At 61.2% G+C, this 57,671-nt stretch carries 45 protein-coding genes (1 of these 45 running past the window's edge); 9 read left to right on the top strand and 36 right to left on the bottom strand.

Annotated elements, in window-relative coordinates:
- From amoH to AB5Y89_RS20105, 7 genes are all read right to left on the bottom strand, one after another.
- A protein-coding gene (gene amoH / locus AB5Y89_RS20135) for an amonabactin biosynthesis glycine adenylation protein AmoH (protein ID WP_368224366.1) crosses the window boundary here: on the bottom strand, window positions 1-516 show its start. Its footprint begins 1,008 nt before the window's first position; only the first 516 of its 1,524 coding nucleotides appear in the window; it begins with the start codon at window positions 514-516; its stop codon lies beyond the left edge, outside the window.
- Complete coding sequence (gene amoG, locus AB5Y89_RS20130) at window positions 513-6,794, bottom strand: amonabactin biosynthesis non-ribosomal peptide synthetase AmoG (protein ID WP_368224365.1); 6,282 nt, start codon at window positions 6,792-6,794, stop codon at window positions 513-515. Before amoG ends, amoH begins: the two co-directional genes overlap by 4 nt.
- A gap of 14 nt (window positions 6,795-6,808) precedes the next feature.
- On the bottom strand, window positions 6,809-7,558 hold the full coding sequence (gene amoA, locus AB5Y89_RS20125; protein ID WP_368224364.1) for an amonabactin biosynthesis protein AmoA: 750 nt from the start codon (window positions 7,556-7,558) through the stop codon (window positions 6,809-6,811).
- Window positions 7,559-7,578: 20 nt separating this feature from the next.
- Window positions 7,579-10,668 carry an amonabactin biosynthesis non-ribosomal peptide synthetase AmoF gene (amoF, locus tag AB5Y89_RS20120; protein WP_368224363.1) on the bottom strand — a complete coding sequence of 1,030 codons (3,090 nt, stop codon included), beginning with the start codon at window positions 10,666-10,668 and terminating at the stop codon, window positions 7,579-7,581.
- Window positions 10,665-11,573, bottom strand: coding sequence for an amonabactin biosynthesis bifunctional protein AmoB (amoB, locus tag AB5Y89_RS20115; RefSeq protein ID WP_368224362.1), 909 nt, complete (start codon window positions 11,571-11,573; stop codon window positions 10,665-10,667). Before amoB ends, amoF begins: the two co-directional genes overlap by 4 nt.
- A 17-nt stretch (window positions 11,574-11,590) precedes the next feature.
- Window positions 11,591-13,255 (bottom strand): amonabactin biosynthesis (2,3-dihydroxybenzoyl)adenylate synthase AmoE, encoded by a 1,665-nt coding sequence (gene amoE, locus AB5Y89_RS20110; protein ID WP_368224361.1) that lies wholly within the window; start codon window positions 13,253-13,255, stop codon window positions 11,591-11,593.
- A 76-nt stretch (window positions 13,256-13,331) separates the two neighbouring features.
- Complete coding sequence (locus tag AB5Y89_RS20105) at window positions 13,332-14,519, bottom strand: isochorismate synthase MenF (RefSeq protein ID WP_368224360.1); 1,188 nt, start codon at window positions 14,517-14,519, stop codon at window positions 13,332-13,334.
- Between the two features lie 320 nt (window positions 14,520-14,839).
- Here AB5Y89_RS20105 and AB5Y89_RS20100 point away from each other — a divergent pair, with 320 nt between their 5' ends.
- Window positions 14,840-15,391, top strand: a complete 552-nt coding sequence (locus AB5Y89_RS20100; RefSeq protein ID WP_124244610.1) for a lipoprotein — start codon at window positions 14,840-14,842, stop codon at window positions 15,389-15,391.
- Window positions 15,392-15,537: 146 nt separating this feature from the next.
- Window positions 15,538-17,538, top strand: a complete 2,001-nt coding sequence (locus AB5Y89_RS20095; protein WP_045524965.1) for a hypothetical protein — start codon at window positions 15,538-15,540, stop codon at window positions 17,536-17,538.
- Window positions 17,539-17,596: 58 nt separating this feature from the next.
- Here the strand turns inward: AB5Y89_RS20095 and glgC are convergent, their stop codons facing one another.
- The gene (gene glgC / locus AB5Y89_RS20090; protein WP_039038908.1) at window positions 17,597-18,871 is read right to left on the bottom strand and encodes a glucose-1-phosphate adenylyltransferase; all 1,275 of its coding nucleotides are present in this window, start codon (window positions 18,869-18,871) and stop codon (window positions 17,597-17,599) included.
- A gap of 188 nt (window positions 18,872-19,059) precedes the next feature.
- Between glgC and AB5Y89_RS20085 the strand changes: the two genes are divergently transcribed.
- A complete protein-coding gene (locus tag AB5Y89_RS20085; RefSeq protein ID WP_103254841.1) occupies window positions 19,060-20,697 on the top strand; it encodes an EAL domain-containing protein in 1,638 nt (545 codons plus the stop codon).
- Here AB5Y89_RS20085 and AB5Y89_RS20080 read toward each other — a convergent pair.
- The 9 genes from AB5Y89_RS20080 to recR all read right to left on the bottom strand — a co-directional run bounded on the left by AB5Y89_RS20080 (window position 20,660) and on the right by recR (window position 30,459).
- Window positions 20,660-21,154 (bottom strand): hypothetical protein, encoded by a 495-nt coding sequence (locus AB5Y89_RS20080; RefSeq protein ID WP_010674428.1) that lies wholly within the window; start codon window positions 21,152-21,154, stop codon window positions 20,660-20,662. The two genes, AB5Y89_RS20085 and AB5Y89_RS20080, sit on opposite strands and share 38 nt — an antisense overlap.
- A gap of 147 nt (window positions 21,155-21,301) precedes the next feature.
- On the bottom strand, window positions 21,302-21,664 hold the full coding sequence (locus AB5Y89_RS20075; RefSeq protein WP_010674427.1) for a DUF2750 domain-containing protein: 363 nt from the start codon (window positions 21,662-21,664) through the stop codon (window positions 21,302-21,304).
- A 123-nt stretch (window positions 21,665-21,787) separates the two neighbouring features.
- Entirely contained in the window at window positions 21,788-23,416 is a 1,629-nt protein-coding gene (locus AB5Y89_RS20070; protein WP_225315776.1) for a methyl-accepting chemotaxis protein, read from the bottom strand.
- 162 nt (window positions 23,417-23,578) lie between these two features.
- The gene (locus AB5Y89_RS20065) at window positions 23,579-24,883 is read right to left on the bottom strand and encodes an inosine/guanosine kinase (protein WP_010674425.1); all 1,305 of its coding nucleotides are present in this window, start codon (window positions 24,881-24,883) and stop codon (window positions 23,579-23,581) included.
- Window positions 24,884-25,058: 175 nt separating this feature from the next.
- Complete coding sequence (locus tag AB5Y89_RS20060) at window positions 25,059-25,451, bottom strand: MAPEG family protein (protein ID WP_319918470.1); 393 nt, start codon at window positions 25,449-25,451, stop codon at window positions 25,059-25,061.
- 64 nt (window positions 25,452-25,515) lie between these two features.
- Window positions 25,516-26,490 (bottom strand): ferrochelatase, encoded by a 975-nt coding sequence (gene hemH, locus AB5Y89_RS20055; RefSeq protein ID WP_010674423.1) that lies wholly within the window; start codon window positions 26,488-26,490, stop codon window positions 25,516-25,518.
- 119 nt (window positions 26,491-26,609) lie between these two features.
- Window positions 26,610-27,254 carry an adenylate kinase gene (gene adk / locus AB5Y89_RS20050; protein WP_010674422.1) on the bottom strand — a complete coding sequence of 215 codons (645 nt, stop codon included), beginning with the start codon at window positions 27,252-27,254 and terminating at the stop codon, window positions 26,610-26,612.
- Window positions 27,255-27,492: 238 nt separating this feature from the next.
- On the bottom strand, window positions 27,493-29,406 hold the full coding sequence (htpG, locus tag AB5Y89_RS20045; RefSeq protein WP_323916312.1) for a molecular chaperone HtpG: 1,914 nt from the start codon (window positions 29,404-29,406) through the stop codon (window positions 27,493-27,495).
- 450 nt (window positions 29,407-29,856) lie between these two features.
- Window positions 29,857-30,459: a recombination mediator RecR gene (gene recR / locus AB5Y89_RS20040; protein ID WP_368224359.1), complete on the bottom strand. Its 603-nt coding sequence runs from the start codon at window positions 30,457-30,459 to the stop codon at window positions 29,857-29,859.
- Window positions 30,460-31,207: 748 nt separating this feature from the next.
- Between recR and hypF the strand changes: the two genes are divergently transcribed.
- From hypF to hypA, 5 genes are all read left to right on the top strand, one after another.
- Complete coding sequence (gene hypF / locus AB5Y89_RS20035) at window positions 31,208-33,619, top strand: carbamoyltransferase HypF (RefSeq protein ID WP_368224358.1); 2,412 nt, start codon at window positions 31,208-31,210, stop codon at window positions 33,617-33,619.
- 5 nt (window positions 33,620-33,624) lie between these two features.
- On the top strand, window positions 33,625-33,876 hold the full coding sequence (locus AB5Y89_RS20030; RefSeq protein WP_368224357.1) for a HypC/HybG/HupF family hydrogenase formation chaperone: 252 nt from the start codon (window positions 33,625-33,627) through the stop codon (window positions 33,874-33,876).
- On the top strand, window positions 33,870-34,982 hold the full coding sequence (gene hypD, locus AB5Y89_RS20025) for a hydrogenase formation protein HypD (RefSeq protein WP_368224356.1): 1,113 nt from the start codon (window positions 33,870-33,872) through the stop codon (window positions 34,980-34,982). The genes AB5Y89_RS20030 and hypD overlap by 7 nt, the downstream gene beginning before the upstream one ends.
- An 85-nt stretch (window positions 34,983-35,067) precedes the next feature.
- Window positions 35,068-36,072 carry a hydrogenase expression/formation protein HypE gene (gene hypE / locus AB5Y89_RS20020; RefSeq protein WP_368224355.1) on the top strand — a complete coding sequence of 335 codons (1,005 nt, stop codon included), beginning with the start codon at window positions 35,068-35,070 and terminating at the stop codon, window positions 36,070-36,072.
- A 69-nt stretch (window positions 36,073-36,141) separates the two neighbouring features.
- Window positions 36,142-36,483, top strand: a complete 342-nt coding sequence (hypA, locus tag AB5Y89_RS20015; protein ID WP_069652614.1) for a hydrogenase maturation nickel metallochaperone HypA — start codon at window positions 36,142-36,144, stop codon at window positions 36,481-36,483.
- Here the strand turns inward: hypA and AB5Y89_RS20010 are convergent.
- Window positions 36,461-36,829: a hypothetical protein gene (locus tag AB5Y89_RS20010; protein WP_368224377.1), complete on the bottom strand. Its 369-nt coding sequence runs from the start codon at window positions 36,827-36,829 to the stop codon at window positions 36,461-36,463. The genes hypA and AB5Y89_RS20010 overlap by 23 nt on opposite strands.
- Between AB5Y89_RS20010 and hypB the strand changes: the two genes are divergently transcribed.
- On the top strand, window positions 36,716-37,570 hold the full coding sequence (hypB, locus tag AB5Y89_RS20005; RefSeq protein ID WP_368224375.1) for a hydrogenase nickel incorporation protein HypB: 855 nt from the start codon (window positions 36,716-36,718) through the stop codon (window positions 37,568-37,570). The two genes, AB5Y89_RS20010 and hypB, sit on opposite strands and share 114 nt — an antisense overlap.
- 347 nt (window positions 37,571-37,917) lie before the next feature.
- Here the strand turns inward: hypB and AB5Y89_RS20000 are convergent, their stop codons facing one another.
- The 18 genes from AB5Y89_RS20000 to tssI all read right to left on the bottom strand — a co-directional run.
- Entirely contained in the window at window positions 37,918-38,559 is a 642-nt protein-coding gene (locus tag AB5Y89_RS20000) for an ATP-binding cassette domain-containing protein (protein ID WP_323949718.1), read from the bottom strand.
- Window positions 38,559-39,347 (bottom strand): ATP-binding cassette domain-containing protein, encoded by a 789-nt coding sequence (locus AB5Y89_RS19995; protein WP_319891364.1) that lies wholly within the window; start codon window positions 39,345-39,347, stop codon window positions 38,559-38,561. The genes AB5Y89_RS20000 and AB5Y89_RS19995 overlap by 1 nt, the downstream gene beginning before the upstream one ends.
- A gap of 103 nt (window positions 39,348-39,450) precedes the next feature.
- Window positions 39,451-40,269, bottom strand: coding sequence for an ABC transporter permease (locus tag AB5Y89_RS19990; protein WP_368224354.1), 819 nt, complete (start codon window positions 40,267-40,269; stop codon window positions 39,451-39,453).
- Window positions 40,259-41,269 carry an ABC transporter permease gene (locus AB5Y89_RS19985; RefSeq protein WP_368224353.1) on the bottom strand — a complete coding sequence of 337 codons (1,011 nt, stop codon included), beginning with the start codon at window positions 41,267-41,269 and terminating at the stop codon, window positions 40,259-40,261. The genes AB5Y89_RS19990 and AB5Y89_RS19985 overlap by 11 nt, the downstream gene beginning before the upstream one ends.
- Window positions 41,254-42,873: an ABC transporter substrate-binding protein gene (locus AB5Y89_RS19980; protein ID WP_368224374.1), complete on the bottom strand. Its 1,620-nt coding sequence runs from the start codon at window positions 42,871-42,873 to the stop codon at window positions 41,254-41,256. Before AB5Y89_RS19980 ends, AB5Y89_RS19985 begins: the two co-directional genes overlap by 16 nt.
- A 121-nt stretch (window positions 42,874-42,994) precedes the next feature.
- Window positions 42,995-43,501 (bottom strand): hydrogenase-2 assembly chaperone, encoded by a 507-nt coding sequence (gene hybE, locus AB5Y89_RS19975; RefSeq protein WP_368224352.1) that lies wholly within the window; start codon window positions 43,499-43,501, stop codon window positions 42,995-42,997.
- Window positions 43,483-44,013, bottom strand: coding sequence for a HyaD/HybD family hydrogenase maturation endopeptidase (locus AB5Y89_RS19970; RefSeq protein ID WP_368224351.1), 531 nt, complete (start codon window positions 44,011-44,013; stop codon window positions 43,483-43,485). The genes hybE and AB5Y89_RS19970 overlap by 19 nt, the downstream gene beginning before the upstream one ends.
- Window positions 44,013-45,716: a hydrogenase 2 large subunit gene (gene hybC / locus AB5Y89_RS19965; RefSeq protein ID WP_368224350.1), complete on the bottom strand. Its 1,704-nt coding sequence runs from the start codon at window positions 45,714-45,716 to the stop codon at window positions 44,013-44,015. Before hybC ends, AB5Y89_RS19970 begins: the two co-directional genes overlap by 1 nt.
- A complete protein-coding gene (hybB, locus tag AB5Y89_RS19960; protein WP_017778885.1) occupies window positions 45,713-46,900 on the bottom strand; it encodes a Ni/Fe-hydrogenase cytochrome b subunit in 1,188 nt (395 codons plus the stop codon). The genes hybC and hybB overlap by 4 nt, the downstream gene beginning before the upstream one ends.
- A complete protein-coding gene (gene hybA / locus AB5Y89_RS19955) occupies window positions 46,893-47,918 on the bottom strand; it encodes a hydrogenase 2 operon protein HybA (RefSeq protein ID WP_268031114.1) in 1,026 nt (341 codons plus the stop codon). Before hybA ends, hybB begins: the two co-directional genes overlap by 8 nt.
- Window positions 47,919-47,920: 2 nt before the next feature.
- Window positions 47,921-49,054: a hydrogenase 2 small subunit gene (gene hybO / locus AB5Y89_RS19950; protein ID WP_042008183.1), complete on the bottom strand. Its 1,134-nt coding sequence runs from the start codon at window positions 49,052-49,054 to the stop codon at window positions 47,921-47,923.
- Between the two features lie 623 nt (window positions 49,055-49,677).
- Entirely contained in the window at window positions 49,678-50,490 is an 813-nt protein-coding gene (locus AB5Y89_RS19945; RefSeq protein WP_368224349.1) for a hypothetical protein, read from the bottom strand.
- On the bottom strand, window positions 50,483-52,015 hold the full coding sequence (locus AB5Y89_RS19940; RefSeq protein ID WP_368224348.1) for a hypothetical protein: 1,533 nt from the start codon (window positions 52,013-52,015) through the stop codon (window positions 50,483-50,485). The genes AB5Y89_RS19945 and AB5Y89_RS19940 overlap by 8 nt, the downstream gene beginning before the upstream one ends.
- 296 nt (window positions 52,016-52,311) lie before the next feature.
- Window positions 52,312-52,575 (bottom strand): lysozyme inhibitor LprI family protein, encoded by a 264-nt coding sequence (locus AB5Y89_RS19935; protein WP_368224347.1) that lies wholly within the window; start codon window positions 52,573-52,575, stop codon window positions 52,312-52,314.
- Between the two features lie 178 nt (window positions 52,576-52,753).
- On the bottom strand, window positions 52,754-53,152 hold the full coding sequence (locus AB5Y89_RS19930) for a hypothetical protein (RefSeq protein ID WP_316286979.1): 399 nt from the start codon (window positions 53,150-53,152) through the stop codon (window positions 52,754-52,756).
- A gap of 370 nt (window positions 53,153-53,522) precedes the next feature.
- Window positions 53,523-53,927, bottom strand: a complete 405-nt coding sequence (locus AB5Y89_RS19925) for a lysozyme inhibitor LprI family protein (RefSeq protein ID WP_368224346.1) — start codon at window positions 53,925-53,927, stop codon at window positions 53,523-53,525.
- Window positions 53,928-53,929: 2 nt separating this feature from the next.
- On the bottom strand, window positions 53,930-56,500 hold the full coding sequence (locus AB5Y89_RS19920; RefSeq protein WP_368224345.1) for a pesticin C-terminus-like muramidase: 2,571 nt from the start codon (window positions 56,498-56,500) through the stop codon (window positions 53,930-53,932).
- A 34-nt stretch (window positions 56,501-56,534) separates the two neighbouring features.
- Window positions 56,535-57,671 (bottom strand): type VI secretion system tip protein TssI/VgrG (gene tssI, locus AB5Y89_RS19915; protein WP_368224344.1); only part of this gene is annotated, 1,137 nt, incomplete at its 5' end.

Here is a 57,671-nt window from a genome sequence, read left to right as displayed (position 1 = left end):
GGTGGAGCCCGAGGTGAACATCATGTAGGCAGCCAGGGCGTCATCCACCTGAGGCCAGGAGACGGGCCCTGCCGCTGCCGGCCCGTCGAGGGTACGCAGCGGACAACCGAAAGCGGGCACCGATCGATTGCCGTCGCAGATCACCGCCGACAGGCGCGCCTGGCGGGCGATCCCCTGTAGCCGCTCCACCGGAAAGTCCGGTTCAAGGGGCACGAAGGTGAGACCGAGGCGCAGGCAGGCCAGCAGGCTGGCCACCAGATCGGGGCCGCGGGAGAGATAGAGACCAACCCGCTCTCCCACCGCCAGCCCCTGCAATCGGGCGGCAATCTCGCCGACTCTGGCATTGAGCGCGCCGTAGCTGAGCCACTGCTCATCTGATCCGCCCATATGGATGGCGGGGGCCAGCGGGCTGGCGGCCAGACAGGCCGCCAGCCGCGCGCCCAGATTGGCCGCCCCCTCACGGGGGGCAGGCCGGGTTTGCACGAGCGGAGCCTTATGCTTGATGGTCACTGTCATAGCGCGGCCTCCGTTTGGCGCACCAGCCAGTGCCGATAGAGCCGGCTGGGGGATGGATGGGCCTTGAGGGTCTGCAGGGTGAGCGGCGCTCGATCCTGTGCGAACGCCTCGTTGAGGGCCGCCAGCAGGGCGAGCTGCTGCACCGAATCCACCCCGAGTTCACACAGAGTCTGCTGCCAGATACCGGGCACGCCGCACTGGCGCTCCCACAGGGCCACCAGCACGCGGGCCTCGGCCGGCGGCTGAGCCAGACCGGGCTCCGTCCTGGTGGCGGCCACCTGCGGCATCACCGGGGGCAGTGCCGTCGCCACCACACTGGCCGGTTGGCTCAGATCCGCCTGCGCCAGCCAGTCGAGCTCGACCAGCCAGTCAGCCAGCACCGCCTCTGCCCGTGCCTCGGGGATCTGCTCGCCATCGAACTCGAGGCGCAGCTGGAGCGTCTCACCCCGGCTGCTGACCACCAAGGAGAGCGGCAGCTCCACCTTCTCCACCACGGCGCCAAAGCGCGGCACCAGCTGGTGAGGTTCGGGGGCGACAGGGGCCGCCGGCATGGGGTAGTTCTCGAACACGAACAGACTCTGGAACAGACGCGACCGGCCCTTGGTCAATGCCGCCAGCGACTGGGTGCCGTGCTCGTTGAGCGCCATCAGATCGGTCTGCAACCGGGCGATATGCTCGGCTAGGGTCAGCTCGGTGCGCCACTCAAGCGCCAACGGCAGGCTGTTGATGTAGAGCCCGACGCTCGCGGTGATCCCCTCGATGGGGTAATCCCGGCCCGGGGTCACGTTGCCCACCAGGGTGACGGCATCGCCAGAGCGGCGTGCCAGCAGACGGTGCCAGGCATATTGGGCCAACAGGCCCGCGGTCACGCCAAGGTCGCGGGCACGGTGGGCGAGCAAGGTCGCCACCTCGGTCGGCAGCGCCGTGGCGCACACCGCCGGTCGCAGCTGGGTATGGCGCCCGCTTGCGCGAGCGTCCAGCGTCACCCCGAACAGGCAGGCGAGATCGTTGGGCGTTGCCAGCAGTTCGCCCCGCCCCTGCCAGTAAGCCTCGGCGCTGCGGGCTTGGCTGGCGATATGGCGGCCAAACTCGAGCCAGGCGGTATCCGGCTCGCCCTGCGGCAGCAGGCCGTTCATCAGCGCCTGATAGGCGCGATGCAAGGAACCCAGCAACACGGGGCCGCTCCAGCCATCCAGCACGCCGTGATGGGCGCTGAAGATCATCTTGTGGTGATCGGGGGCCAATTTGAAACAGGCAAGGCGCAGCAGGGGGGCCTGCTCCAGCGGGATCGGGCGGGCCAGATCCTGCTCACGATAGGCCTGGACTCGAGCCTCTGCATTTTCCACTTCAGACAAATCCTCATAGTGGAACGGCAACTCGGCGCGCTTGAGGATGCGCTGGAGCGCCACCCCGTCTGCCAGCACCAGTTCGCTGCGAAGGGCTGGCCAGCGGGCGATCTGCCCCTGCCAGGCCTGACGGTAGACCGCCACGTCCAGCGGCTGCTGATAGTCCATCTCGGTTTGCAGGTGATAGGCGTGATCCCGGGGCAGCAGCGCCCTGTGATGGAACATGCTCTGCTGAAGAGAGGTCATGGGCAGCAGGGTCTCCACCTCGCGCTCGCTCAGCACCCCATCGAGCGCGGCTTGCGAGAGGCAAAGCCCCGGGAAGTCGCTCGGGGTGTGACGCGGGGCCTTCACCGTGCAGCAGTGATCTACCAGCGCCGTCAGGTTGTCCGCCAGCCGCGCCATCAGGGCGTCGCTCCCTTGCTGGTTGAGGGCGCCCACCTGGCGCAGGGTAAGGCGGCTATCAAACACGCCACCGTGCAGACTGACCAGCTCGCGCGGCAGGTTGTCAGGGGACGTAGGTGCCCCCGGCGCCACGGGCAGGGGCTGCCAGGGCTGAGCGGCCTCGCCCTGATGGCTGACCCCCAGGTAGTTGAAGACCACCAGGGCCTGGGGCAGCTCAGACCCACGAGGGTGGTGCAGTCGCAGGGCGTTGAAGCCCACCCCCTTGTCCGGTACGGCGCGCAGCTGCTCCTTGGTGGCGCAGACCAGCGCATCCCACGCCCCGGCATCCGCCAGCGCCAGCGGATAGGTGCTGGTGAACCAGCCCAGGGTACGGCTCACGTCCAGTTCAGCATCGATGGCCTCGCGGCCGTGTCCTTCCAGCATTACACAGTGACGGCTGCCGTAACCCTGCTCGCTCAGGGTACGGGTCAGGGCCGCCAGCAGCAGGTCGGGCACCCGGGTGAAGTAGGCCTGGTTGGCGGTGTCGATGAGCCGGGCCGTGGTCTCCTGACTCAGCTGCAGCAGGCTGGCGGCGGCGCGGCCATCGGCGGCGCGTCGCTCCTCCAGCAAGCCTGGCTTGCTGGCCTCCCCCTGAGCCAGCCAGAAGCCAAGCTGCTCCTCTTCCCGTTTGGCGTAGGCCGCTAGCCCCTCGCCCCACTGGCGATAGCTGCTGCCCTTGGCGGGCAGCGGCTCACCCCTGCTCACCCGGGCCAGATCCTCGGCCAGAATGCGCCAGGAGACGGCATCGATGACCAGATGATGGAAGGCGAGGAAGAGCCCCTCCACCGTCTCGCGATCGCCCGCCCGCTCACCTTCCAGAGAGAGATTGCGCAGGCGGGCCCAGGCCAAAGTGTGGCCGCTGGCAGGGTCGAAATCTCCCTGCAGCTCGGTCAGGCGGGCCTGCAGCCCGGCCTCGTCGAGATTGGCGGCATCCAGGGTCGGCAGCGGCGGCAATGGCAGTTCGGCCAGGTAGCGCTGGCCGGTCGGGGTCACCGCCAGACGCAGGGCATCGTGGTACTGGCGCAGGGCATTCAGCCAGCCGCGCAGGGCCTCATCGTCCACCCCGGCCGGCAGGCGCAGGATCACCCCCTGGTTCCAGTGACCGGGCCTGGCAAAGCCCTGCTCGAAGAACCAGTGCTGAATGGGGTGGAGCGGAAACTTGCCGGTCAGGCTGCCCTGCTCGCTCCTGTGGCTGACCGCCTGCTGCTGGCCGAGCTGGCGGCAGAGGCGGCGCACCGTCTTGGCTTCGAACACGTCCTTCACGCTGCAGTGCAGCCCCGCATCCCGCAACCGGGTGGTGAGCTGGATGCTGAGGATGGAGTCACCGCCTAAGCGGAAGAAGTCATCCTCCACCCCGAGCGGTTGCTTGAGCACCCCTTGCCAGATGGCAAGCACGGTCTGCTCCAGTTCGTTTTGCGGCTCGCCCTTGCTCTGCTGCCAGACGATGGCGGGCAGGCGGCGCAAGTCCAGCTTGCCGTTGGGAGTGAGCGGCATCTCGGGCAACCAGCAGAGGCGCGCCGGCACCATGTATTCGGGCAGGCACTCGCCGGCCCGCTGCAGCAGGGCATCGCCGTCAGGCTCCCTGGCCCCGGCCTGCAAACAGGCGTAAGCGAGCAGGCGCCCCTCCTGCACCACCACCTTGATCTGGCGAATGGCCGGGCACAATTCGGCAAGCCGGGTCTCTATCTCACCCGGCTCGATGCGATAGCCGCGCAGCTTGATCTGCTCGTCTATCCGGCCCAGATACTGGATGTTGCCGTCGCGGCGCAGCAGGGCCCGATCGCCGGTGCGATAGAGGCGATGGGTACGTTCCTCATTCATTGCATCAAAGGCCAGCTCGATAAAGGCCTCTTGGGTGCGCTCCGGCAGATTGAGGTAGCCACGGGCCAGCCCCAGCCCTGCCAGGCAGAGCTCGCCGGGGACCCCCACCGGGCAGAGGTTGCCCGCCTCATCCAGGATCAGCGCCTTCAGGTGGTTGACGGGTCGACCTATGGTGATGGGCGCCCCCGGGGTGAGCCGCGCGCAGAGCGCGGTGACGGTGCACTCGGTCGGGCCGTACATGTTGAACAGGGCCACCCGATCCCCCCAACGTTCAACCAAAGTGCTCGGGCACGCCTCGCCGCCAAAGCCGATGGCCTTGAGGGAACCGAGATCCGCCGCTGGCAATAGATTCGCCAACAGCGCCGTGGGCAGGATCATATGGCTGGCACCGCAAGCGATCGCGGCACTGATCACCTCCTCGCCCGGCTCGCCGAAGTGCAGGGCCGCGCCGCAGTACAGGGGCAGCAAGGCGGTCATGTTGCCGGCATCGAACGAGAGGGACATACAGTTGAACATGGCCCCGTTCTGATCAAGGGCGATGCGCTCGCCGTGATCCGCCATCAGATTGACCAGGCTGCCTTGCTCCACCATGACCCCCTTGGGCAGGCCGGTGCTGCCGGAGGTGTAGATGATCTGGGCCAGCATGGCGGCGTCCCGGGGCAGTGCGGGCGTGCTGGTTGGCATCTTGTCCAGCGCCAGCCCGTGCAGGTCGTGATACGCGGCAGTCGTGCCCGCCAGCGCCTCGCCAAGCCGCGGGTCCGGCACGCCACCCAGCACCAGGCTGATGGATGCATCGCCAAGGATATGGGCCAGCCGCTCGGCGGGATAGGCAGGGTCGAGCGGTACATAAGCCGCCCCCGCCTTCCAGCAGGCGAGCAGGGCGATGACGAAGGCCACATCGCGCCTGGCCTGGATGCCGATGGCGGCGCCCGGGGTGACGCCCTGAGCCAGCAGCCAGTGGGCCAGCCGGTTGGCACGCGTTTCCAGCTCGCCATAGGTCAACGATTGCGCGCCGTCGCTGACCGCCAACGCGTCCGACAACTGAATAGCGCGCCGTTCGATATGACAGAGCAGGGTGTCGCGGCTCGGGTAATCCGGCGGCAGGTCTGCAAGCTCGGCGGCCAGCGCTGCCTGGTCGGTGCCCGCCTCCAGCGGCAGTTGCCAGATGTCGGTCTCGGGGGCCGCCACCACGGCGCGCATCAGGTGCAGCAGGCGATCGGCATAGGCCTGGATGGTCTCTCGCTCGAACAGGGCGGTGGCAAACAGCCAGTCCACCCGGACGGAGTCCATCAGCTCGGTCACCTTGACCGAGATGTCGGTCTTGGCCGGCAGCACAGGCGAGGTCTCCTCCACCAGCTGGCAGCCGGGGATGAGATCGTTGAAGTCCACCTTGGCCTGATAGACCAGCATGATCTGGAAGATGGGGTTGATGGCGGTGGTGCGATCAGCGCCGATGGCCTCAGCCAGCGCCTCAAACCGATAGAGTTGATGGTCAAAAGCAGCTAAATCTTCTTCCCGGCACTGCTGCAGATAGTCGACAAAGCTGGGCTTGCCGCTGAGTTGAGTGCGCAGCACCAGGGTGTTGACGAAAAAGCCCACCAGCGACTCGATTTCGTGACGCTCGCGATAGGCAAGCGGGGTGCCGATCACCACCTCCTTCTCGCCGCTCTGGCGCACCATCAGCAAGGCAAACAGGGCGTGCAGACCGATGAAGTTGGAGGTGCTGTGCCGTTGGCACAGGCGCTTGAAGCTCTCCCACAGGTCGCTCTCGATGGTGGAGAAGACCAGCTCGCCGCCGCTGTCCTGATGGGCCGGGCGCGGCTTGTCCAGCGGCAGACCGTGCACCTCGGGGCTGCCACCGAGCCGATCGACCCAGAACGGCTTGAACTCGGCGTGATAATCGAGAAAACGCGGTGAGTTGAACCAGCGGGCATAGTCGATGTAGGTGAGCGGCAGCTCGCTCACCTGCAGAGGCTCGCGGTTCTGATGGGCAAGAAAGGCGCGCTTGAGATCCGCGAACATGTTCTTGACCGACCAGCCGTCGGAAATGATGTGATGCTGGGTGATCAGCAGCACGTGCTCGCGGCTGCCGAGCCGAATAAGATGCACCCGGCTCAGATCCCCCTGGGTCAGGGAGAAGGGGCGGCCTATTTCTTCGCGCACCCGGCGAGCCACATAGGCCTCCCGCTCAGCAATGGGCTCTGCGCTGACATCCTCTATCTGCAGCTTGAAGGGCGTGTGGGGCAGGATCTCCTGGGCCCCCCTGCCCGCCTCGTCCTTGATGAAGCGGGTGCGCATGCTGGGGTGGCGGGCAAACAGGTGGTCGAAAGCAAACTCCAGCGCCGCCGTGTCCAGCTCTCCCTTGACGCGAAAATAGACCGGCATGTTGTAGAGGTGGGAGGCCTCCTCGTACTGCTCGATAAACCAGAGCCCGCTCTGGGACGAGGAGAGCGGCCCCTGCCGGGCGCCCTCGGCGACGATAGGCGCCTCGAAGGCGGCGCGGGCCGCCAGGCAGCGCACCAGCTCATCCTTGTGGGCCTTGATGGTGGCGCCGATGGCCGGTGTCACCGCCTCCTTGCTCGACTGGGAGATAAGCTGGCCCTTGTCGTTCAGCGCCAGTTTGACTCCCTGCCGTTCCAGCTGTTTCAACAGCAAAATCATATTGTTCATCTGTTTCTCAAGCCTCAGGCACTCAGGGTGGCGCCGCCGTCGACGACCAGATCCTGCAGCGTGATGTGGCTGGCCAGATCCGAGGCCAGGAAGAGGACGGTATGGGCGATCTCCGCCGAGGTGGCGACCTTGCGCAAGGGGATGCCGAGCTTGAACTGCTCCGGCAACCCGGCAATGGTGCGGGCCATGGCCTCCTCGCTTGGCAGCATGCCGCGCAGCATGGGGGTATCCGTCGAGCCCGGTGACACCAGGTTGGCGCGCACGCCGAAGGGAGCCAGCTCCAGCCCCACCGTCTGGGTCAGGCTGGTGACCGCCGCCTTGGAGGCGCAGTAGGCCGCCATCTGCATGCGCGGCACATGGGCCGCATTGGAGCCGATGGTGACGATGGCGCCGCGCCGCTGCCCCTTGAAGTGGGGCACCAGGGCCCGCAGCAGATAGAAGACGCCACTGGCGTTGACCGTCATGCAGTCGTGCCAGTCGTCATCGCTCAGAGTCTCGGTGGGGCCGAGGCGCAGCACCCCGGCCCCGTTCACCAGCACATCGAGCCCGCCGTCCGCCAGCAGCGCTGCGCAGCAGGCGTTGACCGCCTTCGAATCGCCGATATCGAGCAGCCGGGTGGCATAGGGGTAGTCGGCTTCGGGAAACGCCAGATCCAGCCCCACCACGATTGCGCCGGCCGCCACGAACTGCATCGCCACCTCGCGGCCGATGCCGCGCCCGGCTCCGGTCACCCAGACCCGCTTGCCAGTAAAATCAAAGGCCATTGCTTGTTGCTCCTTATCCATCACCACACCATCTCCACGCTCTCTTCGTCCTCGGCAAGCAGGCCGTCGAGGAAGCGGCAGAAGTCATCGAGTCGCGGGTGATCGAACACGTCGGAGACCTTGACCTGCACCCCGAACTCGGCGCCGAGCCGGTTGACGATCTGGATGGTCTGCAGGGACTGGCCCCCCAGCTCGAAGAAGTTGTCCGTGGGCGCCATGGTGGCGAGCCCCAGGATCTGCTGCCAGATGGCGCCAACCCGGTTCTCGGTCTCGCTGCCCAGGGTCAGGGCTTCGCCGCCCGCCTGGTAGGCGGCCAGCAGGGCCTTGCGATCCAGCTTGTTGGAGCCGGTGCGGGGCAGCTGGTCATAGTGGCGATAGTCGGTGGGGATCATGGCGGCGGGCAGCACCCTGGCGAGCTGCGCCTTGATGACCCGGCTGTCGCGCTCCGGCCCCGCCACGAAGGCCACCAGCCGGCGCACGCTGCCGATGCTCACCCCCTGTACGCAGGCCTCGTCCACCCCGGGCAGGGCCAGCAGCTGGGCCTCCACTTCGCCGGGCTGGATGCGATAGCCACTTATCTTGAACTCGTTGTCGCGCCGGCCGAGGTAGACCAGCCGGCCATCCACCAGGCGCACCCGATCGCCGGTGCGATAGACGGGCATCTGCTCCGCGCCAACCCGCAAGGTATCGAAGCTCCCTTGCACGCCCCCCACGTAGCCGTTGGCCAGCTGCGGGCCGAGCAGCACCAGCTCCCCCTCGCTGGCGGGTTGCTCCCCCGCTCCCAGAATGAGCGCCAGCATGCCGGGCAGCGGCAGGCCGATGGGCAACTGGGCCTGGCTCGGATCTTCCTGCTGCAGCTCCTGAGTGGTCACCACCACGGTCGTTTCGGTGGGGCCGTAGGTGTTGAACAGGCGCACATCGGAGCGGCCCTGACGCTGCCACTGGGCCAGCTGCTCGGGGTAGACCGCCTCGCCGCCGATGATGACGGTGGTAAGCCCAGCAGGAATGTGGGCCTGACCCGCCGTCAGCGCCACCACCCATTCGTTCCAGAACGCGGTGGGCAGGTCGAGGTGGGTGATCCCCATCTGCTCGACCCCGGCCGCAAAGGCGGGCATGGATTCGAGCAGGGCGTCGGTGCGCAGCACCAGGGTGGCGCCGGCGCTCAAGGTAGCGAACACCTCCTCGATGCTGGCGTCGAAGTTGAAGGGGGCGAATTGCAGCATCCGCGCCTCTTCATCCAGGTGATAACGGCAGCGGGCGGCGGCGGCGAAGTGATCCAGCGCGCCGTGGCTCACCGCCACCCCTTTGGGCAGACCGGTCGAGCCCGAGGTGAACATCAGGTAGGCGACGGCGCGGCCGGCGGCCGGCTGGTTGAGCCGATCACCGCTCACCAGATCCCCCGCCAGCAGGGTGCGCCCCTCAAACAGGCTGGCCAGCTTGTGGCGGTACTCGGCCTGGGTGATCAGGGTCTTGACCTCCCCCAGCCGCAGGATATGGCCCTGGCGCTCCAGCGGCTGCTCGGGGTCGAGGGGCACATAGACGGCGCCCGCCAGCAGCACCGCCAGCTGGGCGAAGATGGCCTGTGGCGTGCGGGCCAGCATGACCCCCACCTTGTCGCCGGGGGCGACGCCTGCGGCCTGCAGGGCAGCCGCCATCTGTTCGGATCTGGCCAGCAGCGCCTCGTAGCTGAAGCGGGCCTCTCCCTGCTCCAGCGCAACCTTGTCAGGGGTCTGGGCGGCGAAGTGGCAGAGCGCCTCCAGCACCGGCCGTGTCTTGATCACTTCATGGGCGGGGCCGGTGATCAGGGCGCTGGCCCGCTGCTCGGCCAGCCAGTCGGCCTTGAGCGCACCCAGCGTCTGGGCGGGCTCGGTCAGCCAGCGTCCCAGCAGGGCAAACAGGGTATCGGCGATGGCGGCCAGATCCCCCTGCCGGTAGCAGCCGGGGTTGGCATCCAGATCCAGGCGTGGCTGGCCATCGACGCCGACCTGCACCTCGATGGTGAGATCCTCCACCGGGCCGGCGCTGATGTTGAGAATATGGGCAGATAGCGGCCCGAAGCGGCGAGCGTGATCGAACGGCATGATGTTGACCAGGGGGCCGAACAGGCGTTTGTCGCCCCCCACCAGGCCAAGGTCGCGGCGCAGCAGCTCGTAGCGGTAGTGCTGGTGCTTGCGCACCCCGCGCTTGGCCTTGGCCACGGCGCCGGCAGCCCCCGCAAGATCCAGCCCCTCTTCGAGCTCCAGAGCAAGGGGGGTGATGTTCATCTGCATGCAGGGCACGGTCAGCGACGCCGAGCCGATGCGGTTCATCATCATCAGTCCGAGCAGGGTCTTATCCTGGCCGCTCGACAGCGACAACTGAGCCGAGAGGCCGGCCAGCAGCAGATCGGGCCAGCCCAGCTTGTGCTCGTCGGCAAAGCCGGTCAGGGATTGCCACAGCGCCGCCGGCAGCGGACGGCTCTCGCGGATAAAGTCGGCGGCAATCGGTGCGCGGGTCTCGCCAAAGGACTTCACCTCGGGCCAGCCTTGCAGCTGCTCCTGCCAGAAGGCACGGGCGGCGTCGTTCTTGCCGCTCTGCTCACGGCTCGCCTCTTCTGCCAGCACCTCAGCCAACGAGCCGAAGGGGGATGGGGAGTGCATCTCACCGGCCAGCCCCTCTGCATACAGTTCGGCGATGCGCTGGAACAGCAAGGTGGTGCCAAAGCCGTCGAGGGCGATGTGGTGCACGCAGCTGTAGAGATAATCGCGGCCGGGGCCGCGCAGCAGGGCGAAACGGCAGGGCGCTTCTTGGGTCAGCTCGAACGGGCGGCGCAGAGCGGCCCAGGCCCAGGCGCGGGCCAGCGTCTCGTCATCACGCTCGAGGGAGACCTCTTCATAGGCTAGGGGCAGCTCATGCGAGACGAAGCAGACCGCCTCCTTATCGTCTTCGAAGTGGCCCTTGAGCGCCTCGCACTCCCCCACCGCCTTGGCAAGGGCCGCGACCAGCACGGCCGTCTCGACCTTGCCGTCGAAGGCGATGCACTCGGCGGTGTTGAACATCGCCTTGTCGTCATTGAGCAGATGACCGGACCAGAGCCCCTGCTGGGGGATGGTCAAGGGGAAGCGGTTCATGGGGTCACCTCCAGCGCCTGGGCTGCCAGTCTGGCCTCGATGAGGCGCCACCAACCGTTGAGGGTCGGCAGCTTGGCGAGATCCACGAAGCCGAGCTCCACCCCGGCGGCGCGCCACTCGGTGAGCAGGGCCATGATCCGTACCGAATCCAGACCGTAGTCGATGAGGTTCTCGTCGGGGTCAAACTCATCTTCGTCCTCGTCGATATGACTCAGCAGCCGTGCCTTGAGCCCCTCATACGTCAGCAACGGATTGCTCTGGACGGCAGAAGCGGCAACCGGCGCAAGGGCCAGCACCTCCTCGCAGCGGATCACCTTGCCGCAGCGGGTTGCCACGTAGTCGAGCGCCATCTGGTGATCGGCCAGGGAGAAGTCTGCCACCCCGTCCGCCAGGAAGAAGGGCTGGATGTCGCGCATGAAGGCGTCGCAGGCGGTCATCATGCAGCCGATATGGCCGTAGATGCCGCCGATGATCAGCTGATCCCGCCCCAGCGCTTTGAGCATCTGCTCCAGCTCGGAGCGCTGGAAGGCGCTGTAACGCCATTTGACCAGCACAGTGTCGTCACGCTCCGGGCGCAGCGCTGCCACCACCTGCTGCTGCTCGGGCCGCTTGTTGAGACCCGGGCCCCACATGTCGCTCAGCAGGGCGCGATCTTCAGGGGATTGATCCTTGGGCTGGGCGGTGTAGAAGACCGGGATGCCGAGGGCCTTGCACTGCTTGCGCACGGCGGCCAGGCGCTCGGTGAGCGCCGCGATCAGCGGGCTGTTTTCGCCATAGAAGGCGGTGAAGTACTCCTGCATGTCGTGGATCAGCAGGGCGGCGCGCTTGGGATCCAGAGACCAGTTGACCTTGTTGGCCTTCCACTGGCTGGGCATGGCGTAATTGTTCAGGGTTGGGATAGCCATAACGTCATGATTCCTTACTAGTTTTTATGCTGTAGAGGCTGGTTGGCGGCGATGGCGTGCGCAATGCGCGCCCGCAGCCCCTGCTTGTCAATCTTGCCCACCGCCGTCATGGGCAGGGCGTCCAGAGTTTCGAAACGGTCGGGCAGCTTGAAGTCCGCCACCCCGCGCTCGCGCAGAAACTTGCGCAAGGCCAGCGGCTTCAAGGCGGGATCCGTGCTGACGATGAAGGCGCAGCTCTTCTCCCCCATGGCGCTGTCGGGCATGGAGACCAGGGCCGCATGGGTGATGGCCGGGTGGTGCAGCAGCTGGTTTTCCACCTCTTCCGCCGCGATCTTCTCGCCGCCCCGGTTGATCTGATCCTTCTGCCGCCCGACCACGGTGAGGTAGCCATCGGCATCCTGTACCACCAGGTCACCGGAGCAGTAGAAGCCATCGCTATCGAACACCCGGGCGTTGTGGGCCGGGCTCTGGTAGTAACCGCGGAAGGTATAGGGGCCGCGGGTGTGCAGGGCACCAGGCTCGCCGGGGGCAACCGGATTGCCCGCCTCATCGAGGATGCGCACCTCGTCGTCCGGGCTCATGGGGCGGCCCTGGGTATGGATCACCTTCTCGTCGGGGTCGTCCAGCCGGGTGTAGTTGACCAGCCCCTCCGCCATGCCGAACACCTGCTGCAGCCGGCAACCGAGCAGCGGCCCAATCTTGCTGGCCACCGCCTCCCCCAGCTTGGCGCCACCCACTTGCAGCAAGTCGAGGCTCTCGAGCTGAGTGCACGCAGTGGGATCCGCTTCCGCGGCCTGCAGCCAGAGCGAGACCGCCGGCGGCACCAGCGAGGTGAGATTGACCCGGTGGCGGGCAATCAGCGGGAAACAGCTGATGGGGCTGGGATCGGGTGCGAGCACCACGGTGCCGCCCGCCTCGAATACACCGAGCGCTCCGGGGGAGCTCAGGGGGAAGTTGTGGGGCGCCGGCAGGGCGCACAGATAGCGGGTATGGGGGCCGAGGCAACAAATTTCGTTGCTGCGACGCACGCTGTAGTAATAGTCGTCATGAGTGCGGGGGATAAGCTTGGGGGTGCCGGTGCTGCCACCGGAGAGCTGGAAGAAGGCCACCTCGTCCGCCGGGGTCGGGCCATATTTCACTGGCTCACTCTCATCCCCCTTCGTCAACCAGTGGGTCAGCCCCAGCGCCCCTGTGTCGCCATCCAGCAGCACCAGCTCAGTGCCGATGGTTGTCAGCAGCTCGCTCTCTCGACCCTTGCTCGCAAACAGCGGGTGAGCCAGCGAGCCGACAAAGAGGCGCGGAGTGATCTGTTCGGCATAAGAGAGAAGCTCCAGCCGGTTGTGGCTAAAGAGCGCGTTGACCGGCGCGATGCCGGCCTTGAGCAGGGAGAAGAACACCAGATAGAACTCGGCCACGTTGGGGAGCTGCACCAGCGCGGTATCCCCCACCCCCAGGCCGTGGCGGGCCAGATTGGCGGCCAGCCGGCTCGAAGCGGCGTCCAGCTCGCGATAACTGAAGCGGCGCTCGCCGCAGAGGATGGCCTCGGCGTCGGGGGCCAGCTCGCACTGACGCGCCAGCATGGCGGTCAGCGGCTCGCCGCGCCAATACCCCTTGGTGCGGTAACGCTGGGCCAATTCGTCAGGCCAGCGGGTATAGGGCAGGAAGTGGTTTAATTGGCTCATTGCGCCACCTCCGGACTCAGGCCCAGGGCTTCCAGATTCGACTGTCCACTCTGCCAGCCCAGATATTGAAGCTGCGTCATTGCGCCACCTCCAAATCCAGGCCCAGAGCTTTGAGCATGGTGCCCAGCTTGGTGCCGGTCTCGGCCCACTCCATGGCGGGATCCGAGCCCGCGACGATGCCGGCGCCGGCAAACAGCTCCACTTGATGGCCATCGAGCACGCCGCAGCGGATCACCACGGCCCACTCGCCGTTGCCCTGGCTGTCGCACCAGCCGACGATGCCGCTGAACAAGGCTCGCCGGAAGGGCTCCTGCTCGCGGATGAACTGGCGGGCCAGATCGGTGGGATAGCCGCACAGGGCCGGGGTGGGATGCAGCTGGCAGGCCAAGGAGAGCACCGACGCCTCGCCGCCATTGAGCCGGCCAGCGATGGGAGTGCCCAGATGCCAGAGGGTATCCGTGCTCATCAGCGAGGGATGAGCGGGGATCGCCAGCTCGCGGCAGTGGGGGGTCAGCACCCGGCGGATCTCGTCGATCACCAACTTGTGTTCATGCTGATCCTTGCGAGAGGCCAGCAGATCCCGGGCCACCATTTCGTCTTGCGCCGGTTCGCTCGCCCGACGGGCGGAACCCGCCAACGGGTGGGTGAACACCTCTCCCCCGCTGACCCGCAGCAGCAGTTCTGGGCTAGCGCCCAGCAGGCGGCGACCCTGGCCGAGCGGCAGGGAGAAGTGGAAGGCGTGGGGATTCTGGGCCATCAAACGGGCCATCACCTGCTTAGGGTCGGCAGGCTGGTGCAGGGTAAGGGTGAGTTTGCGCGACAGCACCACCTTGGCGAGCCGACCTTGTGCAAACGCATCCAGCGCCGCACTGACCGAGGCCTGGAATTCGCTGGCCGGCGGGGTGCTCTGCACCGAGATGACCCGGTTGGCCTCGACGGTCTGCTCCACTTCTGTCGCCGGTGTCGGCTCTGTCGGGGCCAGTTTCTCGCTCCGCTCATAACGGCCGGGCACATAGAGGCAGGAAGCCTCTGCCGGATCAAACGCAAAAGCACCGATGAGCAGGGGGTTGCTCTGGCCGGCAGCCCTGGCGGCATCGAGGGCCAGGGTTATCTGCTGTGCCAGCAGGGGCCACTCGCAGGCGGGGGTGGTGATGGGTTGCCCCAGGTCAGTGGCACTGATCGTGCCCTGACACGAGGTAAACAAGAAATCAGGCGACATCTTCGCCTCGGCAGGTGTGCCATTGTCCATTACTCGAGTCTTCACGTCATACCCTCAAAGAAGATTCAAAATGATAATGATTATCAATTTGACTTTGTGCGGCGGTAAAATACTCGCTTTGAAATCGCGGGGTCAATGGGATTTTGCATCGTTAAAACAGGAGCTTGTCTGTGGGTATGTCGGGGATGACGCCAGGGCGGGCCTGCTGGCGGTGAAGGGAAATAGCTACTCGAATGAAAACGGATTGCCATCCCCATATGGGGGATGCGACAGAAACCGGTCAGGGCGGCCCCACTGGCGGCCAACCCGCTTTGCCTCTAAGATGGCGCCACCTCTTGTGACAGCCCCGAAAATGGAACCCTCCCATGTTGAAACACCTGCTTCTGCTCCCCTTCGCCCTGCTGCTGGCGGCCTGCTCGCTGACCCAGTACAGCGTCAGCGAAGGGGAGATCAACCAGTACCTCAAGGAGCGAGTCGCCTTCGAGAAACAGCTGGGGATCCCCGGCATCATGTCGAGCAAGATCCGACTCGATGACATGCAAAGCCGCATCGGCCGCAACCAGGCCGACAAGGTCGAGCTGGATGCCGCCGGCGAGCTGCAGGTGGCAAGCCCGCTGGGCAGCCAGCAGATGAAGATCCGCCTCTCCCTGCGGGCACGCCCGGACTATGTGGCCGAACAGGGCGCCATCTATCTGCGCGATCTCGAGCTGCTCTCCGTCAAGACAGAGCCAGCGGACGTGGGCACCGCCCTCTCCCCGCTCTTGCCCACCTTCAACCAGTCCCTCTCCCTGTTCCTCTCCCAGACCCCCGTCTACCGGCTCGATGGCAGCCGCCAGAACGAGGCGCGGATCAAGGAGAAGGTCGAAGCCCTCAAGGTGGAGCCGGGCCGACTGGTCATCCCCTTCAAACTGATGTGACACCTGCCGCCGCGCCTCTCCTCTTCACCCCACCGGGGCGCGGTTTTTTTCTTCTCAAGCCCCGCCCCTTGCCCCATAATGCACACCATTCTCATTTAGATTCATGAGAAGCGTCATAATAAAATCAACAATATGGTGAGAAGGACATGAGAAAAACCGTACTGGTGCAGGCGATCGCCTGCGCACTCCTAAGCAGCGCCGCACAGGCTGCCGTCAAGGTGGAGGACAAGACGTTCAACACCGCCGCCAACATGCTGGCCTACACCGAATTCGAGCTCTCCGGCGAGCCGCTGGCCGAGGCCCTCGGTCTGGATCTGGATGTGCTGGACGCCAACCGCGCCGACGAGCCGACTCCGTTCGACTTCGCCGCCGGGATCGAATCCTATGAATACTCCGAAGAGGCAATGTACGCCCTCAACTACCAGTCCGGCATGGGCCCCCATCTGGTAAACGGGCCGCAAAACCAGGCGCGTGGCGGCACCCTGGCCGACCTGGGCAAACGGGTACTGGCCATGGCAGAGGCCGTCGGCTTCCCCGCCGATGAAATTCCCCAGGGCATGTATCCCCTCTCCCTGCCCTACGCCTCCGCCAACCCGGAGTTCGCCCAGGCCGTGAACGCCACCCCGGTCAACGGTGACCAGATCACCATCAAGACCGCCAAGGGCAACGAGAAGAGCGTCAAGACCCAGGTCCCCGCCTACTTCCGCGACTACGCCACCCTGCGCTGGAGCGGCAGTGACAACCTGCTGGTCCCGGCCGCCGTGGGCGGCATCCTGCTCAAGGAAGTGATGTGGTCCCAGGACTTCCTGGGCGGCATGCACGTAGCCGAGACCGATGAAGAGGTGGAAGCCGCGTCCGCCACCATGGATCAGGACGGCAAGCACAAGCTGGGGGTTTCTGCCGCCGACGGCTTCAACGGCATGATGCTGACCGAGCAGTCCATCGACAAGCTCGCCATCCTGCAAGGTCAGCTCGGCTTTGACGGCAAGACCCTGGGCGCCAAAATCACCCCGCAGTACGATCCGGCCAAGGGGGTTGTTTACTTCCCTCATCAGGTGAAGGTGACCGAGACCAGCAAGAACGACGCCGGTGCCATCGGCAAGCTGGAGGTCGTGGACGGCTCCGCCCAGTTGCGCGACGCCTGGATGCTGCTGTGGCCCCTCTCCGAGTTCTACGCCTTCAGCGATCAGCGCACGGCCAACACCAATCAGAACCCGGCCTTCCACGCCGTGTTTGACGGTGCCCCGTTCGCCGCCGCTCCGGCTGCCAACCAGACCAACGATCTGGGCAAGGCGGTGGCGGGCAGCGATGCCTTCTCCCTTGCCCTGAACCTCTCCAACCTCACCTTCAAGAACCTGCTGGCCCTGCACTTCGAACCCAAGGCTGGCACCCTGGTCGACAGCTGGCAAGCTGGCAAACAGGCCGGGCACGTCACTACCTTCGACGCCGCCTACGCCCTGGTCGCCCTGCAGATCTTCCAGCGCGCCCAGGATGCGCTGCCGGTGGGTTACGCCGCCGGTGACAATGGCGAGCTGAACCTCAAGACCCCGCAGGGTGAGCAGGCGATCGCACTGGTCCGCAAGCAGGCCGATTTCATCCTCGCCAACCTCAAGGGCAAGAACGGCCTGGTCCATGACGGTCTGACACTGGGCGGCAAGCTTGACGCCGGTCAGTCCATCGACGCGCAGTTCGCCGCCATCCGCGGCTTGACCGCCGCCTTCCTGGCCACCTCGGATGCCAAGTACCGCACCGCGGCGCGCGAGCTCTTCATCGCCGCCGACAAGGCCTACTTCAATGCCAAGGCCGGTACCTGGCTCGCCGGTAAGCAGGGTGAATACACCCCCTGGACCCAGGCCGCCATCTCCGGCGCCCTGCGCTCCGCCATGCTGAACCTGCGCAACGAAGGGGCCGAGAAGGCACCCGAGCTTGAGCTGGCACAGCTGACCCAGCGCTACGTGAGCTGGTTCCGCGGCACCGTCAACGGCGGCATGCAGATGGCCGAATGGGTCGGCGACTCCGGCGAGAACGTCATCGAGGGTGCCGGCAGCGACACCGACGAAGATGGCGTCCCGCAAGTGACCGCCGCCGGTGGCAAGCATGGCACCGCCATGGTGATGGCCGGCAAGGCCCTGGTCAGCGAGAAATAAATCGACCACCAATAGAAAGGGAGCCCAGGGCTCCCTTTTTTTGTCTGTGTCGACGAGGTTAGCCGAGCTTGGCCAGCATCGGCTTGGTCACCAGCACGATGCCCTGCTCGGAGCGGTAGAAGCGGCGTGCATCCTCGTCCGCGTTCTCCCCCACCACCAGGCCGTCTGGCAGCTTGCACCCCTTGTCCACCACCACCCGGCGCAAGCGGCAACCAGCCCCGATCTCGACCCCGGGGAAGATCACCGCCTGATCCAGGGTACAGAAGGAGTGCACCCGCACGTTGGTGAACAACACCGAGTTGAGCACGAAGGAGCCGCTCACGATGGAGCCCCCCGCGAACATGGAGTTGATGGTCATGCCGTGCTGGCCGTTTCTGTCCTGCACGAACTTGGCCGGGGGCGACATGTTCTGGCTGGTCCAGATGGGCCAGTTCTCGTCATAGATGTCGAGCTCGGGCACCACGGAGGCCAGATCCATGTTCGCCTCCCAGAACGAATCCAGGGTCCCCACGTCGCGCCAGTAGGGTTTTTGCCCCTCCTTGGCCCCGACACAGGACATGTTGAACGGGTGGGCAAAGGCCTTGCCCTCTCCCACGATGCGCGGGATCACGTCCATGCCGAAGTCGTGCTTGGACTCCTGGTTGTGGATGTCCTCTTCCAGCAACTGGTAGAGGTACTCCGCCTCGAAGATGTAGATGCCCATGGAGGCCAGCGAGCGATCCTCGCAGCCCGGCATGGCGGGCGGATTGGCCGGTTTCTCCACGAAGGCGCGGATCTTGCGTTGCTCGTCGATGTCCATCACGCCGAAGGCCGATGCCTCGCAGCGTGGTACCTCGATACAGGCCACCGTCACCTTGGCGCCGAGGCGCACGTGATCGAGCAGCATGGCGGCGTAGTCCATCTTGTAGATGTGATCCCCTGCCAGCACCACGATGTACTTGGGACCGTAGTCACGGATGATGTCGACGTTCTGGTAGATGGCATCTGCGGTGCCGCGATACCAGTGCACCTCGTCCACCCGCTGCTGGGCGGGCAGCAAGTCGATGAACTCGTTCATCTGGTAGCGCAGGAAAGACCAGCCCGATTGCAGGTGGCGCAACAGGCTGTGGGACTTGTACTGGGTCACCACACCCACCCGGCGGATGCCGGAGTTGATGCAGTTGGAGAGCACGAAGTCGATGATACGGAATTTGCCGCCAAAGTGGACGGCGGGCTTGGCGCGGTTATCGGTCAACTGCTTCAGGCGGCTGCCCCGTCCCCCTGCGAGCACCAAGGCCATACTCTGATTCAATAGTTGCCGTGCTTTGGCGGTGTCTACGGGTTCTAGCAACATATCTACCTCTGCTCTGTTGGGGCTGTTTTCAACCCATCTTCGCTTTTTTTACAGACCATGAAAGTGTTTTCACTCACATTTAGTTGCATTCCGCCGGCGCTTTATCGTGGAGTTGCGTGAGTACTCATGTTTTGCGCCAGCGACTTGGTTAGAATTTCTACATCATGAACATCATCAAGGATGAAACGATGTTGAATAAACATGAGGGAAACCTGCTGCTGGTCAGCGCACTGGTCTGCATTCCCATGCTGCTGTTGCAGGGAGTGCTGCTCGCCCCCCCCGCCTCACCGCTCACCCTGCTGCTGGTCCTGATGACCACCCTGACGGGATTCGCCCTGCTGCTCTTTCTCACCCACAGCGTGCGCCGTGGAGAAAAGGCGAGGCAGGAGCAACGCTGGCTGCTGGCGCTGCAGCAGCGGGATCCCGCCATGCTCGACAGCGTACAGGCACAAACGGCTCTGCGCCAGCTCCTTGCGTCCTTCAATGAGGCCGAGATCGATGCCCACCGCCAGATCACCGAATTGCACAATCAGGCGACCCGGGACGAGATGACGGGGCTTGGCAACCGCCACGCCTTCCGGCGCGATCTGACCGAGCTGCTGCAACAGGAAAACACCCAGACCGCCATCCTGGTGCTCATCCGCGCCACCGAGCTCGGGACCCTCAACGCCCAGCGCGGCTTCCAGTCCGGGGATGCCTACATCCGGGACATCGCCGCCCTCATCAGCCACACCGTCAGCCGCTTCCCAGGCCACCGGGTCTATCGCATCTCGGGGGCCGATTTTGCCGTCCTGCTGCCCCCCCTGGCCCAGATCCCGCCCCATCTGCTGGGACGGGATCTGAAGCTCGCCTTCGATCGCTATCAGCACGATCACGAGCTCGAGAGCGCCGCCTACTCGGGAATGACCCGCCTGAGCAGCGAGCAGAAGATAGAGGCCATTCTGGCCCGGGCGGATCTCGCGCTGGCCCGCGCCCAGACGGAGGTGGTCAATGGCTGGGCCATCCAGCAGAACGACGAGGTGGTCGAGGTGCAGGGTCAGCGTCACTGGACCCAGGTGCTGACCGATCTGCTGGAGCAGGAGAGCATCAGCTTCACCTGCCAGCCCATCCAGCCCCTGCATCGCGGCATGCTCGCCTATCACGAGATCTATCCCCGTTTCAGCAGCAGCGACGGCACCGTGCTGCCAAGTGATACCCTGCTCGCCATGGCGCAGCGGCTGGATATGGTACTGCGCCTGACCCAGATGGTGATCCGCCACGTCATCCGCCAATACCGCGCCTTCGGAGGCCACAACAGCCGATGGGGTCTCAATCTGCCGGGCTCCCTGCTGCAAAACAGCGCCTTTCTCATCTGGCTGGATCACCAGTTGCAAAAAGACCCCGACATCGGGGCCAACCTGGTGTTCGAGCTCGACGAGGAGCACCTGGAGCGCAACCTGACCGGGTCCAGGCGGCTGTTCGAGCTGCTCAGGCGCCACGGCAGCCGCTCGGCCATCTGCAACTTCGGCAAGGGGATCGGCTCCTTCAGCCTGTTTCGCGAGCTCAAACCCGACTACATCAAGCTGGACCCCGGTCTCATCACCGAGCTGGAGCAGGATCTCACCAACCAGCAGTTCGTGCGGATGATCGTCGACGTCTCCCATCGCATGGGCTGCCTGGTGATCGCGGAAGGGGTGGAACAGATAGGCCAGAAGCAGATGCTGCAGAGCATGTATGTGGACGGCTTGCAGGGCTACCTCATCGCTCGGCCCCAGGAGCTGGGGCCGGAGATCGGTCAGATGGGGATCTTCACGGAGACGGTTTCAGCTTCAACAGGGTCAGAATGATGTCGTTGAGCTGGCGATAACGCTCCAGCTCCTTCTGATCGTAACGGGTCGCCAGCATGGTCGGGTTGTGGCGATGCTTCAGGTAGCGGTTGATCTGCAGGCGGTTGAACCCGGCCACCTTGTAGATCTGCCCGAGCAGGGCATTGAGCTCGTCGTCCGCCAGCCCAGCCCGGGTCAGGTAATCGGGTTGGGACGGGCTCTCCTGGCGGGCCGTGACCTTTTCCAGCTGGCCACGCTCCTGCAAATAGGTGAGCCACTGCTCCACGTAGAGCGGCTTGCAGCCCCCCAGCAGATTGAAGTACCCCACGGCATCACAGCGGCACCCGCTCAGCAGCACCAGGGCCAGCTCGTCGCTGTCACACTGAAAGCTCACCGGGCCGCTCTGGCTCCAGTCCAGCGCCTGCACCTGGATCCTCCCCTGCGCCCCCGCCTTCGTGGTCACGTCAAAGACAAACATGGCACCTCCCGATCGGCAAAGGGTTGATGATGACCCATCCCCGGGACGGGTGCAAAGGCAAATCGCCTTTTCATGGCCCATGGCGGCCATAAAAAAACCGGCCCCCCGAAGGGGGCCGGTTCATCACAATCCGGCAGGACGGCAGACTCAGGCGTCCAGTTCCACCAGCGCCTTGGCCAGCTCGATGGGCTCGAGCTCCTGGCCTTCCAGATCGGCGTTCCAGTTCGGGCCGACCAGCACGTCGTCCTCGTCCAGATCGTTGATCCAGATGTCCAAGAACTCTTCGAGCTCGATCACTTCCGGCTCGTAATCCGCCCACTCGTCCACGCAGTGCAGGCGGGCATCCCCTTCGGCGGACCAGAGCGGCATCACGTCCGCATCTTCGAACTCGGCGGAGCGGCACACCACCCAGTCTTCACCGTAGCGCAGACCCCACACCTGACCCGACTCGCGGACTTCTTCGATGAACAGCTGGAAATTGGCGTCAAGATTGTCAGTTAGTTTGCTCATGGGGTCTCTCTCTTGCAAAGCAATGGCAGGCTGTCGGCCAGGGCTGGCCGAGAATGGGGCAGATGGTGTCCCAAAAGCCCCCCAGACTCAAGCCTTATCCCGAAAAAGCGGGGAGAAAGGCCGTCAGATACGATATTTCGCCACCAGGGCCCCCAGCTCGTCGCAGGCCAGCGCCAGTTGCCCGGATGCCTGCTCGGTCAGCCGGTTCTGGGCCAGGGCATCCGCCGCCAGTTGGGTGATGGCCACCAGCCGCTGGTTGATCTCCTCCGCCGCCCGGCTCTGCTCCGCCGCCGCCGTGGCAATCTGCCCATTCATCGCAGTAATGGTGTGGACGGATCCATCGATGGCATTGATGGCGACATCCGCATCGCCGGCCCTGTCCGCCGTCGCGCGGGAGAGCTGCTGTAATTGGCTGATGCCGCTGACCACCTTGCCGGCCCCCTCCTGCAGCCGCTGGATCATCTGCCGGATCTCGTCGGTGGAGCTGTGGGTGCGGGTCGCCAGGGTACGCACCTCGTCGGCGACCACCGCAAAGCCGCGCCCCTGCTCCCCGGCCCGTGCCGCTTCAATGGCGGCGTTGAGGGCCAGCAGGTTGGTCTGCTCCGCCACCCCGCGAATGACGTCAAGCACGGAGCCAATCTGCTGAGTCTCCTGCTCGAGGCGGCTCACCGCCTGTACCGTCTCCACCATCTCGTCCGCCAGCTGGCTGATGGACTCCCGGGTCTGGACCACCACCTCGCGGCCATGCTGGGCCAGATTGAGGGCCGAGTCCGCCGCGTCGGCGGCCTGGGCCGCGTGCTGGCCCACTTCGCGGCTGCTCACCGTCATCTGCTCCATGGCGCTGGCCACCCGCAGGGTATCCTGCTCCTGGCCGGTGACGATGGCGCCGGTACGCTCCACCACCTCGGCCAGCTGGTGGGCATGCACCCGGTTCTGATCCGCTATCTGCTGGCTGCGGGCCACCAGCTGCGCCATCTGGCTGGCAAAGAGGTTGAAGTTGATGCTGAGCTGGCTCAGCTCGTCACGCCCCGACTCCGGCAGACGTACCCGCAGATCCCCCTCTCCCCTGGCGATGTTGCCAAGGGCCGAGACCGAGCGGGAGAGGGGCACGACGATGCTGCGCACAATGAGGCCGACCACGGCAAACAGCAGGAGGGCCAGCACCAGCCCGATCCCCAGCAGGGTGTGCAGCACCTCCCGATACTGGGCCTCGACGTCGTCCACATAGACGCCGGTGCCGATGATCCAGTCCCAGGGGGCGAAGCGCTTGATGTAGGAGATCTTGCGTACCGGTTCGTCCACCCCCGGCTTGGGCCAGTAGTAGGCCACCTCCCCCGCGCCCTGGGCCCGCGCCAGATCGGCGAAGGCGACGAACAGCCTGAGCCCCTGCTTGTCCTCCACCCCGGAGAGATCCTTGCCGTCCAGCTCGGGTTTCATGGGGTGCATCACCATGGTGGGGTGGCTGTCGTTGATCCAGAAGTAGTCATCGTTGCCGTAACGCAACCCCTTGATCAGCGCCAGCGCCTCGGCCTTGGCGCTCGCCTCGTCCATCTCCCCCTTGCGCACCCTGGCTTCCAGCCCCGCCACCAGGCTGTAGGCGGTCTCCACCTGAGCCTGGGTCTGGCGGCTCTTCTCCCCCATCAGCCCCTGCTGATAGATCTGCAGGCAGAAGAACAGCAGCAGTCCCAGCAGCGCCAGCACCATCAGGGTCACCAACGACAGACGCCGACCGATACTCCATTGTCTCAACATACCCTCGCCCCGCAGCAGCTACATATCCTTAACACAAGGTATGCCGCCGCGACGCGGGCTGTCCACGATGTCAGCAAAAGCGATGCCAAAAACATGATCCAGCCCCAAAAACAAGAAAGGGTGCCCAGTGGCACCCTTTCTCGTGGTCGACAGGAAGAGGTATCACCGCTCCCAGTACACCTCTTCCAGGCTGTCTTCCTTCTCCGGCAACCCGCGGGAGAGGCGCGGGCTGCTCTGGGCCAGCACCTCGTAGCTCACCCGGTTGGCGTACTTGCACACCTGGGCCAGAGAGGAGTAGGTCAGGAATTCCGAGAGATGCTTGGCGGAGTTCGGCACGTTCATGCGGTGGTAGGCGTTCGCCACCATGTCGTGCAGCACGGCGGACAGCGCCCCGTCCCCTGCCCCGTTGGTGTTCTTGATCTTCTCCGGGCCGCCCATGTAGGGGGAGATGTGGGAGTAGATACGCGCAGGCTTGCGGCACTTGTCCCGGGCCATGGGGCGGCTGAACTCGTACATGTTGAACTCGGGGATGACGCCGGGCAGCAGGGTGTGGGTGGTCTCGCGCTTGTAGTCCTCGTCGGTGTAGCTCGCCATGTAGAGGCCGATGGGGCCGGCGGTGCAGAGCACCATGTCCGCCCAGTCCAGCGCCTTGTCGGCCGCGCCGAGGGGATCCTTTATCCCGGTCAGGGCCTCCGCCTCGTCCTCGTTCATGGCGAGCACGGTCACGTTCTCGCTGATGAAATCGCGCCACCACTGGGGATTCTCGTCAATGACGAAGCGGGTGCCCAGGGTCAGCACCACAGGCACCCCGGCCTCGCGGGCATAGCGCACCGCGGCCATGGCGGCCTCCTTCATGGGGGTGCCGTCGGCGCCGCGCACCAGGTAGGCGGTGATCACCAGGGCCGAGGCCTCCTTGATGATGGTCTCGGGGATGTGGTCCACATCCAGGTGATCCATCTTGCCGGCGTTGATGCCAAAGCTGCGCTCTCCCCCTTCGGTGATGAAGGTGAAGCAGCGCCCGACCGGGCCGTCCACCGGCTGCAGGTAGTCGAGGTTGACCCGGGAGGAGGTGTTGCACAGATAGCGATAGGCATAGCTGCCGATGCGGATGTCCTGGCTCATGACGCCAAGCAGGATGGAGTGGGAGTCCGCCAGCACGGAGTAGTTGTGCATGGTGTTGCCGATGGTGCCGCCGGCAAATTCGCTCACCACCATGTTGTTGGCCTTGAGCTCGTCGTAGACCAGCTCCGCCACCTCGTCGGAGATGAGCATGGAGTGGCCCTTGCTCAGGCCGTACCGGTTCAGGAAGTCTTCGTCCACATGGGCTTCGATATCCACCAGAGTCTGATCGATGCCCACTACATAGGCCTTGCCCAGTTCGGTGAGCTGGGAATTCTGCGGGATCAGGGGATCACGTCTGTCGACCGGGAAGTAGTGTTTGGACTTGCGCTGACCGGGAAATTTCATGGCAATCTTCTGTGCTCTGGGGAAAAGAGGGGCGGGATTTTAACACAATCCACCACGCCGAAAAGTCGCACGATTGAATTTTGAGGTCAGTATAGACAAGGGCTTGCGAGGAAAACGTTTGACTTGCCTGCCACAAAAAACCACCCCGTGACGGGGTGGTGTTGCGGGATGACATTCAGCTTGCCGAGAGCCCCTGCACCAGGGCCAGCACCGAGAAAATCCCCAGCGACAGCCAGAAGAAGAGGGTGCCGAAGAGGCGCGGCATGTTGGGAGCTCTGGGGATCTGGATGCCGATGGCATGCAGGATGCGACCCAGCAGCAGCAGCACACCGCCCAGGTGCAGCCAGAGCGCCCCGACCCCCGCCAGTTCGCACAGGGCCATCAGCAGCAGGGTGAGGGGCACGTACTCGGCAAAGTTGCCGTGGGCGCGGATCGCGGCCAGCATCTCGGGGGCTTCCCCCTCCCCTATCATCACCCTGAACTGGGCGCGGCGCTTGACCACCCAGAAGGAGAGCAGCAGGAACAAGAGCCCGAGCAGGCCGGCGTAAATCAGCGTGATATGCATCATCAGGACACTCCTTTATCGTTGAATCCGAACGTCCGCCACGTCGGGCACCGGATGAGAACGGCCATCATGCCAGCTCGCGACAGATGAGGGAAACCATCATGCGGATATGGGCCTGATCGCTGTTGAGGGCCGGGATGTATTCAAACTGCTCGCCACCGGCGGCCATGAAGATCTCCCGGTTCTGCACCTGGATCTCCTCCAGGGTCTCGAGGCAATCCGCCGAGAAGGCCGGGCAGATGACATCGAGCCGCTTGACACCGCGAGAGGGCAAGTCGGCCACGGTCAGGTCCGTGTAGGGCTTGAGCCACTCCTCCTTGCCAAAGCGGGACTGGAAGCTCGCGGTCCACTGCTCCGGGGCCAGCCCCAGCGCCTCCGCCAGCAGGGCGGCGGTGCGCCTGCACTGATGACCATAAGGATCCCCTTCCCGCTCGTAGCGCTCGGGAATGCCGTGGAAGGACATCAGCAGATGTTCCCCCTGGCCGTGCTGCTCCCAGTGGCGACGCACGCTCATGGCCAGCGCCTGGATGTACTCCGGGTGGGCATGGTAATCGCGGATGAGCCGCACCACCGGCAGATTGCGCTCGGTTTTCATCGCCCTGGCCCAGGCGTCGAACACCGAGGCGGTGGTACTGACCGAATACTGGGGATAGAGCGGCAGCAGGATCACCCGGTTGACCCCCTGGGCCTTGAGGGCCTGCCAGCCATCGGCCAGCGACGGGGCGCCATAGGTCATGGCGAGCGCCACCGGCACCTCGACCCCTTCCCGCTTGAGCTCGTGCTCCAGGGCCGCGCGCTGCTGCTGGCTGATGACCATCAGGGGGGAGCCCTGCTCGGTCCACACCTGCTGATAGAGCTTGGCCACCTTGGGGGAGCGGGTCGGCAGGATGATGAAGTGAAGCAGGGGGCACCAGAGGTAGCGCGGCAGGTCGACGACCCGCTGATCGTGCAGAAACTGGCTGAGAAACGCCTTGACCGCCGCCGTGGTCGGCGCGGCCGGGGTACCCAGATTGACCAGCAAGATCCCGGTTTTCGTGGTCACGTTAGCATCCTGTCGTTCTGTGTCGTGGGAATGGAATGCAAGAAAGGGCCCGGTATGGACCCTTTTCTCACCCTCGTAGCCAGCCGGCGAACGGCTGCGTCCTGCCGGCCCTGAATGGCTTAACCGAGAATGGCGGCCAGTTGCTGGCTGACCAGATCCACCGGCTGGGTGCCGTCGATCTTGACGTAACGGGTGTTGCCCGCTTCCGCTTCCTTGCCGTAGAAACCGATGAGCGGCGCGGTCTGCTGATGGTAGACATCCAGGCGCTTGCGCACTGTGGTCTCTTCGTCGTCGGCACGGATCACCAGATCTTCACCGGTCACGTCATCCTTGCCTTCCACTTTCGGCGGGTTGAACACCACGTGGTAGGTACGGCCGGAGCCGGAGTGCACGCGGCGGCCGCTCATGCGCTTGACGATCTCTTCGTCCGGCACGTCGAATTCCAGCACGAAGTCCACGGTCACACCGGCATCTTTCATGGCTTGCGCCTGGGGAATGGTGCGGGGGAAGCCGTCCAGCAGGAAGCCGTTGGCGCAATCCGGTTGCGCGATGCGTTCTTTGACCAGGCCGATGATGATGTCGTCGGAGACGAGCTGACCTGCGTCCATCACGGCTTTGGCCTTGAGGCCCAGCTCGGTACCCGCCTTGATCGCCGCACGCAGCATGTCGCCGGTGGAGATCTGCGGAATACCGTGTTTTTCCATGATGAACTGAGCCTGGGTACCCTTGCCGGCGCCCGGAGCTCCCAACAGAACAATGCGCATACACGCTCCTAGTTGATTGGTTATTCAATTCTTGAGAAGGCAAAAAACTACACGTTTTCGCCCGTATTAACAAGCTCGCCCCGTGTGAGTGGCCAGATTATCACCACACTCCCGCCCCGTCTCTGCGACCAAAGACGCAGACGACGACCACGAAAAATGATTGAAAATGCAGCAGCGCACCAGAGGGGAACGGCCAAAAAAAAGCCCACTGTCATGCAGTGGGCCAATCACAATCACATCACGCCTGGAGTAGCAGACGGTTGATACGGGAGACGAAGCTCGCCGGATCATTGAGGCCGCCCTGCTCTGCCAGCTGGGCCTGCTCGTGCAGGAGGGAGACCCACTCGCCAAACAGGCTCTCATCCTCGATGGTGCCGAGCTTCTTCACCAGGGCATGGTCGGGGTTGAGCTCCAGGATGTACTTCTGCTCCGGCACCGGCTGACCGGCGGCGCGCATCAACTTGATCATCTGGGTGCTCATGCCGTGGGCGTCGGTGACGATGCAGGACGGCGAGTCGGTCAGACGGTGGGTGACGCGCACCTCTTTCACCGCCTCCCCGAGGCTCTTCTTGACCCGCTCCACCAGACCGGCGTTGGCTTTTTCAGCCTCTTCCTGCGCCTGCTTGGAGGCGTCGTCTTCCAGATCCCCGAGATCCAGTTCGCCACGGGTGACGGAGACCAGCTGCTTGCCGTCGAACTCGGTCAGGTGGCTCATCAGCCACTCGTCCACCCGCTCCCACATCAGCAGCACTTCGACGCCCTTCTTGCGGAAGATCTCGAGGTGCGGGCTGTTCTTGGCAGCGGCATAAGAGTCGGCGGTGATGTAGTAAATCTTCTGCTGACCTTCCTTCATGCGGCCAACGTAATCCTCCAGCGACACGGTCTGGGCTTCGCCCTCGCCGGCGGTGCTGGCAAAGCGCAAGAGCTTCGCGATCTCTTCCCGGTTGGCGTAATCCTCGGCAGGGCCCTCTTTGAGCACATTGCCGAACTCGCTCCAGAACTTGGCGTACTTCTCGCCATCCTCTTTCGCCAGTTTGTTGAGCATGGTGAGCACGCGCTTGGAGCAGGCCTTGCGCAGGGAGGCGGTCACCTTGTTGTCCTGCAGAATTTCGCGGCTGACGTTGAGCGGCAGATCGTTGGAGTCCAGCACCCCTTTCACGAAGCGCAGGTAGGTCGGCATGAACTGCTCGGCGTCGTCCATGATGAAGACGCGCTGCACGTAGAGTTTCAGGCCGTGCTTCTGCTCGCGGTTGTAGAGATCGAACGGCGCGCGGGCCGGGATGTAGAGCAGGCTGGTGTACTCCTGGGCCCCTTCCACCCGGTTGTGACCCCACAGGAGCGGATCTTCAAAGTCGTGGGCGACGTGCTTGTAGAACTCCTGGTACTCCTCGTCCTTGATGTCCTTCGGGTTGCGGGTCCAAAGCGCAGTGGCGCGGTTGACCTGCTCCCACTCACCCGGGGTGCCGACGATGGTTTCACCGTCTTCTTCCCGATCCGGCGTGCCCTCCTTGAACATCTCCACCGGCACGCTGATGTGGTCGGAATATTTGCTGACCACGGAGCGCAGGCGCCAGTCGTCCAGGAACTCCTCTTCATCGCTGCGCAGGTGCAGGATGACGTCGGTGCCGCGACCGGCTTTGGTCACGTCAGCCACGGTGAAGGAGCCTTCCCCTTGTGATTCCCACTGCACGCCCTGCTCCGGCGCGGTGCCGGCGGCGCGGGAGATGACGGTCACCTTGTCGGCCACGATGAAGGCGGAGTAGAAGCCCACCCCGAACTGGCCGATCAGCTGGGAATCCTTGCCCTGGTCACCGGAGAGGTGCTTGAAGAACTCGGCGGTGCCGGACTTGGCGATGGTGCCCAGGTGCTCGATCACCTGGTCACGGGTCATGCCGATGCCGTTGTCCGAAATGGTCAGGGTCTTGTTCTCTTTGTCCACCACCAGGCGCACGCGCAACTGGCCGTCGTTTTCGAACAAAGAGGCATCGGAAAGCGCCTTGAAGCGCAGCTTGTCCGCCGCATCGGAGGCGTTGGAAATCAGCTCGCGCAGGAATACTTCTTTGTTGGAGTAGAGGCTGTGAGCCATCAGGCTCAGCAGTTGTTTGACTTCAGTCTGAAAGCCGTGGGTTTCGGCGTGAACACTTTGGGTCATCGACCAGTCCTCAAAACGTCGGGTTGAACAGATTCCCAAGCTAGATGGGGTTGGCCTTTCAAATATCAAGGGGCTTGCGTGCAAACTTGAGAGCAAATTTGCACACCGGCCCCTCGCTTGGCCCACACAGGCAACCCCCTCCCGGCCCCCCCTTCACAAGGGAGAGGTGCACTGCCATCCCCTGTCTGGCGAGGAGGGTCAGATTGGGATCGAGCGTGGAGCCAATGGCGAGGTCAGCCTTGCTCTCCCCTGCCAAAGGGAGGGCAGGGGTTCGTTGCTTTCTTCCCTGCCAAAGGGAGGAGTGGGGCAAGATCCATTGCTCCCTCCCCTATCAAGGGGAGGGCTGAGGCGGGGTTCGTTGCTTTCTTCCCTGCCAAAGGGAGGAGTGGGGCAGGATCCATTGCTCCCTCCCCTGCCAAGAGGAGGGCCGGGGTGGGGTCCGTGGCGTCTTTAGCTCAGGCGCTGGCGCCCCATCAGGGAGTGGGAGAGCGTGGTGCCATCCACCAGCTCCAGCTCCCCGCCCACCGGCACGCCGTGGGCGATGCGGCTCACCTCCACCCCGGCGGTGCGGGCCATGTCGGCGATGTACCAGGCGGTGGCATCCCCCTCGATGGTGGGGTTGGTGGCGAGGATCAGCTCCTTGATCTGCTCCTCTTGCAGGCGGCCCTCCAGGATATCGAGCCCCAGCTCCTCGGGGCCGATGCCGTCAAGGGGCGACAGGTGGCCCATCAGCACGAAGTAACGGCCGGAGAACTGGCCGGTCTGCTCGATGGCCGCCACGTCCGCCGGGCTCTCCACCACGCAGAGCAGGCCGTTCTCCTCGCGCTTGGGATTGGCGCAGATCTCGCAGCGATCGTTCTCGGTAAAGGTGCGGCAATGGCTGCAATGACCTATTTCGGTGAGCGCCCGGTTGAGCAGGGAGGCCAGACGCAGGCCGCCGCTGCGCTCGCGCTCCAGCAGGGTGAACGCCATGCGCTGGGCGGACTTGGGGCCCACGCCCGGCAAGACCTGCAGCGCCTTCATCATCTCATCGAGCAGGGGACTGAATTTCATGGGGATATCCTTTGATGCCGCGAAGAGAGGCGCCGCCCCCAGGGGCATCGGCAAGCCGTCTCTCCAACCTCTTTTGTTGGCGCAGGACTATACCAGCCCAGGGCCGCCAATGGCAGATCCCGCCCGCTGGCGTCTCGCCGCCGAGACGCTCCGGGAAACCGGGCTGGCCCCGTTTTTCAAGGCCGGCAGACCCCCGCCAGCCCCCGCAAGGGGTAAAACAGCCTCCAATGTGTTCAATTTTTCTACTCGATTGACCATAATCGTTAAATAAAACCAAACAATAAAACCTGCGTGTTGGCCCCGCCATCCTCGATTTGCCCCCTTCAGGGACCGGCTCAGCGCCCCTGGGGCGTGGCGCCGCCTGCCCTCACACGCCGATCGCTGGCGGAGCAGGCTCACAGGATCGCAAAGAAGCGCCGCATCTGGCACTCAAACAGGGGCGAGATCAAGGTATTGGGGGCCAGGGCCCCGGTAAACTTGGCCCCCGTGACAGGGCGAGGGCCTCCTCTGCCTGTCAAGGCTACGCCCCTTCTATCGCGACGCAGCCCGTTGCCCCCCGTTCGTTGCACCCGATGGCCCATGCCGTGGCGGCAGGCCAGCAGATGGGAGTTCGATATCGCATGACATCCCCCAGGATGATCGCAGGATGGCCGCCCCTGTCGGCCCTCCCCAGCCTCCCTGTCATGAGGGAGGGTTCCCTGCCCCCCGGTTATCAGGGAGGGGCGCTGGCCCCTCTTTGGATGGCGCCATGACCACGTCGACACGCCTTCGACTGCGCCGCGAGTTCCATATCGACGGCATAGTTCAGGGGGTCGGCTTTCGCCCCTTCGTCTATGGGCTGGCATTGCGCCACGGCCTTGTCGGTTATGTCTTGAACGACGCGAGCGGCGTCACCATTGGCGCCGAAGGATCCCCTGAGCAGCTCGCCAGCTTTGCCCGCGAACTGCGGGAACTCGCGCCGCCGCTCAGCCGCATCGATCATTTCAGCGAGCAGGATCTGCCCCTCGCTTATGATCCCGACTTCGATGGCCAATTTCATAGCCAGTTTCGAATTAAAGCCAGCCAGCAGCAGAGCGCGGCCACGGTCGCCATCTCGCCGGATCAGGGGATGTGCGAGGCATGCGCCCGGGACGTGGCCAACCCCAAAGATCGCCACCATCGCTACCCCTTTACCAACTGCACCCACTGCGGCCCGCGCTACACCATCATCCGCCGCCTCCCCTATGACAGACCCCATACCGCCATGGCGGGTTTTGCCATGTGCCCGCGCTGTGCTGCGGCTTATGAAAACCCGCTGGATCGACGCTACCACGCCCAGCCGGTGAGCTGCCCCGAGTGCGGGCCCCATCTCAGCTGGCGCAGCGGCCGCGGCGATGCGCTGGCCGAGCGCGAGGATGCCCTGCAGGCCGCTGCCCGCACCCTGCAAGCGGGAGCACTGATCGCAGTCAAGGGGATGGGGGGGTATCACCTGATGTGTGATGCCCGCAATGAACAGAGTGTTGCCAGATTACGAATGCTCAAGCGGCGCGAGCGCAAGCCGCTGGCGGTGATGATGGGCTCCCTTGCCGAGGCCAAATTGCATGTCACCGGCTGCGAGGCAGAGTGGAAGCTGCTCACCTCTCAGGCCAGACCCATCACCTTGCTGCGCAAGCGCATTAACGATGATCGGCTCTCCGAAACTGGGCAACCAGCCGCGCCGCTGGCCGAGGGGATCGCCCCCGGCATTCCTTACCTTGGGGTCATGCTCCCCTATACCCCGCTCCACCAGCTGCTGCTGGATGCCTGCGCCATGCCGCTGGTAGCCACCAGCGCCAATGGTCGCGGCAGCCCGATCCTTATTGAGTGTGAGGCGGTGGTCAGGGAGCTCGGCAGCGAGATTGACGGCATTCTGGATCACAACCGCCCTATCCTGCATCCCTGCGACGACAGTCTGGTGCAGTGGGCCGGCGCGCGACGCCAGACGTTGCGCCTCGCCCGGGGCTATGTCCCCTGCACCCCCAGCCTGAAAGAGGCGGTCAAGGCGCCGCTTCTTGCAGTCGGGGCGCAGCAGAAGAACCAGCTGGCGCTCGCCTTCGGCCGCCAGCGCATCTACAGCCCCTATATCGGCGATCTGCACAGCCTGCCGATGCAGAACCACTTCGAGCAGACCCTCGCCACCTTTCGCGAACTCTACGATCTCAAGCCCGAGCTGCTGGTCTCGGATCGCCACCCGGGCTACCTCAGCCATCAGTGGGCCAAGGCCTATTGCCGTGATCACAATGCAACCCACCTCGAGGTGCAGCACCATCACGCCCACCTGCTGGCTGTAATGGCCGAGCACAACATCACAGGCCCGGTGCTGGGGGTGGCCTTCGATGGCACCGGCCTTGGCGATGACGGCACCCTCTGGGGCGGCGAGCTGCTGCTGGCCGACGTTCAAAGCTTTACACGGGTTGCCCACCTCAAACCCTTCAAGCTCATCGGCGGCGAAGCGGCCATCCGCGAGCCGGTGCGTCAGCTGCTGGGGCTGCTGTTTGAATCGCACAGCCCTGAGCAGATCAGTGCCCTCGATATTCCGTTGATCAAGCAACTGCCCCTTAAGCGGATCAGCAACCTGCACCAGCTCTGGCAGCTGGGTCGCAACGCCCCTTACACAAGTTCCATCGGTCGGCTGTTCGATGCGGTGGCGGCGCTCTTGGGAGTGATCGACACCCCCGATTACGAGGGCGAAGCGGGACTCCTGCTGGAGGCAGCCGCCTCGCGGCTAGCCCCCGATGAAGCGCCCTTCCCCCTCGCCTTTGATCTCAGCCAATCAACAGAGGGGCCACTGCAGATCCAGTGGGCAGAGCTCATCAATACCCTTGTCAGCGAGCGGCGCAAAGGCACCGCCACCGCCAGCCTGGCCGCCGGTTTTATCCGCGCCATCAGCAATCTGGTCATCGCCCTTGCCGAACGCTTCCCCGGCTATCCGGTGGCGCTCGGGGGCGGCGTTTTTCAAAACCGGGTGCTGATAGACCAGCTGGTGCCCGCACTCGAAGCCGCTGGCCAGCAGGTATTGACCAGCGAAACCCTGCCGCTCAATGACGGTGGCATCGCCGCCGGTCAGCTCTGGTTTGCCATCCACCATCTTGCCACGCACCAGCCTGCCACCACCGGCTGTGCCACCTTGTCGGAGTCCTGAAATTCATGTGTCTATCCATCCCCTCTCAGGTGGTGCAACTGCACCCCGAAGATAACTGCGTCACCGTCGACACCCTGGGGGTGCAGCGGCGCGTCAGCTGCATGCTGCTCGAAGAGCCTCTCAACATTGGCGACTATGTGCTGCTCCATATCGGCTTTGTGATGAGCAAGATTGACGACGAGGAGGCGCAGGCCAGCCTCGAGAGCTTCCGCCAGATGGTGGCCCTGATGCCCAAACAAGAGACGCTGCCATGCTGACCTTGAATGACCTCTTTCAGGGCTTTCGTGAGCCCCAGGTGATCCGCGCCCTCGCCGCCCAGATCACCGAACTGGCCAATGATCTGCCCGAGCCGCTGCGGGTGATGGAGGTGTGCGGCGGCCATACCCACACCATCATGAAGTACGGCCTGCACCAGTTGCTGCCGGCCAGCATTGAGTTTGTCCACGGCCCCGGCTGCCCGGTCTGCATCATGCCCAAAGAGCGCATCGATCAGGCCATCGAGCTGGCGAGTCAACCGAACGTCATTCTGGTCACCCTGGGGGACATGATCCGGGTGCCGGGCTCCAAGGGCACGCTGGCCCAGCAGCGGGCCAAGGGGAGCGATATCCGCCCCGTCTATGACCCCCTCGATGCCCTGCGTATCGCCAAAGAGAACCCGGAGAAAACCGTGGTCTTCTTCGCCATCGGTTTCGAGACCTCCACCCCGATGACGGCCGCCTTGCTGGCTGCCGCTGAAGAGCAAGGGGCCCTGAACCTCCTGTTTCATATCAACCATGTGTTGGTGCCGCCCGCCATTCATGCGGTGATGGCCGAAGGCGTTGCCAAGGTGAACGCCTTTATCGGCCCCTCTCACGTCAGCGTCATCACAGGCGCCGATATCTACCTGCCCATCGTCGATCGCTATCAGGTACCGGTGGTGGTCAGCGGTTTCGAGCCGGTGGACGTGATGGAGGCGCTCTTGATGATGGTGCGCCAGAAGGTGGAGGGTCGCTTCGCGCTGGAGGTGCAGTACAGCCGCGCCGTCACCGCCAGCGGCAATAAAGCCGCCCAGCGGCTGGTTGAGCGCTTTTTCGAGACCCGCGAGCACTTTCGCTGGCGAGGTCTGGGGGATATCAACGCCTCCGCCCTGCGCCTGCGCGATGCCTTCGCCAAGCGCGATGCGGAGCGCCACTTTCAACTCAATCAGACTCCCATCGATGACCACAAGGCGTGCCAGTGCGCCGATATCCTGCGCGGCCTGGCCAAACCGAACCAGTGCAACGTCTTTGGCCGGGGCTGCACCCCGACCCAGCCCATGGGCAGCTGCATGGTCAGCTCCGAAGGGGCCTGCAATGCCTACTACCGATATATGGGGATCCAATGAGAGAAATTCAGTTAAGCCACGGCGGTCGGGTGGTGAGGAGAGATGAACCAGCCTGTTTCTGCAATCTTGTGGAGAACCAGACCCGATGAGAGAAATCCAGTTAAGCCACGGCGGCGGCGGTGTCGAAATGAATCAGCTGATCAATCAGCTCTTCTTTCGCCACTTTGGCAACGAGATCCTGCTGCGCGGTGAAGATGCCGCCCTGTTGCCGGTAGAGGGCCCCGTTGCCTTCACCACCGACAGCTTTACTGTCTCGCCGCTCTTCTTCGAGGGGGGCGATATCGGCAAGCTGGCCATCGCCGGCACGGTCAACGATCTCGCCATGATGGGGGCCAAGCCCGAGTATCTGAGCGCCAGCTTTATCATCGAGGAGGGTTTCCCCTACGCCGATCTCGCCCGCATCGTCGAGTCGATGGCCGCGGAGCTTGCCAAGAGCGGCGCCCGCATCGTCTGCGGCGACACCAAGGTGGTGCCCAAGGGGGCGGCCGACAAGATCTTTATCAACACCAGCGGGGTCGGCACATTCCCGCTGCCTGAACAGAGCCGGGGCATCTCGGTACGGAGCCTCAAGGCCGGTGACGCCATTCTGGTGTCGCGGGATATCGGCAGCCACGGCGCCTGCATCCTGATGGCCCGTGACGCCCTGCAGCTGGGATCCGATCTCAAGAGCGACTGCACCACCCTCTGGCCGCAGGTCGAAGCGCTACTAAAAGCGGGTATTACCCCTCACGCCCTGCGCGATGCCACCCGCGGTGGCCTTGCCGCCGTGCTCAACGAGTGGAGCAGTGCCTCCGGCGTTGCCATCGAGCTGGAGGAATCCGCCATTCCGGTGTGCGATCCGGTGCGCGGCCTGTGCGAACTCTATGGTTTCGAGCCCCATGATCTCGCCAACGAGGGGACCATGGTGCTGGCCCTGCCCACCGAACAGGCGCAGGACGCGCTGGGCATCTTGCGGCAATTCAACTCCGCCGCCAGCCAGATCGGCGTGGTGCAGGCGAGCGATCGCCACAAGGTGATCCTGAGCAACCCCTGGGGAAGCCGCCGCTATCTGGAGCTACCGCAAGGGGAGCAGCTGCCGCGGATCTGTTGAGCGGCCATGCCGTTCCGTCAATTACAGGGGGGAGTCACTGCTCCTCCCCATATCGGTTAAGGAGCCACCATGCACGAAATGTCTCTGGCCATGGCCGCCATCGATCTGGCTGCCGAGCAGGCCACCCAGCGGGGCTTTACCAAGGTGACCGCCCTCTGGCTCGAGGTCGGCAGCTTCTCCTGCGTCGACCCGGACACCATTGCCTTCTGTTTCGAGGCGGCCGCCAAGGGCACCGTGGCCCAAGGCGCCCAGCTGCACTTTCAGCACCAGGCGGCAGAGGCCTGGTGTTACGACTGCAACCAGACGGTCACCCTCACCGAGCGCGGGCAGGCCTGTCCCGAGTGTGGCGGATACAAATTACGAGTCGCGCAGGGTGATAGCCTGCGCATCACCGACATCGAGGTAAGTTGATATGTGTAGCGTATGCGGATGCGGCCAGGCGCGGATCGCCGGCCATGAGCACGATCATGAGCATCATCACGAACATGAACATCACCATGAACATGAGCACGACCATCATCATGGTCATGACGTCCATCACCATCATGACCACGAGCAGAGTGCGCCGCGCACCCTGATCATTCACCACCACTATCACCATCAGGGGGATGTCCATCACCACTACCACGGGGTACGGGCACCAATAGGAGCAGAGGGTCATGATCAGCCGCATGAGCACCACCATGATCACCCCCACGACCATCATCATGAACATGGCCACTCTCATGACCACGGCCATTCCCACGCGCATCCCCATGATCACAGCCATGACCATGACCATGACCATGACCATCAGCAGGGTGATCTGCACTACGGCAAAGGGGACGCGGGCTTGTCGGTTCCGGGCATGGGGCAGCGCCAGCTGATCGCCATCGAGATGGATGTGCTGGCCAAGAACAATGCTCTGGCCGCCCACAACCGCGAACACTTCGACGAGGCGGCCCAGCTGGTGCTCAACCTGGTATCGAGCCCGGGTTCAGGCAAGACCACCTTGCTGTGTGAAACCCTGCGCCAGCTGGCCGACAAGCGCCCCTGCGCCGTGATCGAAGGGGATCAGCAGACAAGCAGAGATGCGGATCGCATTCGTGCCACCGGCGTCCCTGCCGTGCAGATCAACACCGGCAAGGGCTGCCATCTAGACGCCAAAATGGTCCACGACGCCTGTCACCAGCTGCCCGCCAATGAAGGAGGCATCCTCTTTATCGAGAACGTCGGCAATCTGGTCTGCCCCGCCAGCTTCGATCTCGGCGAGAAGTACAAGGTGGCGATCCTCTCCGTCACCGAGGGGGAAGAGAAACCGCTGAAATACCCGGACATGTTTGCCGCCGCCCAGCTGATGGTGATCAACAAGACTGATCTGCTGCCCTACGTCAGCTTTGACGTGGCCCGCTGCATCGAGAACGCCAAACGGGTCAACCCCTATATCCAGGTGATCCAGGTCAGCGCCACTACCGGTGAAGGGATGGATGCCTGGCTGAACTGGCTGGCCAGTGCCTGAACCGGTTAAACACCGCTGATAACGGTAGAAAACAAAAGAGGGAGGCTGATGCCTCCCTCTCTTTATTTACAAACCTTATCAGGCGTTCTCTCTATACCGAATGGCCCGCGCCTCATACTCGCGTCCCCTCACCCTGACCCTCTCCCCAGGGAGAGGGAACCGGTTTGTGGATGCCGCGACTATACGACGCCCTCAAACCCCTCAGGGGGCGCTTCGAGCATAACAACCAGCCATATTTTCAAACCCAGAGGTTCTCCAAACCCTAAACCCCGAGCCTGGCGAAATGGCACCTTCTGCTCCCTTCTCCCCTTGCGGGAGAAGGGCTGGGGATGAGGGGGAACTAACCCTCAGGCCGCATTTTCAGCCAATACACCTGTCACGGGCTGCATCTCACCAAAGCGCAGCACCCGATGGCAGATCTGGCGCAATAATGCCTGCTGGTGACTGAAGATGACCATGCCAAGCCCGCGCTGCTCGCATTCAACCATCAACTCCCGCCAGAGTTGGCGCTGGATTTGCGGATCCAGCTGGGCGGTCACCTCATCGGCAATCAGCAATCGAGTGCGGGGATCGAGGGCGCGCAACAGCGCGATGCGGGCCAGCTCGCCGCCGGAGAGTTGACCGGGTTTACGGCCGAGCCACTCAGGTTTGACCATAAAGCGGGCCAGCATGGCGTCATCGGGGCGCCACACATCCCACAGCGCCTGCCCAGTGGTGCGATAGGGATTGAAGGTGAGCTCCGGGTGCTGGGGCACCAGCTGGATGGGGTTATAACCTTTTACCTGTTCAGGTACTGGCTGCCCATCCAGCAGGATCTGCCCGCCGGCCCCAACCGGTTGCCAACCGGCCAATACCCGCCCCAACGTGGTCTTGCCATAACCGCTGGGGGCGGAGATACCGAGCCGCTCCCCCGCTTTCACCGTCAGCGATAAACCCTGCCAAAGGGGACGTTCCCCCTGGGCGATAGTGAGGTTTTGTACTTCCAACATCAGGAAACCTCCGGCACAGAGAAGAGCGCATTGAATTCCGGCAGCGCCTGCCAGTGGGCTCTGAGCATCTCGCTCCCCTGCCCCTGGCGCAGATGGTGGCAGCTCAAGGTATCGCTCACCTGCCCCTGATGCAGCGCGACTATGCGATCGGCGAAGCGGGCCGCCATCGCCAGATCGTGGGTCACCCAGAGGATGCCGCTGCCCTGATTGGCCAATTCACGCAACTGGCCGAGCAGCAGACAGGCCAGCCCCTCGTCGAGCCAGGCGGTGATCTCGTCTGCCAGAATGTAGCGGGCACCGCCGAGGGCCGCGGTGCAGGCCAGAATGCGCTTGGCCATGCCGCCGGAGAGCTGGCGCGGATAGCTGTCCAGGGTGGTAGCGGGCAGCTGGTAGCGCAGCAGCTGCTCGCCGAGCCGCTCGCGAGAACCGCTCTGGCCACAGAGACGGGCCGCCCGGCCCAGCTGGCGCTCCACCGTCAGCAACGGATTGAGGGCACTCACCCCCTGCGGCACATAGCAGACGGTGTGGCCGCGCAGACGGGCCCGGCTGACATCGCACAGAGGTGTGCCATCAAGAGAGATGCTGCCGCGCATGCGCAGGTTGTCCGGCAGCAGGGTCAGGGCACTTTGCAGCAGCAGGCTCTTGCCCTCGCCGCTCCCCCCCACCAGCGCCACGATTTCGCCGGGCGCCAGTTGCAGGCTGATATTGGTCAACAGCGGCCGCCAGCTGCGCCGCCCCAGCAAGGAGTAGTGAGCCGCCTCTATGGTCACCTGATCAAAACTCAGCATGGTTCACTCCTGTGCCACAGCAGCTGTTGCAAGGCCCGCGAGTCATCTGAGCAAACAGCAGCGCCAGCCAGACTGTGCTGACGCCAGATGGCGCCTTCAAAACTCAGCATGTATCTCCCCCAAACCCAAACCAGAGTTGTTGCAGGGCCCGGGTAGCCTGATCAAACAGTAAAACCAAGGTCAGCAGCATCAACCCCGGGAAGAGGGCCAGCCACCAACCGCCACCGGCCAGATAACGCAGGGCATCGGCCAGCAGCAGACCCAGCGAGGCCTCATGGGCCGCCAGTCCAAAGCCGAGAAAGCTCAAGGCCGCGCTGTGCAGCACCGCATGGGGAAACATCAGCAAGGTGCCGATAAACCACTGGGGCAACAGCCCCGGCAGCAAGTGGGTGCGCCAGCGACGCAGCGCCCCCATCCCCTGACAGCGGGCCAGCACCACATAGTCGCTGCAGGCGATCCGCCGCGCCTCGGCGCAGAGAATAAGCGCCAGCTTGGGCCAGTGGGTGAGCGCCACCGCCAGGATCACCCCGCGCATACCGCCCCCCACGGTAAAGCAGATGAGGATCAGCAGCAGCATATGGGGCAGCGCCAGCATGGCGTCGATCACCATTCGCACCGCCGCATCACATCTGGGATGAATGAGCGATACGCTTGCCGCCACCATGGCCAGCAGGCCACTGCAGAGCGCCGTGCTGATGCCGAGTTCCAGACTGGTGAGGGTGCCCTGAAAGGCGCGCAACCAGAGATCCCGCCCCATCTGATCGGTGCCGAACCAGTGGGTCAGCGAGGGAGGCTGCTGGCGCGCCAGCAGATCCATCGGCACATACTGATGAGAGAGGCTCCAGCCGTAAGTGGACAGCAGCGCCAATCCGAGCAGGGCAAAACCCAGCCGCAGTATGGAGGGAAACGGATTAAACAGCATGCTCGCCCTCCCAGCCCCGATTGATGCGGGCCAGCAGCAAACTGGCCAACGTGTTGCCAATAAAGACCAGCAGGGTGCAGAAGAGCACGATTCCCATCAGCAAGGGGATATCCCCCCGCAGCCCCGCATCCACAGTGGCCTGGCCGAGCCCCGGATAGGAGAAGACCTTTTCGGCCAAGAGCGATCCGCCAATCAGCTCGCCTAGGGAGGCAAACTGCAGACAGATGGCCGGGGTCAGGGCATGGCGCAGCACATGAAAACGCAGCATGGGCCAGCCGCCATCCCCCTGGGCGCGGGCGTAGCGGATAAAGTCGCTCTCCAGCACCTCGGCCACCCGCGCCCGGGTGTGCAGGGCGATGTTGCCAAGCCCGAGCAGGGTCAAGGTCGCCACCGGCAGCAACAGATGGCGTGCTCGCATGACCCAATCTACCTCATCGGCGGAGAGGCCCGGCGTCCAGGCGCAGCAGACCGGAAGCCAAGGCCAGTGCACCGCAAACAGGGCGAGCAGCAAGAGGCCGACCCAGAAGGTGGGCAGGGAGGCGAGCAGATAGGCAAACCGGCAAATCAGGCGATCGGGCCAGCGATTGAGATAACGACCGGCGCAGAGGCCCAGCAAAATCCCGAAAAATCCGGAGAGTAGCCAGGCGCCCGCCAGCAGCAGGAAGGAAGCGGCAAAGCGCTGGCCTATGACCTCGCTCACCGGCGCGTTGTAGAGCATGGAGTAACCGAGATCCCCCCTCAGCACCTGGGTAAACCAGTGCCAGTAACGCAGCCAGAGCGGCTGATCCAGCCCCCAACGGGCGGCTATGCGGGCGTATTGCTCTGGCGGCACATGGAGCAGATCGTTGCCGATATAGGCCTTGATGGGGTCGATGGGGGAGTAACTCAGCAGCACAAAGGTGGCGACCGAGACCAGACAGAGCAGCCCTGCCAGACGCAGCAGGGCTTTTAGCAACAGATAACCTGAATGACTCAAGGGCGAACTTAGCGGCACGTCCACCGCCAATCCTGCAGGTTGTTGAGCAGTGACCAGCTACCGTGGATTTCCGGCGCCCCCTTGCCAAGGTCGATGCAGCGGTTGGCCAGATAAGTGTGCTGCACGTTGAGCAGCCAGGCCCAGGCCGCATCCCCCTGCACCCCGGCGCCACGCTTGCCATCCCACTCCACCTGCTGCCAGAACGGCACGGCCGCCTGCCAATCGGGGGCATCCAGCGCCTGCTTGAGGTGGCCATCCACCACCGGATTGCTGTAATAACCCGGGTTGTAGAACTCCACGCCGGCGGAACCGCTCTGGTAGTGGTGATAGAGCTCCATGGGATCCAGACTCCCCCACCCCATCAGCACCGGATTGGCGTGCATATCCCGCTCCACCTGCTCCCAGCTGCCGGATTTGAGGCTCACCTCGAGGCCGATGGGCCCCAGCATGGCCCGCACCGCTTCCGCCAGATCCCGGCGGGTGCTGTCGCCACTGGTGTACCAGAGGGTAAAGGCGGCGCGCAGGGAGCCCTTGTGGCGAATGCCGTCACTGCCCATCTTCCAGCCCGCCTCATCGAGCAGGGCATTGGCATGGGCAGCATCGCCATCCTTGAAGGCGGTGGCTTTGTTCAGCCAGGGCAAGCCTTCTACCGCGCTATAGGCGGGGATGGCGTGCCCTTCCAGCAGCTGATCGGCCAGCAACTTGCGGTCGATGGCGTAGTTGATGGCGCGGCGCACCGCCACATCCGAGGTCACGTCGTTGCCGATAGGATAACCCTTGGCATCGTTTTTACCCGCTGGAGGAATGGGGAAGACGATACCGCGGTTCTCCACGCTCGGCCGTACCCAGAGCTTGAGGGAAGCAGGCACGGTGGGCGCCAGTGACGGGGCGATGCGCACCAGATCGAGTTGATTGCTCCGGGCGGCGGCATAGGCGCTCTCTTCATCGATAAAGACAAACACCAGCCGTTTGAAATCATTGCTGCCGCCAGCGTAATGGGGGTTTGCCTCCACCACCAGTTGTTGACCGGGCAGGAAGCTCACCAGCCGGTAAGGGCCGGCGCCGACCGGATGGCGGGCGTAAGCTTTTGCGTCGTAATCCCGCTTCGACACTATCCCGAGCGATCCCAGCACGTTGACGAAGGTGCTCTGGGGAGCACTCAGGGTGATGGCAACCTCGGTGGGCGAGAGCACCTTGGCCGAGACAAAGTTGCCCATGTCGATCTTGCCGCCCCCCTGGGCTGCGCTGTTGTAGGTGAAGGCCACATCCTCGGCGGTGAGGGGCGCGCCATTGGAGAATTTCAAATCCGGCTTGAGGCGGATAAGCCACCCCTTGCCATCCTGGCTCGGAGTCACCGATTGGGTGAGCACATTCTGCCAGCTGAGGTCGGCGTTTTGCTTGAGCAGCGGGCTGTGCAGCAGCAGATAGCTGCCGTGGCTCCAACCAAGCAAAGGGTCGAACCCTTCGGTGGGCTCACTGCCGATGGCGAGCTTGAGTTCGGCGGGGACGGGCTGGGCAGCCAGCGCCATGGTAGAGAAACCGCCCGAGAGCAGGGCCAGCAGGGGCAGTGCCCGCACCAGGACTGGCGCACCCAGCAGGCCATCGACGCGGCCATGTTCAATCTTCATCATGATCCTTGTTCCCAGGATTCACTCGCAGAGATGCAACGCCACCTCAATGAGGCGAGTGAGGGGCCCATGCCGGCCCCTGTGTCAAACTGACGCGCCCGGTTGTCGGCACGCCTTGGTCTCAGGACTTTCGTCCCCCGAACAGTCGTCGGCGCCCCAGATCCACGCCGCCCTCCCCCTGCTGCACCGGAAGCGAAAGCAACATCTTGAGGGTACTGCTCACCAGCGCACGCCCCTCGTCGGCCCCCAGATGCGGGTCGATGGGGGACATGAGCGAGCAGGCCAGCAACTGCCCCGTCTCGGGCAAGGCCCCCACCATAAAGGTCATGTTGCCGCAGGGGAGCTGCAGGGCGAGCCGATCGCTGTTGCTGCGCACCGGCCAAAGCTGATCCGGTCCCGGCAGCACCACCACGCTCAGCATCCAGGGGGTGAGCACACAGCCGAGCCACTGACCTTCAAACAACGTGCACTCCGCCACAATGGGCATGGTGGCGTGATAGAAGGGCAACGCCTGCATCTCTTCGCGAGCGATCCGCTCGTACTGGGCCACCAGCAGGGGCGCGGGATCGCGGGCAAAACCGGCAAACTCCAGCACCGCATCAAGCTCGCTTAAATGGGACTGCGCCATAGGCCCTCCCGTGCTTGTTCAGCTTTCTCCTGCTCAGAGAGCACAATGGCGGGCGCACCAACGGCAGCCAGCAGGGTCAAAATCCGATCCGTCGCCTCACCCATGGCAGCCGCCACCACAGGGGTGAGGCCGATGCGAGGCTCGAGGGATTCGGGCTCGACCCCGATCAGGGTGAGCCGCTTGGGCGACTCCCCCGTCATGTGCAGCGCCGAGAGCACGTCCGCCAGCCCCAGTTGGTGCGGGGAGATCTTGCGACCAAACAGGGTCGGGATCTCCTCATCCTTCAGGGTCACGACGGTGCCCGGCGGGTTACCACTGCGCACCGCATCCACCAGAATGATGTGATCGCGACTGGCCATCGCTTCGAGCAGCTCCATACCGGCGGTACCGCCGTCGAGCAGCTCAATGCCGGGGGCGAAATGGTATTCGCGCCCCAGCGCCTCGACGATGCGCACGCCGACGGCCTCGTCACTCAAGAGCAGGTTGCCCACGCCCAGGATCAGGGTGTTCATCACAGCACCTTCACCTGAGTCGTTTCACCATTTTGGGTATCCACCACATGCACAGCGCAGGACATGCAGGGGTCGAACGAGTGGACGGTACGCACTACTTCCAGCGGCTTGGCCGGATCGGCTACCGGGGTGCCTACCAACGATTGTTCGTAGGGGCCGGGTTCATCGTTGAAGTTGCGCGGGCCCGAGTTCCAGGTCGACGGCACCACCGCCTGATAGTTCTCGATCTTGCCGCCCTTGATGACTACCCAGTGGGAGAGCATGCCACGCGGCGCCTCTTCAAAGCCCACCCCGCGAAACTCCTTGTCCGCCGGGATCTCGGTCTTGATGTAGGCGCTGACATCCCCCTTGCCGATGTTGTCCACCAGCGCCTTCCACTGATGGGACAGGGTATCTTTGAGCACGCAGCAACGTACCGCCCGGCCTATGATGCGGCCCAGGGTGGAGTGCAGCTGTTCGGTTTTGATGGCCGAATCGGTGAGCGCTTTATAAATGCCATTCAACTGGTCGAAGTGCGCCAGCGTCTCCGGGTGCTTGGCAGCGAGCTTCACCAGCAAGTCGGCAAGCGGCCCCACCTCTACCACCTTGCCGTAGAAGGTGGGGGATTTGACCCAGGAGTATTTGCCGTCATCCTGCCAGCCGGTGTAGTCGGGCTCGGTCTTGCCCTCCCAAGGTTTGAGCGGCTCGTCATCCTTGTACCAGGCGTGCTTGTTGCTCTCGGCGATGCCATCCATCAGCCAGGCATCCTGATGGCTTTCGATGGGGCGATAGCCGGCCAGATCGCCGTTCTCGATGTAGCCACCCGGCATCAGGAAGCTGCCGCCGTCACCGTCGGTGGGCAGCTCCGGCACGCTCAGATAGTGCTTGGCCCCCTGCCCCAGGTTCAGCCACTCGGGGTAGTGCGCGGCTATGATGGCGGCATCCACCTTGTAGACCTGCTCGATAAACTCGCCGAGCCGGTCGATAAAGCTCTTCACATAGAGCAGCCGTTCCAGGTTGAGCACGCTCGGCGCATCCAGATTGATGGGGTTGGCCACGCCGCCCACCGCCAAGTTCTGGATGTGGGGGCTCTTGCCACCGAGGATGGCGACAATGCGGTTGGCATCGCGCTGGCACTCCAGTGCCTGCAGGTAGTGCGCCACGGCGATGAGGTTCACCTCCGGGCTCAGTTTCATCGCCTTGTGACCCCAGTAACCGTTGGCAAAGATGCCGAGCTGGCCGCTCGCCACCAGCGCGCGGATCTTGTCCTGCACCTTGGTCAGTTCATCGGCACTGTTGAGGGACCAGGTAGAGACCCCCTTGAGCATGTCCGCCGCTTTTTGCGGATTGGCCTCAAGGGCCGCCGTGATGTCCACCCAGTCCAGCGCGGAGAGCTGATAGAAGTGGACGATGTGATCGTGGATGTTGTGGGCCGCGATGATGAGGTTGCGGATAAACTGGGCGTTAACCGGCACCTTGGCGCCGATGGCGTTCTCCACCGCCCGCACCGAGGCAATGGCGTGAATGGAGGTACATACCCCGCAAATGCGCTGCACTATCATCCAGGCATCGCGCGGGTCGTTGCCCTTGACGATCTCCTCCATCCCGCGCCACATGGTGCCAGACGACCAGGCCTTGGTGACGACGCCGCCTTCGATTTCACAGTCGATACGCAGGTGACCCTCGATGCGGGTGATGGGGTCTATGGTGATACGTTGGCTCATACGTTGGCTTTCCCTCGGGCCTGATAATCTTGGTGAACACGTTCAAGTGATGGCAGTACCGGCAAGAGCCGGATCAGCAGCAAATAGGCACACACCTCGATGGCGACGAAGCCCAAGGAGATCAGCACTTCCGCCGCAGAGGGGAAGTAGTGGTAGCCATTGCCGGGGTTGAAGGCGAGCAGGGAGTAGTCCAGTCGCCAAAGGGCGGCGCCCAGCAGCATGCTGAGGGCCCCCAGGAACAACATGCGCGAATCGCGGCGGCTCTTGTCCCAGTGGAACACCAGCAGCGGGAAGATCATCAGCGCGATCTCGCTCCAGAACATCAAGGCGTAGCGATTCCACTCGGAGAGATACTCCGACTTGTCGTTGATGACGATCTCGGCAAAGCGCAGCGCCACGAACAGGATCAGGAAGATGTCGATCACCTGGGTCAGCTTGTAAAACAGCGACTTCTCGTTGGGGCCGCGCCCCGCCAGCCCCGCCTGCACCAGGGAGCCTTCAAACACCACGATGGAGAAGCCCATGATGAAGGCGGTCAGAAGCGAAAAGACCGGCAGCAGCTCGTAGCTTTGCCAGAGCGGATGGATCTTCTCCCCCGCCACTATCATCAACGAGCCCATCGAGGATTGGTGCATGGTGGGCAGCAGAGCCCCCAGCGCCAGGATGAAGAACATGATCTTGTTGAGCCGCGCCATGGAGGCCTTCCAGCCGAACTTCTCCAGGAGCACGGGGGCAAACTCCAGCGCCATCACCCCGATGTAGATGGTCATGCAGACCGCCGTCTCGAACAGCACCGAGGAGGTGTTGAAGAAACCCGGAATGTAGAAGTAGGGCAGGTTCCAGTAACGGCCGACGTCGATGGTGATGGAGAGGCCCCCCAGCGAGTAGCCGAACAGACTCGCCAGCAGGGCCGGCCTTACCAGGGGGTGATACTCGCCCCGGTTGAAGACGTAGACCGCCCAGGCCAACGCCCAGCCGCCGCAGGCGAAACCGGTGCCGATCAGCAGATCGAACGAGATCCAGAGCCCCCAGGGATAACCCCCGTTGAGATCGGTGACCGAGCCCAGCCCGAAGATGAGGCGTTTGAGGATCAGCATGCCGCACAGGATGACGAACGGCGCCAGCACCATGACCGGCCAGCTGACCAGCCTGCCCCCCAGCGGATGTGCCTTGTGATTACTCATGATCCTTGCCTCCCGATCGCTTGTCATGGCCCGCGTGCGAGTCATGATCGTCGCCATCCTGATGGTCCTTGGTGTTGCGGCGAATGAGCACCGAGAGCCCGGTCAGCACCACCAGCGGCAGCACCATTCCCTTGTAGAGGGTGTGCTGGATGTGCTCGGAGCGCGCCCCGGAGGAGAGCTCCGGCAAGTCGGGCATGTCGAGCTTGGTATAGGGCACCCCGGCCAGCACCAGCACCTGGGTACCGCCCCCCTCCTTCTCGCCATAGACGTAAGGCTGGTAGTTGGGCACCTCGTGCAGGTAGGGATCGTTGGCGCTGAAAGTCTGGCGCGGGTAGGCATATTCGCTGCCCGGGGTGGCCAGCAGCCGGCGCTTGGCCTCGGCCATCAGCGCCTCGCGGGTGCCGAAGATGACGGCGCCGGTGGGGCACACCTCGACACAGCCGGGCAATTTGCCCTGATCGATGCGCTCAAGCCCCTTCTGGTTGCAGAGCTCGCACTTGTGGATCGCCCCGAACGGGTTGTCGTAGTCATATTTGGGCACGTCGAACGGGCAGCCCACCATGCAGTAGCGGCAGCCGGTGCAGACGTCCGGGTCGTAATGAACGATGCCGGTCTTGGGATCCTTGGTCAGCGCCTGCACCGGGCAGACGGAGACGCAGTTGGGATCGACGCAGTGCATGCACTGCTTCTTGATGTAGGCATAGCCATCCACCAGCTGATCCTTGTGCTCACCCGCGCCGCTCTTCCACACCTGAATGATGTTGTTGGTGTAGGGGCTCAGCTTGTCGTTGTTGGACCAGGTCGCTTCCCCGGCCGGATTGGCCGGGTTGCCGTTGAGGCGCTGACACTCCGCCACACAGGCCTGGCAGCCGATGCAGAGGGTAGAGTCGTAGAGCATGCCGAGTGCGCCGGGAATGGGCGGCTTGTTCTCGGCCGCCGCCAGGGCAGTGCCGGAGACGGTGGTGCCCGCCGCCAGCGCACCGACGGAGGCGAATTTGAGAAAATTGCGTCTGTTCACGGTCACTCCTCCCGTGATGAGTGCTGTCCGGCTTCATGGCGCTTCTGCTGGCGACCGAGCTCGCGCACCGTCATCAGACTCACCCCGACCAGCACCCCGAGCGCCCCACCGATAAGGCCGGTGGCGGTGGGCGACATGTGTCCTCCCTCCTGGATGGCCACGTCGGGCTTGTTCACCCGCGGGGTGGGATTCTCCACCTTGGCGAGCTGGAAGATCCCCTTGCTGAAACCCACCCCCTGCTCGTTGCAGCCGTAGCAGGGATGGCCGATGCCCACCGGCCAGATGCCGCCGCCCACGTCGCAGAACTCCAGGGTCGAGCAGTTGCCGTAGGTCTCCGGCCCCTTGCAGCCCAGGTGATAGAGGCACCAGCCCTGACGGTGGCCCTCGTCACCAAACTCCTTGGCGAAACGGCCGGCGTCGAAGTGCGGGCGACGCTCGCAGTTTTCGTGGATGAGCCGTTCATAGGCAAACAGCGGCCGCTTCTTGGCATCGAGCGCCGGCAGCTTGCCGTATGTGATGTAGTAGGCGACCGTGGTGAGGAAGTTGTGGGGATTGGGCGGGCAGCCCGGGATATTGATAATCGGCGTGCCGAGGTTGCCGAGGGCCTCCTCCAGGCTGACGGCACCGGTCGGGTTGCCGCCGCTGGCGGGCACCCCGCCCCAGGCGGCGCAGGAGCCGATGGCGATGACGGCAGCCGCATCGGCAGCCGCGCGGCGAATATGGTCGACAATGGGTTCACCGGCCACCATGCAGTAGATGCCGCCATCTTTAAGCGGGATGGAGCCGTCCACCACCAGCACATACTTGCCCTTGTAGCGTTCGATGGCATTGTGCTTGTTCTCTTCGGCCTGATGGCCGAAGGCCGCCGAGAGCACCTCGTGGTACTCCAGCGAAATGGTGTTGAGGATCAGGTTCTCGATGGTGGGGTGGGTGGCGCGCAGCAGCGACTCGGTGCAACCGGTACACTCCTGCGCCCCTATCCAGATCACCGGTGGCCGCTCTGGGCTGGTGAGCGCGGTGGCCATCTTGGCCACGGCATGCTGGCTTAATCCAAGGGTTGCGGCCATCCCGGCGCACAATTTCATAAAGTCACGGCGATTAATTCCATGAGCCGATAAAAAAGTATCCTCGACCATTCTTCTTATTCCCGTCAGTGAGCATTGTTTGACAAATGCTTAATTGCGGGAATGCTATGCCTCCCCTTCCCCCTTTATGTTGATCTCCATCAAGTCGAACCCTATTAATGCCTTTGTCGAACTGGAGAGTGAAATTAAAAAAGCTATATGCCACATGCATTTATTATTTGCCAAGCCTCCAAAAAACACCCATAAAGAGGTATTTCAAGAAAAGCCTAATTAACACCATATAAATTATGCCTTTGTTTTCGGCATGAAATTATAAAAATGAAAGCATTATCACAGAATCCTTACCCCATGAATGATAAGGCGGCTCATGAAATTATGATAATTGCTTGCTTGGGAAACAAGCGGAAATGTAGCAAGACATGAAAAATTAATCATCATGCTAGATTACTGAACATAAGTTGCAGGTGATCGCATCCGACAACCTCGTTTGCTAATACCACACTTCACTGAGTTTCTACCACCATGTCCAATGACCCTCAGGAGATAAATGCTGCCAAGATCGGCCCCCTGACTCAGGAAAAAAAGATAGAGGTAATGCTATAATATATTTTGTGTAATTTTGTAAAAGCACCGGCCTTAAGCCGGTGTCACGCATAATAATTTAATATTGATTTTCATCTGCATGAAATAACAGCCAATTCTTTTCCATTCTGTGTGACTGAAATTTCGCCCTTTTCAGGAGATACATTGTAGCTAGTATTTTTATTTTTGAAAATAAACCTATCACCAACTAAGGAGTAGTCATTGAGAGATATTTCTTTTTTCTGCTTACCATAAGCATAGGTTATATCTCCTGAAAATGGAGAGTAACATAAATTTAAATAACGCCCTGACGTGGTCTTACAATAATAAAAAACGCGATCTCCACTGTCACAAATTTTGCTTCCTGTGCTTTCTGACAGTTCATCTATCTCAATATATCGCATTTTACTGTATAAGTCAGGCACTTCACTATTTACATGAATATATGGGACATCTATTATTTTGCTTATGATGGCAGAATCCTCATTTGCCACCCCTTCCAAATTTATTTTAGTAATATCATTACCTTTATTTATCTCACCAATACCACTTACTCGCTCCTCGCCAGCGCTTGTAAATATAGATGCACTACCTATATAATTAATTTTCCCAGTAATATCAAAATAATATACTGCGCTCACATTAGGCCTATCAGCAACAACTGAAATTTTTATAACTCCATTATCGATTACTTTTTTACATGAACTATTTTCAGATGTAAAAGGTACCGTAAATGATTCCACCTCCTCATTATATTTTATAGAAAGTATGCTAATCGGCTCACCGTTTTCAGTTTTAGTTTCAACTTGGTGAAATATTTCATCTGAGCAGCCTTCAATAGCGTATACCCATGAAGGTAAAAGACCACAAATAGTCAATAAAAAAAAGAGAGATGGATTATTCATTAACAGACTCCAGATCTTGATTCGCTTTCCTAACCATTGAACCATCTTTATACGCGCTATACCATTTAGAGTCTTTAAGAGCACTTTCAGAAAACTCAAACTTTTTAAATTTCAATTTGGAAAAATCTACATTTCTACAATCTATGCTCTTGCTTAATCTCAGCAGTGACTCATTTCGCTCTTTTACATGATTAAAACCACCATTTACAGCAATAGTTACTTTCAAGAAATCGTTATTTTTCGTGAAACCTCTTATATCGCCCCATGCCGAGCCAGAAACCCAATACCATACAGCAGAGTACACTGCATGATGGATTTTACTTGCAAGCATCTCGACCTTATCACTATCAATAGGCAGTAAATCAATTGACGCCAAATATTTCTCGTAATTTTTTTTATGTGTTATCTGTATTAGTCCTCGACCATGATAGAAACTTCCACCACCATATTCGTCCCATTTAGATGGAGTGGTGCCGTCTTTATTCTTATATTCTTCCGTTGTTCTGAAAAAGTCAGTCTCAACAAGACATTGCGCCAAGAAATGCATTTTATCAAGACATGTTGAAACACCATAGAAATTCATGGCCGCATTAAGCTCTTTGAGGAAGATATCTGCAGAAATACTTATAATATCAGCGTATGATGACCGTGAAAATAAATTTTCCACTGAAGCCTTCCCTTCGATTGCACTTTCTAAATGTTTCAGTTCAATATCTCGACCACACAAACACTGATTGCCATTTAGCCGTGATAATGTTAATGGCTGAATATGCCAAACTGCCTTATCAAGCTTTAGCTTCGCTGCACTCTGCATCCACTCCAGCTTATCGATACGCTGTTTCTCGTGATCCACCAGCAGGTCAAAATCAGGCAAGCCAATTTTAGCCATCAGTTTTTCCAGCCACAGATAACTGCTGGCCGACGATTTTTCATACCACTCGCTGGAATGCTTGACGATAAGCTTGTGAAGTTGCTCTGCATTGCTGCTATTTTGCAGCGCGGTCTGTATCTCTTCACTGCTAAGTTCACCGCTCTTGTCGGTATCGAAACTGTTTACCAATTCGATAAAGAAAGTAGGCGGCGCATCCGGGTCCAGATAACCATCTGATCCTGAACCATCGACCTTTTTAAAGCCAATCTTAAGCCAGTCATGCTGGCTCAATAGCTCCACTTGCTCTTTCTTGACATATTTTCCTGACGAAATGCTGACCCACTCCTGCTTGGTGGCATCTTTTTCAAACGTTGGTGATTCAACCAGCGCTTCCAGACTCTTGTCACCGGTTGCCACCCAGAGATCTTTACCATCCTGCTTTTTCTTTTCGTATAAGACGAGTTCCGCAGGGACCTTGGCATAGGTAGCACCACCTTTTGTTCCCGCCTTGTTGGCCAGCACATCATCAAGACGGGGATCCTGGGTGAACACCTCAAGATGAACTTGATGCTTACTCTTTTTGCCTCCAATCAGAGAGCCTGGCGTTTCCACCAAGCCGAGATAGCCGATGGTCTCACCTGCGGCAATGGCCACGGGAGATGGCGCTCTCCCTCTGCCCATAGCTAAAGAAAAATTGCCGGAGTGCTTAGCTCAAAATGGTGGACATCCTAGATTTATATTGTATTAGCGATATAAATAATCATATCTGGCAGAGTTGAAACTTTGTTTTTAGCTCTGCCTTTTAATGAAGTGAAATCACTTCTTAGACAATCGCCTTAATTTTGGTTGAATTTATTTAAGTAATCTATTCTGTCAACAGTCTTCCTAAGCTGACAGGTAAGGCATTCGATACCAAAACCCTCTCCTCCAGACCCCATACCTTGTGGATTTTAAAAATTACAACTCGAATCACGAAATTTAATCCAGTCACGCTGAGCTAACTTTAAGTATTTGGTTCTCGGTTCACCAATCCCTTCATAATCATTTTGTAAGTATGAAAAAAGATTTTTATAAACTTTATTTAGTTCTGCATCTGACTTGTTATACAAAGTTTCAACACACTTAAATTGCGCTGTTAAATCAAGCTCATCACATTGACTTACATCGAACATTGCTATCGATGATGCAAAAAAAAAATAGCCTAGGACTATCATGAATAGTTACACCTTATTTGATATCTATCCAGTATAACTCTACTATCTCTATATACACAACGCTTGTGAATAAAGCTATGTTGGGGGAGTGGCTGTCCCCCAACTATAATAAATCATCTATAAGATGTGGTGACACCTCAATTTATGAAGGCACTTCGGTATTTCACAACCACCGTAATCAAAAACAATCCTCATAATTTTCTAATGCCTGAGAAAAATCAAATCTCTTTCCTTTAGCATTTATATAAAACACATTGTCAAAGTTAGCACCTTGGTAACCAAAGTGATACCGTCCATTTACCTTGCCATCAATTATTTCAACCCAGTCACTATTAACAGCATATGGTCGACCTTCATCATTCGTCTCTTCTTCATAATTCACTTGGACTATAGTTATTTTATCTTTGTTTTTCCCATATTGAACATATCCTCCAACCCAATCTACAGTGGAGGCCCACATCATTCGCATTTTAATTTTACCATTGGGACTAACAAAGCATCGATAGTCTACGCCAATATCTTCAGCACGGCAGACAGAAGACAACAGAATAAAAACCAAGACCAAATATTTATTCATTTAAGTTACTCTAGAGTTATAATACGCTGTTCAACAAAACCTCGCCAATCTCGACAAAGCCGTCCATACCACTTTCCCCCCATCTCCTGCTGAGTAAATGGTTGAGCATCTAGCAGGGTCAAAAATCTTGGATGTCCCAGATTTTCCACCATATAGACTTACTGGATCAACGTCTCCCCATGATGGATGTCTAGACTGAATTTGTTACTGGATAACTACCGACCAAATTAAAGAAGCGACTTGGAAAGGCCGCTTCCTTCTATATTTTTTGCCTAACATGCTGTTTTGTAAAAAACGGCTAATGTGCTACAAAACCATCTGATAGGCACAAAGCTGATGCAGGACCTTCCTTGGCCATCAGCCTTACCTATCAAGGTAAATCATGAATGAATTGAATCTCATTATTCAAAAAAAACACTCTTTCCTTTGTTACATTCATAAGGCACTTTTTAATTTCTATCAGTTGAGCGATAGAACTGTCTTCAAAGAAAGCCCCCCTTGCGTTACACTGAGTATCTCTGAGATTAATCCAATACCTTTGGGATTGAACCAGTTGACTCCAGTATTTTTCTTTAGATTGTTTATCATAACCACTAGATGACAATGTAGACTTTAAATTATTATATATTTTGTTTAACTCAGCATCAGCTTGTTTTGATTTACTCTCATAACAAGCAGCAAGATTGGTAACTGGAGCAGAAATATCACAATTACTATCTGTGCTTGAGAACACACTCAATGATATAAAAAAAAGAGCAAAAGATAGTCTTTTCACAGTTATTCTCCAGTTAGATATTTAGCTCTTTTGCGCCCTGGCTCATATTGGCTCAAGGTGGGGTTGTTTTTGATGTAATCGGCGTATTTTTGCCTATCATTTAACATGCCATAGATCATGGGCTTGGGACCTTTCGTAAACCCCTGATAAACTAAATCAACAATAACATCTTTAACCTTATCGTCTAAGCTTTCCCAATTTACTTTATCAGATATTGATACACTTGGGATATTAGCATCGTTAATGTTTTGAACTGTAGTCCAGCGTTCATAGTTTGATTTTGCCCTGAGAACATAATCAGGGTATATTTTTTCAAATAAGCGATGTTGTGACTTCCTAGTTATTAAGGTCGAGCTTTTATTTTCCGAAACAAAATTAGATGCAGCCTCCCCTTTAATTCCTGCGCCATCAGATATTAATGAGGCGATATTATCAGGAACCCCTGAGCCAGATAAATCACGGAATACTTCTTCTTTTGAGCGACTTCCAATATCATATCCACGACCAATAGTTACACCAGATTCACTATTACCTGGCCAATGGATTTTTCTTGAGAAGAAAGTACTATTTTCAACATCATTTCCTTCTGCGTCAAATGTAAGCTGCCCCTTGGTAACTATGAGCCATTTTTCATCCATTTCATCATCAGAGACAGGATCAGCCACCAGCCCCATCATCCCAGCCGGATGAACAAACCAAGGTTTGGTATCACCCAATATCGCGCTGGCATCTTCCATCCACGCCATATTGTTGTGTACCTGCTTTGCGTACTCATAGAGCTTCGGTTGGTCAGCCAACTCCTGCTTTAAGCGCGGCCACTCGCTTGGCTGTACCCATTCGCTTTTGTGCTTGATAAACAACATCCGCAACTTGCCCGCCAACTCCTCATCGGCCAGCGCGGCCTTAATATCATTGCCGCTCAGGGTGCCATCGTTGTCTCTGTCTGTCACCAGCTTGTCATAGAGGGAACTAAAAAATTTGCTCGCCTCTTTCTGCTGCGGATCTTCACTCTCGGTATCAGCCTTGTCCAAAAATCCATCGTCATCACTGCTGCCATCGACCAGCTTGGCGCCCAGCTTGTGCCAGTCGTGCTGACTGACCACTTCGACATCACCACCCTGCAATACGAACTCGCCCGCCAGCTCCCCATCCGCCGCCGTCCGTTCACGCACCTTCACAAAGTTGTTGGCACCGTGAGTGACAATATCAGACTCTTTCACCGCTAACGGTAAGACCTGTGGCCCAAAATTGGCAACCTCGTGAAAACCATGTTGGCTATCGTTGATAAGACGATAGGTTGTGACCTCTTGCTTTACTAGCAGGTAGCCTTGGCCACCGGTTACCCGCGCCTTGTTATTGATGCAATCTTCAAGCGCCTGCTTGTCGCTCTCTGCAATAAACACCTCAAAATGCACGGCTTTGCTGTCTGCCTCTTTCACAAAACCGCTGGCTCCGGCAGTGGCTAGCTCATGCTCACCCCAATGACCGATGATCTCTCCGGCCTGCACCGGTATCGGATTTGCACTGCGGTTAACAACCGGCGCATCTTCTTTGAATTCGACAAGGATACTTGGTTCGGCGGCCAGCTCTGCACCCATTTTGCTTTTCGCCAGCCAGCCTACAGCCCCTTTGCTTGCATTGATCATCACCTGATTGGCGCTATCTTTGACGGTACCACTACCCGCCTTGAACACCTGTACTTTACGAAACTCAGCCGTGCCGCCATTGAGGTTCACCATCTGTGGTGGCTCACTGGATACCACCACCTCACTGCCAGCAGGTAGCCCCATGCTACCCACTGTGGTGTCAGCAGTTTTACGTAGCCACGTATTACCAGGGACCTTATGGCGGACCGGTTTGCCTTCCGGTGGCGTCATCCACTTCGGTTTTTGTGGAAATTCCTGCTGTAATTGGCTTGCCGCAATATGGAACAGGCTGTCCGGGTCATCAACGTAGTGCACCAAATAGTAATCGTGGGGTTCATCTTTGTGGTTAAGCAGGTTCTTCACTTCCTGGCCGACCAACTTCACTTCAGCCCCCCTTTTCGCATAGACAGGTTTATCGCCAGACAGCCGACGTGTCAGCTTGGGAGGATGTCCCTCTACCACAGGTTCATAGGTGGACACGCCTGTCCCCTTGACCGTTACTCGCGCAGCCTCGGGACTGTTGTAGCTGTTCTCACACGCAATATGCATGTAGAGGCTGTAGAAGGTCAGCTGATTCTTGCTCTGCTCACCGGCTTCGTAGTAATGGCGTACCAGACAAAACGAAGGGGAGGTATACAAGTCAATCTTTCCCTCTGGCTTGCCCTCTTCGGTGCTACGGGTCGCCTTGGCTGGTTTGGTCGCCAGTCGGTAGGCCACGATCTCCCCATCAGCAATCGCGCGCACAGCGCCGTTCGGGTGCCAGCCTCCGCTTTTACTAAAGTGGATACCACCGTGCCAGATACGGTTGCGGCCTATCGGGAAGGTACCGCTCTTGAGACCCTTGATCTTCTTGATAAACTCATCGATGGATGCAATCTCGCTGGAGCCATTTTCACCTGCCAGTTGCATGGGATAGACGATTTTCATCTTTGTTATTCAATCCTAAGTTGTTCGTCGAACATCAAGCGGAGGGCTGATAATCGCTATCGGGCTCCAGCGCCTTGAGCAACGCTTCCATCGCCTTCTCGGTGGGAATGGCCTTGATGAGTTCAACCAGTTCGGGAGCCTTGACCACTTCTACCCCCTTGGGCACCACGGGGGCCTTGCCATCCCAGCCAGAGCCTGAACCTGCGCTGCCGCCGGCGTTGAGTTTGATGGCGGGGCCCACCAGCTTGATGCCGCTAGGATCCACTTTCACAAAGCTGCCGCCTCCCTTGAGGGTTATTTCAGAACCCGCCTCCAGCACCAGCTTGTCACCCACCTTGATATGCACCTCCTGCCCGGCTTCCACCAGCAGGGATTGGCCGAGCTTCTGGTGCAGGCTGGCATCCACGGTCAGGGAATAGTCGGCCTTGATGTGATCGCGTTTCTCTCCATTGACGGTGAGATGGTCATTGGACTTGATGCGGGTCACCCGCTCATTGTCGATATCGGTGTGCTGGTCGTGCTTGATGTGCCAGGCGGCATCATTTTCGATAAGCACGTTCAGGTCTTTCTGACCGTGGATATAAATCTCTTCCTTGCCAGCCTGGTCTTCGAAACGCAGCTCGTTGAAGCCCTCGCCCTGGTGGGTCTCGGTGCGCAGCACGGTGCGGGTCTTGTTGGCTGGCAGCTCGTAGGGCGGCCGATTGGTGGCGTGGTAGGTGCGACCGGTCACGATGGGCTGGTCGGGGTCCCCTTCCAGGAAACTCACGATGACCTCGTGGCCGATGCGCGGGATGGCCATCATGCCGTACTGACCCCCGGCCCAGCCCTGAGAGACCCGCACCCAGCAGGAGCTCTGGTCGTTGGAACTGCCATACCTGTCCCACGGGAATTGCAGCTTGAGCCGGCCGTGTTCGTCGCAGTAAATCTCCTCCCCTTCGGGGCCCACCACCATGGCGATTTGCGGGCCATCCACCATCGGCTTGTGGGGTGCCTCGGGGCTGCCGATGCGCGCCCGCCAGGTGGTGCTGGCTTTCACCACCCCGAATTCGTTGTGATAGATGGTGGGGCCGCTCCCCCCCTCCTCCTCCAGCGCCTGCGGCTGCAAGCCGGTGTGCTGGATGCGCACCACTTGCCAGTCGGTGTTGAGGCTGCCGTTGGGGTGTTCGGTGAG

The sequence above is a fragment of the Aeromonas sp. s4 genome, assembly GCF_040907855.1.
GTDB classification, from domain to species: domain Bacteria; phylum Pseudomonadota; class Gammaproteobacteria; order Enterobacterales; family Aeromonadaceae; genus Aeromonas; species Aeromonas caviae.
The sequence above is the reverse complement of the archived record's forward strand: the minus strand, read 5'-3'. Positions and strand labels throughout refer to the sequence as shown.

What these genes read in the sequence shown, in the direction of transcription:
- amoG (WP_368224365.1), bottom strand. Translation starts at nt 6,794, where the DNA reads ATGAACAATATGATTTTGCTGTTGAAACAGCTGGAACGGCAGGGAGTC.
- amoA (WP_368224364.1), bottom strand. Translation starts at nt 7,558, where the DNA reads ATGGCCTTTGATTTTACTGGCAAGCGGGTCTGGGTGACCGGAGCCGGG.
- amoF (WP_368224363.1), bottom strand. Translation starts at nt 10,668, where the DNA reads ATGAACCGCTTCCCCTTGACCATCCCCCAGCAGGGGCTCTGGTCCGGT.
- amoB (WP_368224362.1), bottom strand. Translation starts at nt 11,573, where the DNA reads ATGGCTATCCCAACCCTGAACAATTACGCCATGCCCAGCCAGTGGAAG.
- amoE (WP_368224361.1), bottom strand. Translation starts at nt 13,255, where the DNA reads ATGAGCCAATTAAACCACTTCCTGCCCTATACCCGCTGGCCTGACGAA.
- AB5Y89_RS20100 (WP_124244610.1), top strand. Translation starts at nt 14,840, where the DNA reads ATGTTGAAACACCTGCTTCTGCTCCCCTTCGCCCTGCTGCTGGCGGCC.
- AB5Y89_RS20095 (WP_045524965.1), top strand. Translation starts at nt 15,538, where the DNA reads ATGAGAAAAACCGTACTGGTGCAGGCGATCGCCTGCGCACTCCTAAGC.
- glgC (WP_039038908.1), bottom strand. Translation starts at nt 18,871, where the DNA reads ATGTTGCTAGAACCCGTAGACACCGCCAAAGCACGGCAACTATTGAAT.
- AB5Y89_RS20085 (WP_103254841.1), top strand. Translation starts at nt 19,060, where the DNA reads ATGTTGAATAAACATGAGGGAAACCTGCTGCTGGTCAGCGCACTGGTC.
- AB5Y89_RS20080 (WP_010674428.1), bottom strand. Translation starts at nt 21,154, where the DNA reads ATGTTTGTCTTTGACGTGACCACGAAGGCGGGGGCGCAGGGGAGGATC.
- AB5Y89_RS20075 (WP_010674427.1), bottom strand. Translation starts at nt 21,664, where the DNA reads ATGAGCAAACTAACTGACAATCTTGACGCCAATTTCCAGCTGTTCATC.
- AB5Y89_RS20070 (WP_225315776.1), bottom strand. Translation starts at nt 23,416, where the DNA reads ATGTTGAGACAATGGAGTATCGGTCGGCGTCTGTCGTTGGTGACCCTG.
- AB5Y89_RS20065 (WP_010674425.1), bottom strand. Translation starts at nt 24,883, where the DNA reads ATGAAATTTCCCGGTCAGCGCAAGTCCAAACACTACTTCCCGGTCGAC.
- AB5Y89_RS20060 (WP_319918470.1), bottom strand. Translation starts at nt 25,451, where the DNA reads ATGATGCATATCACGCTGATTTACGCCGGCCTGCTCGGGCTCTTGTTC.
- adk (WP_010674422.1), bottom strand. Translation starts at nt 27,254, where the DNA reads ATGCGCATTGTTCTGTTGGGAGCTCCGGGCGCCGGCAAGGGTACCCAG.
- htpG (WP_323916312.1), bottom strand. Translation starts at nt 29,406, where the DNA reads ATGACCCAAAGTGTTCACGCCGAAACCCACGGCTTTCAGACTGAAGTC.
- recR (WP_368224359.1), bottom strand. Translation starts at nt 30,459, where the DNA reads ATGAAATTCAGTCCCCTGCTCGATGAGATGATGAAGGCGCTGCAGGTC.
- hypF (WP_368224358.1), top strand. Translation starts at nt 31,208, where the DNA reads ATGACCACGTCGACACGCCTTCGACTGCGCCGCGAGTTCCATATCGAC.
- AB5Y89_RS20030 (WP_368224357.1), top strand. Translation starts at nt 33,625, where the DNA reads ATGTGTCTATCCATCCCCTCTCAGGTGGTGCAACTGCACCCCGAAGAT.
- hypD (WP_368224356.1), top strand. Translation starts at nt 33,870, where the DNA reads ATGCTGACCTTGAATGACCTCTTTCAGGGCTTTCGTGAGCCCCAGGTG.
- hypE (WP_368224355.1), top strand. Translation starts at nt 35,068, where the DNA reads ATGAGAGAAATCCAGTTAAGCCACGGCGGCGGCGGTGTCGAAATGAAT.
- hypA (WP_069652614.1), top strand. Translation starts at nt 36,142, where the DNA reads ATGCACGAAATGTCTCTGGCCATGGCCGCCATCGATCTGGCTGCCGAG.
- AB5Y89_RS20010 (WP_368224377.1), bottom strand. Translation starts at nt 36,829, where the DNA reads ATGGGGATGCGCGTGGGAATGGCCGTGGTCATGAGAGTGGCCATGTTC.
- AB5Y89_RS20000 (WP_323949718.1), bottom strand. Translation starts at nt 38,559, where the DNA reads ATGTTGGAAGTACAAAACCTCACTATCGCCCAGGGGGAACGTCCCCTT.
- AB5Y89_RS19995 (WP_319891364.1), bottom strand. Translation starts at nt 39,347, where the DNA reads ATGCTGAGTTTTGATCAGGTGACCATAGAGGCGGCTCACTACTCCTTG.
- AB5Y89_RS19990 (WP_368224354.1), bottom strand. Translation starts at nt 40,269, where the DNA reads ATGCTGTTTAATCCGTTTCCCTCCATACTGCGGCTGGGTTTTGCCCTG.
- AB5Y89_RS19980 (WP_368224374.1), bottom strand. Translation starts at nt 42,873, where the DNA reads ATGAAGATTGAACATGGCCGCGTCGATGGCCTGCTGGGTGCGCCAGTC.
- hybE (WP_368224352.1), bottom strand. Translation starts at nt 43,501, where the DNA reads ATGGCGCAGTCCCATTTAAGCGAGCTTGATGCGGTGCTGGAGTTTGCC.
- AB5Y89_RS19970 (WP_368224351.1), bottom strand. Translation starts at nt 44,013, where the DNA reads ATGAACACCCTGATCCTGGGCGTGGGCAACCTGCTCTTGAGTGACGAG.
- hybC (WP_368224350.1), bottom strand. Translation starts at nt 45,716, where the DNA reads ATGAGCCAACGTATCACCATAGACCCCATCACCCGCATCGAGGGTCAC.
- hybB (WP_017778885.1), bottom strand. Translation starts at nt 46,900, where the DNA reads ATGAGTAATCACAAGGCACATCCGCTGGGGGGCAGGCTGGTCAGCTGG.
- hybO (WP_042008183.1), bottom strand. Translation starts at nt 49,054, where the DNA reads ATGGTCGAGGATACTTTTTTATCGGCTCATGGAATTAATCGCCGTGAC.
- AB5Y89_RS19945 (WP_368224349.1), bottom strand. Translation starts at nt 50,490, where the DNA reads ATGAATAATCCATCTCTCTTTTTTTTATTGACTATTTGTGGTCTTTTA.
- AB5Y89_RS19935 (WP_368224347.1), bottom strand. Translation starts at nt 52,575, where the DNA reads ATGATAGTCCTAGGCTATTTTTTTTTTGCATCATCGATAGCAATGTTC.
- AB5Y89_RS19930 (WP_316286979.1), bottom strand. Translation starts at nt 53,152, where the DNA reads ATGAATAAATATTTGGTCTTGGTTTTTATTCTGTTGTCTTCTGTCTGC.
- AB5Y89_RS19920 (WP_368224345.1), bottom strand. Translation starts at nt 56,500, where the DNA reads ATGAAAATCGTCTATCCCATGCAACTGGCAGGTGAAAATGGCTCCAGC.